Source organism: Vibrio sp. F13 (assembly GCF_020806305.2).
In the GTDB taxonomy this organism is placed as follows: Bacteria; Pseudomonadota; Gammaproteobacteria; order Enterobacterales; family Vibrionaceae; genus Vibrio; species Vibrio crassostreae_C.
Window position 1 is genome coordinate 2,188,535 of sequence record NZ_CP170175.1, and the last position, 56,983, is coordinate 2,245,517.

At 45.2% G+C, this 56,983-nt stretch carries 58 protein-coding genes and 1 other RNA gene (2 of these 59 cut by a window edge); 31 read left to right on the top strand and 28 right to left on the bottom strand.

Features of this window, described 5'->3' with window-relative positions; translation table 11 throughout:
- Positions 1-281: the 5' portion of an A/G-specific adenine glycosylase gene (gene mutY, locus LMH68_RS10185; protein ID WP_229648168.1), read on the bottom strand. Its footprint begins 781 nt before the window's first position; 281 of the gene's 1,062 nt are visible here — the first part of the coding sequence; the start codon lies at positions 279-281; its stop codon lies beyond the left edge, outside the window.
- Positions 282-446: 165 nt separating this feature from the next.
- Here mutY and trmB point away from each other — a divergent pair, with 165 nt between their 5' ends.
- Positions 447-1,166, top strand: coding sequence for a tRNA (guanosine(46)-N7)-methyltransferase TrmB (gene trmB, locus LMH68_RS10190; RefSeq protein WP_017062250.1), 720 nt, complete (start codon positions 447-449; stop codon positions 1,164-1,166).
- A 349-nt stretch (positions 1,167-1,515) separates the two neighbouring features.
- Positions 1,516-2,436, top strand: coding sequence for a glutaminase B (gene glsB, locus LMH68_RS10195; RefSeq protein ID WP_229648167.1), 921 nt, complete (start codon positions 1,516-1,518; stop codon positions 2,434-2,436).
- 131 nt (positions 2,437-2,567) lie between these two features.
- On the opposite strand, the gene hemW is transcribed toward glsB, so the two are convergent.
- The 7 genes from hemW to LMH68_RS10230 all read right to left on the bottom strand — a co-directional run bounded on the left by hemW (position 2,568) and on the right by LMH68_RS10230 (position 7,418).
- Entirely contained in the window at positions 2,568-3,755 is a 1,188-nt protein-coding gene (gene hemW / locus LMH68_RS10200; protein ID WP_229648166.1) for a radical SAM family heme chaperone HemW, read from the bottom strand.
- Positions 3,755-4,354 carry an XTP/dITP diphosphatase gene (locus LMH68_RS10205; protein ID WP_017062247.1) on the bottom strand — a complete coding sequence of 200 codons (600 nt, stop codon included), beginning with the start codon at positions 4,352-4,354 and terminating at the stop codon, positions 3,755-3,757. Before LMH68_RS10205 ends, hemW begins: the two co-directional genes overlap by 1 nt.
- A 48-nt stretch (positions 4,355-4,402) precedes the next feature.
- Positions 4,403-4,834, bottom strand: coding sequence for a DUF4426 domain-containing protein (locus tag LMH68_RS10210; RefSeq protein ID WP_017062246.1), 432 nt, complete (start codon positions 4,832-4,834; stop codon positions 4,403-4,405).
- A 28-nt stretch (positions 4,835-4,862) separates the two neighbouring features.
- Positions 4,863-5,153, bottom strand: a complete 291-nt coding sequence (gene yggU, locus LMH68_RS10215; RefSeq protein ID WP_102427900.1) for a DUF167 family protein YggU — start codon at positions 5,151-5,153, stop codon at positions 4,863-4,865.
- A gap of 29 nt (positions 5,154-5,182) precedes the next feature.
- Complete coding sequence (locus LMH68_RS10220; protein ID WP_017067798.1) at positions 5,183-5,740, bottom strand: YggT family protein; 558 nt, start codon at positions 5,738-5,740, stop codon at positions 5,183-5,185.
- A 76-nt stretch (positions 5,741-5,816) separates the two neighbouring features.
- Complete coding sequence (proC, locus tag LMH68_RS10225) at positions 5,817-6,635, bottom strand: pyrroline-5-carboxylate reductase (protein WP_017063196.1); 819 nt, start codon at positions 6,633-6,635, stop codon at positions 5,817-5,819.
- 78 nt (positions 6,636-6,713) lie between these two features.
- Complete coding sequence (locus LMH68_RS10230) at positions 6,714-7,418, bottom strand: YggS family pyridoxal phosphate-dependent enzyme (RefSeq protein ID WP_017062243.1); 705 nt, start codon at positions 7,416-7,418, stop codon at positions 6,714-6,716.
- A 26-nt stretch (positions 7,419-7,444) separates the two neighbouring features.
- Between LMH68_RS10230 and LMH68_RS10235 the strand changes: the two genes are divergently transcribed.
- Both LMH68_RS10235 and LMH68_RS10240 read left to right on the top strand, forming a co-directional pair.
- Positions 7,445-8,482, top strand: a complete 1,038-nt coding sequence (locus LMH68_RS10235) for a type IV pilus twitching motility protein PilT (RefSeq protein WP_017062242.1) — start codon at positions 7,445-7,447, stop codon at positions 8,480-8,482.
- 14 nt (positions 8,483-8,496) lie between these two features.
- A complete protein-coding gene (locus LMH68_RS10240; protein ID WP_229648165.1) occupies positions 8,497-9,606 on the top strand; it encodes a PilT/PilU family type 4a pilus ATPase in 1,110 nt (369 codons plus the stop codon).
- 74 nt (positions 9,607-9,680) lie between these two features.
- On the opposite strand, the gene LMH68_RS10245 is transcribed toward LMH68_RS10240, so the two are convergent.
- The 9 genes from LMH68_RS10245 to metK all read right to left on the bottom strand — a co-directional run bounded on the left by LMH68_RS10245 (position 9,681) and on the right by metK (position 16,655).
- Positions 9,681-9,818 carry a hypothetical protein gene (locus LMH68_RS10245; protein WP_229648164.1) on the bottom strand — a complete coding sequence of 46 codons (138 nt, stop codon included), beginning with the start codon at positions 9,816-9,818 and terminating at the stop codon, positions 9,681-9,683.
- 99 nt (positions 9,819-9,917) lie between these two features.
- Positions 9,918-10,340, bottom strand: coding sequence for a Holliday junction resolvase RuvX (gene ruvX, locus LMH68_RS10250; RefSeq protein ID WP_004735480.1), 423 nt, complete (start codon positions 10,338-10,340; stop codon positions 9,918-9,920).
- A gap of 60 nt (positions 10,341-10,400) precedes the next feature.
- Entirely contained in the window at positions 10,401-10,964 is a 564-nt protein-coding gene (locus LMH68_RS10255; protein ID WP_017062239.1) for a YqgE/AlgH family protein, read from the bottom strand.
- Between the two features lie 116 nt (positions 10,965-11,080).
- Complete coding sequence (gshB, locus tag LMH68_RS10260) at positions 11,081-12,031, bottom strand: glutathione synthase (RefSeq protein ID WP_004735482.1); 951 nt, start codon at positions 12,029-12,031, stop codon at positions 11,081-11,083.
- A 9-nt stretch (positions 12,032-12,040) separates the two neighbouring features.
- Positions 12,041-12,772 (bottom strand): 16S rRNA (uracil(1498)-N(3))-methyltransferase, encoded by a 732-nt coding sequence (gene rsmE, locus LMH68_RS10265; protein WP_017062238.1) that lies wholly within the window; start codon positions 12,770-12,772, stop codon positions 12,041-12,043.
- Between the two features lie 153 nt (positions 12,773-12,925).
- The gene (locus tag LMH68_RS10270) at positions 12,926-13,657 is read right to left on the bottom strand and encodes an endonuclease (RefSeq protein WP_017063198.1); all 732 of its coding nucleotides are present in this window, start codon (positions 13,655-13,657) and stop codon (positions 12,926-12,928) included.
- 96 nt (positions 13,658-13,753) lie between these two features.
- Positions 13,754-14,254, bottom strand: coding sequence for a SprT family zinc-dependent metalloprotease (locus tag LMH68_RS10275; protein WP_017062236.1), 501 nt, complete (start codon positions 14,252-14,254; stop codon positions 13,754-13,756).
- 80 nt (positions 14,255-14,334) lie between these two features.
- Entirely contained in the window at positions 14,335-15,132 is a 798-nt protein-coding gene (locus LMH68_RS10280; protein WP_017062235.1) for a DUF2189 domain-containing protein, read from the bottom strand.
- A gap of 368 nt (positions 15,133-15,500) precedes the next feature.
- Positions 15,501-16,655: a methionine adenosyltransferase gene (gene metK, locus LMH68_RS10285; protein WP_017062234.1), complete on the bottom strand. Its 1,155-nt coding sequence runs from the start codon at positions 16,653-16,655 to the stop codon at positions 15,501-15,503.
- A 357-nt stretch (positions 16,656-17,012) separates the two neighbouring features.
- Between metK and tkt the strand changes: the two genes are divergently transcribed.
- The 5 genes from tkt to mscS all read left to right on the top strand — a co-directional run bounded on the left by tkt (position 17,013) and on the right by mscS (position 24,074).
- Entirely contained in the window at positions 17,013-19,007 is a 1,995-nt protein-coding gene (tkt, locus tag LMH68_RS10290) for a transketolase (RefSeq protein WP_229648163.1), read from the top strand.
- 211 nt (positions 19,008-19,218) lie between these two features.
- On the top strand, positions 19,219-20,268 hold the full coding sequence (gene epd, locus LMH68_RS10295; protein ID WP_032545627.1) for an erythrose-4-phosphate dehydrogenase: 1,050 nt from the start codon (positions 19,219-19,221) through the stop codon (positions 20,266-20,268).
- 166 nt (positions 20,269-20,434) lie between these two features.
- A complete protein-coding gene (locus tag LMH68_RS10300; protein ID WP_017059064.1) occupies positions 20,435-21,598 on the top strand; it encodes a phosphoglycerate kinase in 1,164 nt (387 codons plus the stop codon).
- A gap of 155 nt (positions 21,599-21,753) precedes the next feature.
- The gene (fbaA, locus tag LMH68_RS10305) at positions 21,754-22,830 is read left to right on the top strand and encodes a class II fructose-bisphosphate aldolase (protein ID WP_010435694.1); all 1,077 of its coding nucleotides are present in this window, start codon (positions 21,754-21,756) and stop codon (positions 22,828-22,830) included.
- 377 nt (positions 22,831-23,207) lie between these two features.
- The gene (gene mscS, locus LMH68_RS10310; protein ID WP_017063201.1) at positions 23,208-24,074 is read left to right on the top strand and encodes a small-conductance mechanosensitive channel MscS; all 867 of its coding nucleotides are present in this window, start codon (positions 23,208-23,210) and stop codon (positions 24,072-24,074) included.
- A 96-nt stretch (positions 24,075-24,170) separates the two neighbouring features.
- Here mscS and LMH68_RS10315 read toward each other — a convergent pair whose 3' ends face one another.
- A complete protein-coding gene (locus LMH68_RS10315) occupies positions 24,171-24,800 on the bottom strand; it encodes a LysE/ArgO family amino acid transporter (RefSeq protein WP_017059061.1) in 630 nt (209 codons plus the stop codon).
- A 142-nt stretch (positions 24,801-24,942) separates the two neighbouring features.
- Between LMH68_RS10315 and LMH68_RS10320 the strand changes: the two genes are divergently transcribed.
- A complete protein-coding gene (locus LMH68_RS10320; protein WP_017068706.1) occupies positions 24,943-25,839 on the top strand; it encodes a LysR family transcriptional regulator ArgP in 897 nt (298 codons plus the stop codon).
- A 111-nt stretch (positions 25,840-25,950) separates the two neighbouring features.
- The gene (locus tag LMH68_RS10325) at positions 25,951-26,664 is read left to right on the top strand and encodes an oxidative stress defense protein (protein ID WP_017059059.1); all 714 of its coding nucleotides are present in this window, start codon (positions 25,951-25,953) and stop codon (positions 26,662-26,664) included.
- A 112-nt stretch (positions 26,665-26,776) separates the two neighbouring features.
- Here the strand turns inward: LMH68_RS10325 and serA are convergent, their stop codons facing one another.
- The 5 genes from serA to zapA form a co-directional block, all read right to left on the bottom strand.
- A complete protein-coding gene (gene serA, locus LMH68_RS10330; RefSeq protein WP_017059058.1) occupies positions 26,777-28,006 on the bottom strand; it encodes a phosphoglycerate dehydrogenase in 1,230 nt (409 codons plus the stop codon).
- 261 nt (positions 28,007-28,267) lie between these two features.
- A complete protein-coding gene (rpiA, locus tag LMH68_RS10335; protein WP_017059057.1) occupies positions 28,268-28,924 on the bottom strand; it encodes a ribose-5-phosphate isomerase RpiA in 657 nt (218 codons plus the stop codon).
- Between the two features lie 124 nt (positions 28,925-29,048).
- Positions 29,049-29,648 carry a 5-formyltetrahydrofolate cyclo-ligase gene (locus LMH68_RS10340; protein WP_065584112.1) on the bottom strand — a complete coding sequence of 200 codons (600 nt, stop codon included), beginning with the start codon at positions 29,646-29,648 and terminating at the stop codon, positions 29,049-29,051.
- 6 nt (positions 29,649-29,654) lie between these two features.
- A non-coding RNA gene (ssrS, locus tag LMH68_RS10345) (6S RNA) lies at positions 29,655-29,838 on the bottom strand.
- 11 nt (positions 29,839-29,849) lie between these two features.
- Positions 29,850-30,158, bottom strand: a complete 309-nt coding sequence (zapA, locus tag LMH68_RS10350; RefSeq protein ID WP_004735366.1) for a cell division protein ZapA — start codon at positions 30,156-30,158, stop codon at positions 29,850-29,852.
- Between the two features lie 308 nt (positions 30,159-30,466).
- Here zapA and LMH68_RS10355 point away from each other — a divergent pair, with 308 nt between their 5' ends.
- The 3 genes from LMH68_RS10355 to LMH68_RS10365 are packed head-to-tail and all read left to right on the top strand — an operon-like array spanning position 30,467 to position 33,480.
- On the top strand, positions 30,467-31,042 hold the full coding sequence (locus LMH68_RS10355) for a YecA family protein (protein WP_017070457.1): 576 nt from the start codon (positions 30,467-30,469) through the stop codon (positions 31,040-31,042).
- Between the two features lie 24 nt (positions 31,043-31,066).
- Entirely contained in the window at positions 31,067-32,245 is a 1,179-nt protein-coding gene (ubiH, locus tag LMH68_RS10360) for a 2-octaprenyl-6-methoxyphenyl hydroxylase (protein ID WP_229648170.1), read from the top strand.
- 11 nt (positions 32,246-32,256) lie between these two features.
- Positions 32,257-33,480: an FAD-dependent 2-octaprenylphenol hydroxylase gene (locus LMH68_RS10365; protein ID WP_017063203.1), complete on the top strand. Its 1,224-nt coding sequence runs from the start codon at positions 32,257-32,259 to the stop codon at positions 33,478-33,480.
- Between the two features lie 111 nt (positions 33,481-33,591).
- Here the strand turns inward: LMH68_RS10365 and LMH68_RS10370 are convergent, their stop codons facing one another.
- The 3 genes from LMH68_RS10370 to ygfZ form a co-directional block, all read right to left on the bottom strand.
- Entirely contained in the window at positions 33,592-33,798 is a 207-nt protein-coding gene (locus tag LMH68_RS10370) for a DUF1107 domain-containing protein (RefSeq protein WP_009847660.1), read from the bottom strand.
- A gap of 556 nt (positions 33,799-34,354) precedes the next feature.
- Positions 34,355-34,816 (bottom strand): aminoacyl-tRNA deacylase, encoded by a 462-nt coding sequence (locus LMH68_RS10375; RefSeq protein WP_229648162.1) that lies wholly within the window; start codon positions 34,814-34,816, stop codon positions 34,355-34,357.
- A gap of 4 nt (positions 34,817-34,820) precedes the next feature.
- On the bottom strand, positions 34,821-35,792 hold the full coding sequence (ygfZ, locus tag LMH68_RS10380; RefSeq protein ID WP_229648161.1) for a tRNA-modifying protein YgfZ: 972 nt from the start codon (positions 35,790-35,792) through the stop codon (positions 34,821-34,823).
- 167 nt (positions 35,793-35,959) lie between these two features.
- On the opposite strand from ygfZ, the gene LMH68_RS10385 reads away from it, so the two are divergent.
- Both LMH68_RS10385 and LMH68_RS10390 read left to right on the top strand, forming a co-directional pair.
- A complete protein-coding gene (locus LMH68_RS10385; RefSeq protein ID WP_004735374.1) occupies positions 35,960-36,220 on the top strand; it encodes a succinate dehydrogenase assembly factor 2 in 261 nt (86 codons plus the stop codon).
- Positions 36,168-36,587 carry a protein YgfX gene (locus tag LMH68_RS10390; protein ID WP_324295273.1) on the top strand — a complete coding sequence of 140 codons (420 nt, stop codon included), beginning with the start codon at positions 36,168-36,170 and terminating at the stop codon, positions 36,585-36,587. Before LMH68_RS10385 ends, LMH68_RS10390 begins: the two co-directional genes overlap by 53 nt.
- 135 nt (positions 36,588-36,722) lie before the next feature.
- Here LMH68_RS10390 and nadB read toward each other — a convergent pair whose 3' ends face one another.
- A complete protein-coding gene (nadB, locus tag LMH68_RS10395; RefSeq protein WP_017059049.1) occupies positions 36,723-38,339 on the bottom strand; it encodes an L-aspartate oxidase in 1,617 nt (538 codons plus the stop codon).
- A 389-nt stretch (positions 38,340-38,728) separates the two neighbouring features.
- On the opposite strand from nadB, the gene rpoE reads away from it, so the two are divergent.
- From rpoE to acpS, 11 genes are all read left to right on the top strand, one after another.
- Complete coding sequence (gene rpoE, locus LMH68_RS10400) at positions 38,729-39,307, top strand: RNA polymerase sigma factor RpoE (RefSeq protein ID WP_229648160.1); 579 nt, start codon at positions 38,729-38,731, stop codon at positions 39,305-39,307.
- Positions 39,308-39,333: 26 nt separating this feature from the next.
- A complete protein-coding gene (locus LMH68_RS10405; RefSeq protein WP_102427893.1) occupies positions 39,334-39,957 on the top strand; it encodes a sigma-E factor negative regulatory protein in 624 nt (207 codons plus the stop codon).
- On the top strand, positions 39,954-40,916 hold the full coding sequence (gene rseB / locus LMH68_RS10410; RefSeq protein ID WP_017059047.1) for a sigma-E factor regulatory protein RseB: 963 nt from the start codon (positions 39,954-39,956) through the stop codon (positions 40,914-40,916). The genes LMH68_RS10405 and rseB overlap by 4 nt, the downstream gene beginning before the upstream one ends.
- The gene (locus LMH68_RS10415) at positions 40,913-41,383 is read left to right on the top strand and encodes a SoxR reducing system RseC family protein (protein ID WP_229648159.1); all 471 of its coding nucleotides are present in this window, start codon (positions 40,913-40,915) and stop codon (positions 41,381-41,383) included. Before rseB ends, LMH68_RS10415 begins: the two co-directional genes overlap by 4 nt.
- A gap of 137 nt (positions 41,384-41,520) precedes the next feature.
- A complete protein-coding gene (gene lepA / locus LMH68_RS10420; RefSeq protein WP_017059045.1) occupies positions 41,521-43,314 on the top strand; it encodes a translation elongation factor 4 in 1,794 nt (597 codons plus the stop codon).
- 245 nt (positions 43,315-43,559) lie between these two features.
- Positions 43,560-44,456, top strand: coding sequence for a signal peptidase I (gene lepB, locus LMH68_RS10425; protein WP_017066013.1), 897 nt, complete (start codon positions 43,560-43,562; stop codon positions 44,454-44,456).
- A gap of 26 nt (positions 44,457-44,482) precedes the next feature.
- On the top strand, positions 44,483-45,160 hold the full coding sequence (gene rnc, locus LMH68_RS10430; RefSeq protein WP_017066012.1) for a ribonuclease III: 678 nt from the start codon (positions 44,483-44,485) through the stop codon (positions 45,158-45,160).
- Positions 45,153-46,124: a GTPase Era gene (gene era, locus LMH68_RS10435; protein ID WP_017059042.1), complete on the top strand. Its 972-nt coding sequence runs from the start codon at positions 45,153-45,155 to the stop codon at positions 46,122-46,124. The genes rnc and era overlap by 8 nt, the downstream gene beginning before the upstream one ends.
- Positions 46,125-46,226: 102 nt before the next feature.
- Positions 46,227-46,955 carry a DNA repair protein RecO gene (recO, locus tag LMH68_RS10440; protein WP_019826299.1) on the top strand — a complete coding sequence of 243 codons (729 nt, stop codon included), beginning with the start codon at positions 46,227-46,229 and terminating at the stop codon, positions 46,953-46,955.
- Positions 46,952-47,689 (top strand): pyridoxine 5'-phosphate synthase, encoded by a 738-nt coding sequence (pdxJ, locus tag LMH68_RS10445; RefSeq protein WP_017059040.1) that lies wholly within the window; start codon positions 46,952-46,954, stop codon positions 47,687-47,689. The genes recO and pdxJ overlap by 4 nt, the downstream gene beginning before the upstream one ends.
- Positions 47,690-47,758: 69 nt before the next feature.
- Positions 47,759-48,139 (top strand): holo-ACP synthase, encoded by a 381-nt coding sequence (gene acpS / locus LMH68_RS10450; RefSeq protein ID WP_017059039.1) that lies wholly within the window; start codon positions 47,759-47,761, stop codon positions 48,137-48,139.
- A 125-nt stretch (positions 48,140-48,264) separates the two neighbouring features.
- Here the strand turns inward: acpS and barA are convergent, their stop codons facing one another.
- Positions 48,265-51,078, bottom strand: a complete 2,814-nt coding sequence (gene barA, locus LMH68_RS10455) for a two-component sensor histidine kinase BarA (protein ID WP_229648158.1) — start codon at positions 51,076-51,078, stop codon at positions 48,265-48,267.
- Between the two features lie 165 nt (positions 51,079-51,243).
- On the opposite strand from barA, the gene rlmD reads away from it, so the two are divergent.
- The 4 genes from rlmD to LMH68_RS10475 form a co-directional block, all read left to right on the top strand.
- Positions 51,244-52,563, top strand: coding sequence for a 23S rRNA (uracil(1939)-C(5))-methyltransferase RlmD (rlmD, locus tag LMH68_RS10460; protein ID WP_229648157.1), 1,320 nt, complete (start codon positions 51,244-51,246; stop codon positions 52,561-52,563).
- 135 nt (positions 52,564-52,698) lie between these two features.
- Positions 52,699-54,921, top strand: a complete 2,223-nt coding sequence (relA, locus tag LMH68_RS10465) for a GTP diphosphokinase (RefSeq protein ID WP_017063212.1) — start codon at positions 52,699-52,701, stop codon at positions 54,919-54,921.
- A gap of 207 nt (positions 54,922-55,128) precedes the next feature.
- The gene (gene mazG / locus LMH68_RS10470) at positions 55,129-55,926 is read left to right on the top strand and encodes a nucleoside triphosphate pyrophosphohydrolase (RefSeq protein WP_137001308.1); all 798 of its coding nucleotides are present in this window, start codon (positions 55,129-55,131) and stop codon (positions 55,924-55,926) included.
- Positions 55,927-56,076: 150 nt separating this feature from the next.
- A protein-coding gene (locus tag LMH68_RS10475) for a CTP synthase (RefSeq protein ID WP_017063214.1) crosses the window boundary here: on the top strand, positions 56,077-56,983 show its 5' portion. The gene runs 734 nt beyond the window's last position; only the first 907 of its 1,641 coding nucleotides appear in the window; the start codon lies at positions 56,077-56,079; its stop codon lies off the right edge, out of view.

Consider the following 56,983-nt stretch of genomic DNA (forward strand, 5'->3'; position numbering starts at 1 on the left):
ACGATCTTGGCTGCTTTATGTAGATTGCGAGCTCGTGCGTAATAACCAAGCCCTGTCCATAAGTGGAGTACCTCATCTTGTTCGGCGTTCGCTAGGTCGATAACCGTTGGAAAGCGTTCTAAGAAGCGTTGGTAGTATGGAATCACCGTAGCAACCTGAGTCTGCTGAAGCATGATTTCAGATAGCCAAACGGTGTAGGCGGTTTTGTTTTGTTGCCAAGGCAATTCTTTACGCCCGTAGGCGTCATACCACTTTAATATGGCGGTTGCGAAAGGAGTCACGACATGCTCTATGCTTTGCTATTATTAGAAGCGAAATTGCACCACACTTAACGTTGGATGTAAAACAGACAAATTGTGTGGGAATTTATCCACGGAAAGACTTGCACCGGAGGCAATTCTTTGGATAATCCCCGCTTTGATTAATCAATGTGCAGGCAAAAATCAATGAGTGAAGTGACCACTAACGAATATACTGAAGACGGCAAACTGGTTCGTAAGATCCGTAGCTTTGTTCGCCGCGAAGGCCGCTTAACAAAAGGCCAAGAGAACGCGATGAATGAATGTTGGCCAACAATGGGTATCGACTACAACCCAGAGCTTCTTAACTGGAAAGAAGTATTTGGCAACGATAACCCGGTTGTACTAGAGATTGGCTTCGGTATGGGTGCATCACTGGTTGAAATGGCAAAGAACGCACCTGAGAAAAACTTCTTAGGTATTGAAGTTCATAGCCCGGGTGTTGGTGCGTGTTTAGGTACAGCTCGCGATGCTGGCGTAACTAACCTGCGTGTAATGTGTCACGATGCTGTAGAAGTATTTGAACACATGATCCCAGATAGCAGCCTGCATACTCTGCAACTGTTCTTCCCTGACCCATGGCACAAAGCTCGTCACCATAAACGTCGTATCGTTAAGGCTGAGTTTGCAGAGATGGTTCGCGGCAAGCTTCAACTTGATACTGGTGTTTTCCACATGGCAACAGACTGGGAAAACTACGCAGAACATATGATTGAAGTGATGAACGTAGCTCCAGGCTTCGAAAACATCGCTGAAGATGGTGATTACATCCCTCGTCCGGATGAGCGCCCGCTAACTAAGTTTGAAGCGCGTGGCCACCGTTTAGGTCATGGTGTTTGGGACATTAAGTTCAAGCGTACTAAGTAACTTCGAATCAAATTAAGTGAAGGGTAATCCGACTTAGGGTTTAACCCCTACACTTTATGGGATTGATAAAAGCCAACATTATTGTAGTGTTGGCTTTTTTGTCCTTAGGCTTTTATTTCAGTAAAGGCTTAACGACAGAAAGTAATACCAATCACAGTAAGTAAGTGATCAGAAATAGCGTAGGAAAAAGGCTTGAGAACAAGGCAGCATTTTTCGATAAGTAGTTACTCTACAATCAAAAACTCTAACGCAGTTATCGAGCATTTTAACAAGCTAGAGTGAGCTGTTATTTACTACGATTGGTATATGTTACACCCCTACAAAAATAACAATATAGAAGTAAGCGCACATGAAACCAACTCAAGCTATTTTGGCCGAGATCTTAGACGAAGTTCGTCCTTTAATTGGACAGGGAAAGGTCGCTGATTATATCCCTGCACTGGCTCGCGTATCGAACCAGAAACTGGCGATTGCGGTGTACACCAATGAAGGAGAAGTGATTCAAGCTGGTGATGCAGAGGAAGCCTTCTCTGTACAATCTATCTCTAAGGCTTTGAGTTTGACGTTAGCAATGGTGCTCTATAAGCCGGAAGAGATTTGGCAAAGAGTAGGCAAAGAGCCTTCTGGTCAAGCCTTTAACTCGATGATTCAGCTTGAGATGGAGCATGGGATTCCTCGTAACCCGTTCATCAATGCTGGTGCAATTGTTGTTGCAGACCTACTACAAAGCCGCTTGTCAGCACCAAGACAGCGTTTATTGGAGTTTGTACGTCAGTTATCGGGCGATACTCATATTGTGTACGACAAGGTAGTAGCGGCTTCAGAAATGATGCATAGCGACCGTAATGCCGCTATCGCGTACTTGATGCGTTCATTTGGTAATTTTGAGAACGATGTTATCCCTGTACTTAATAATTACTTCCATGCTTGTGCACTTAAGATGACTTGTGTGGATTTGGCGAAAACCTTTAGCTACTTAGCGAACAAAGGTGTGTCAGTACAGACTAAGAAAGAGATCATCACGCCGGTACAGACCAAGCAGCTGAATGCTTTGCTTGCAACTTGTGGTTTGTATGATGGCGCAGGTGAGTTTGCTTATCGCGTCGGCATGCCGGGCAAATCGGGAGTAGGTGGCGGGATTATCGCTATCGTTCCTGGTGAAATGACGATTGCTGTGTGGTCTCCAGAGCTTGATCCGTCTGGTAACTCGCTCGCAGGTACTAAGGCTCTAGAGTTGCTTTCAGAGCGAATTGGTCGTTCTATTTTCTAAGAGAAAGATTCGAGCACGGACGTTGTCCTATAGAACGCTTCGCTCCGAGAGAGGGCTATAAAACAAAAAGGGTTGACCCTAAAGCCAACCCTTACGCAATGCTTCTCGAATCTCGAATCTCGAATCTCGAACTACTCGTCTTCTTCTGCCATAAAGGCTTCTAACAGATCATTGAGAAACAGCTTTCCTTTTTCAGTGATCTGCCAGTGAGTGTCGGTTTCCTTCAAGTAGCCTAGCTCTTTTGCCCATTCAATCGTTTTTTGAATCGAGTCAAAACCAAGCCCTGTCGTATCAATGAAATCCTGCTTTGGACATGCTTCCATTAACCTAAAGCGGTTCATGAAAAATTCAAAAGGGCGGTCTTCATTCGGCACTTCAAATTCATCTGATAGATAAGGTTTTACCATGTTTTGGTACGCAGCTAGATAGCCTCTAGGGTGCTTAACCTTAGTGGTACGAACAATGCGTCCATCTGTAAAGCTCAGCTTGCCATGAGAGCCACAGCCAATACCTAGATAGTCACCAAAGCGCCAGTAGTTGAGGTTATGTTGGCACTGATATCCCGGCTTGCTGTAGCCTGAAATTTCGTACTGCACATACCCTGCGTCTGCGAGCTTCTTATGGCCTAGGTCGAAGATATCCCAAAGGTCATCATCATCAGGCAGCGTTGGTGTTTTGTAATAGAACATGGTGTTAGGTTCTATTGTTAGCTGATACCAAGATAAGTGCGGAGGGTCGAGTTCTATCGCTTTATCCAAATCAGCCAACGCTTGTTCAATACTCTGTTCGGGTAAGCCGTGCATTAAGTCTAAATTGAAACTATTCAATCCAATCTTATGCGCTAAATGAGCAGCATTTACCGCTTCATCTTGACCATGAATACGCCCAAGTCTTTCCAGTTTCTCTTGCTCAAAACTTTGCACACCCACCGAGATTCGAGTAATGCCTGCCTTTTGGTAACCTGCAAAATGCTCAGCTTCGATAGTTCCCGGGTTGGCTTCCATGGTGATTTCTATTTCAGGTTTGAACGGGATGCGCTGTTCAATGCCTTGTAACAATCGGCCAATTCCTTCAGGAGAAAACAGGCTTGGGGTACCGCCACCAATAAAGATCGAATGCAGTGGGCGAGGCATACCATTGAGCTGATATTTTTCGATATCAGTATCGAGATCTTCAAGCAGTGCATCGATGTACTCTTTTTCAGGGATCTCGGCTTTCAGAGCGTGAGAGTTAAAATCACAATACGGACACTTTTGTACACACCATGGGATGTGTACATAGAGGCTAAGTGCGGGTGGTATTAGCGCTGCATTGTGCATTACAGAGCTTGCTCCTTGAGAGTCTTGAATAGTGACGCAAGCGCTTTACCACGGTGTGATAGTTGCTTCTTACGCGAAGATTCAAGCTCTGCTGAGGCGCAGTTATCTTCTGGTACAAAGAACACAGGATCGTAGCCAAAGCCATTCTCACCGTGTTCTTCAGTAAGAATACGACCTTCCCATTTACCGTGACACACTAGAGGTGTTGGATCATTCTCGTGACGCATTAGCACCAACACACAGTGGAAACGCGCAGTACGCTTTTCAGTTTCGACACCTTGCATCGCATCTAATAGTTTTTTGATGTTCTGCTTATCGGTTGCCCCTTCACCTGAGTAACGCGCTGAATAGATACCTGGCGCACCATTTAAGTAATCAACCTCTAAACCTGAGTCGTCAGCAATGGCTGGCAGCCCTGTTTCTTTCGCTGCGTGGCGAGCTTTGATGATGGCATTTTCAATGAAAGTCGTTCCTGTTTCAGCGACTTCTGAAACGTTAAATTCACTTTGCGCGACAACGTCAAAACCAAACTCAGACAGAATATCTGCCATCTCGCGAACTTTACCTTGGTTGCCTGTTGCTAAAACAATCTTACTCATGGGAATGTAGCTCTAAATAAGTTAATAAATGAAAAGTAAGGTTTGAGCTTACTCTTCTATATAGAATTTCTGTGTGAAACGCAGTGGACCAGTGCCTTTTAGGCCTGCGTTCACATCGATGTCGAAGGTGATGTTTTCTTCGTGAGTTACGGGGAACTCAGCAAGGTAATAAATCGCATCGCCTTCTTTGATTTCTCGAAACTTCAAAGTACGGGTGTTTCCAACGAGGTTCTTCGCTGTTCCCGTAATTTTAGCCGTTGTCGCAGGCTTGCCTAGAGAAGCCTTGTCTAACACGCTGATGTTGAGGATTGCTGAGTATCCATTTCGCTTAAGTTTGTATTGCTTAGCGACTTGCGAAGTTAAGAACGTGGAATTAAAAGCCGAGTAATGAACCTCGACATCCTTAATGTTCTTAAATTGCCCTGCTGAGCTTGGTAAGGCAACAAGAGCGGTGAGTAGTGCTGTTATCCATAAACGCATAATGACTCCAATAAATAGCAAAAAGCCATCATAGGATGGCTTTGACTTCAGTTGGGATTTGGCTTGGCGAGCATATTCGAACTTGCTTGTGCCTACCGAGATCTCCCTTTTCTATCTTAATTTGCCCTTTTGCGACCTTAAACTGTTTCGCAAGGTATTTCGCTAAGTGGGCGTTGGCTTTGCCATCTACTGGTGGAGCAGTTATGGCAATTTTGAGTTCCTCACCATGCAAGCCAACAATCTTGTCTCGGCTTGCTTTGGGTTGGATATAGAGCCTAAGAAGAATATCGTCTTCCTCGGCCCAAACCGCTTTTGGCATCGTCAAAGTACCTGATGTTTGTACTTGAATTATAGCTGATACCAAATAGGGCCAATCATGTCGCCCATTAGGAAGTTCGCAAATTGCAGAACAATGAACAGAACCAGTACGCTTAGGTCGAAACCACCCATGTCCGGAAGGATACGGCGGATAGGCACTAGCATTGGTTCAGTCAGTTGATGGAATACGTACTCGATTGGACTACGACCTTGGCTTACCCAGCTTAGGATTGCACGGATAAGTAGAACCCAGAAGATCAAACCACCAGCCGCTTTGAGCAGAGACAGTGCACCAAAGATAAGGAAGCTAATATCGAAAACGGCAGCGCCGCCAGAGATAATCAGGTTTAGAGCAACGAACTTAAGTACACACAGCACATAAGCGAAAACAACGGTCGCTAGATCAAGGCTGCCGATTGATGGAATAACTCGGCGTAGTGGGGCAACAACCGGTTGTGTCGCTTTTACGATGAATTGTGAGAATGGGTTGTAGAAATCTGCACGTGATGCTTGTAGCCAGATACGCAAGATCACAACCATGATGTAAAGATCAAAAACGGTCGAGATCAGAAAGCTCATCGAGTTCATATTGTTTCCTTTTTCGGATTTACTTGTCGCTTAGATATAACCAGAGCGGCAAAATGCTTGTTTACCTTGATTGGTACTAAAACAGTTTTTCCATCTCTTCAGCTCGAGCAACCGCCGCTTGCATGGCTTTTGCTACGATGTCTGATAGTTGATGTTCGTTAAACGTGCGTAGTGCTTCTGCGGTCGTGCCGCCTTTGGATGTCACTTGTTCACGCAGTGTTGATAATTCAGTATCTTGGTTTGCTACCACCATCTCTGCCGCGCCTAATGCAGACTGCTGCACTAGCTTACGAGCGGTTTCTTGGTCAAAACCTTGCTTGATTGCTTCAGCTTGCATCGCTTCCATAAACAGGAAGAAGTAAGCCGGAGCGCTACCCGCCGCCGCAATGATGTTGTTGATTCCAGACTCTTGTTCAACCCAACTTACTTCACCAACAGCTTGCATCAGCTGAGAAGCAAAGTCTTTATCATCTTGGCTGACAGTTGCATCGGCATAAAGACCACTCATCCCTTTACCAAGCAGTGATGGCGTGTTTGGCATCACACGAACAAGGTTCAGTTGGCAGTTTAACATCTCATTAAGTCGATTCGCATTAATACCCGCGGCAATTGAGATAACCAGTTTGTTGCTGAAGTCGATATCTTGTAAGGGTTTACATACATCAGCCATCATTTGTGGCTTCACGGATAACACAACAACGTCTGCTTTTTCAGCTGCTGCAATATTATCGCTGGTGGTATTGATGCCGTATTCTTGTTCTAACGGCAGCCTTCTGGTTTCTGAAGGTGCTGTCGCAGTAATCTTTTGCGCTGGGTAACCACTAGCAACTAAGCCAGCTACAATTGAGCGAACCATGTTTCCCGCCCCAATAAAGGCGATGTTCTTATGTACCATATATAAAATCCTGAGCGTGTCGCTGCGCGGATAAGGCGAAGCGGTATCAATACTTGTACTTGTCGTTACTTACTACGGCTATTTCGCGTAATCACGAGCGCCGAAAATAGCTGTTCCAATACGAACCATTGTGCTGCCAGCCTCAACTGCTGCATCCATATCACCACTCATCCCCATCGAAAGGGTATCAATGTCTGAATACTTCGCGGCTAGCTTGTCTTTAAGCTCTGCCAGTTGAGAAAATGCATTAAGCTGAGATTGATAGTCAGATACGTTTGCAGGAATCGACATCAATCCTCTTAAGGTGAGGTTGGGGAGCGATGAAATCAACTCCGCGAGTGCAAAAACTGTCTCTTCTGAGGTTCCAGATTTGGACTCTTCACCACTGGTGTTTACCTGAATCAACACTTGCAAAGGTGGAAGTTCGCTTGGTCGTTGATCATTAAGCCTTTGTGCGATCTTATCGCGATCGACGGAATGCACCCATTGAAAGCTTTCCGCGATTGGGCGGGTTTTATTGGATTGAATTGGACCAATAAAATGCCACTCTAAATTTAGGTTAGAATGTTGTTCTGAAAAGTGTTTTACTTTATCTACACCTTCTTGAACATAGTTTTCACCAAAGGCAACTTGGCCTCCGAGTGCGGCTTCTAGAATCGCATCAATAGGTTTAGTTTTGCTGACGGCTAAAAGTTGCACGGACTCTGGAGCTCGTCCGCACTTTTGCTCAGCACTACGAATCTGTGAGGTGATTTGTTCGATATTTTGTTGAATACTACTCATAGCTGACTTTACTTAAGGGAAAATAAATGGATATCACTGAGTTACTAGATTTTAGTGTAAAGCATAACGCGTCAGATCTACATCTTTCTGCGGGTGTATCTCCAATGGTACGTATAGATGGTGAAGTAAGGAAGCTTGGAATCCCAGCTTTGAGTCATGCTGATGTGCATCGTTTGGTTTTTGAGATCATGAGCGATTCACAACGCGGCGAGTTTGAAGAAAAACTGGAAGTCGACTTCTCTTTTGAATTACCCAATGTTGGTCGCTTTCGTGTTAATGCGTTTAACCAAGCCCGTGGCTGCTCAGCTGTCTTTCGAACTATCCCTGTCGAAATCCCGACTTTAGATCAGTTAGGTGCACCTGAGATCTTCGAAAGGATTGCTAACTACGAAAAAGGCTTAGTGCTCGTTACTGGTCCCACTGGCTCTGGTAAATCAACGACTCTTGCGGCGATGGTTGATTACGTAAATCGCAACCACAATAAGCATATTCTGACGATTGAAGACCCGATTGAATTCGTTCACACCAATAATAAATGCCTAGTCAACCAGCGTGAAGTTCACCGTGATACTCACAGTTTTAAAGCGGCACTGCGCAGTGCCTTACGTGAAGACCCAGACGTGATTCTGGTTGGTGAACTTCGTGACCAAGAGACGATTAGCTTAGCGTTAACCGCAGCAGAAACGGGTCACTTGGTCTTTGGTACTCTGCACACCAGTTCTGCGGCTAAAACGATCGACCGTATTATCGATGTGTTCCCAGGTAGCGATAAAGATATGGTTCGTTCGATGTTGTCTGAATCACTGCGCTCGGTGATAGCCCAGAAGCTGCTAAAGCGTGTTGGTGGTGGTCGTGTGGCGTGTCATGAAATCATGATGGCAACACCGGCGATCAGAAACTTGATTCGTGAAGATAAGGTCGCTCAGATGTACTCGATCATTCAAACGGGCGCAGCGCACGGCATGCAGACCATGGAACAAAATGCGAAGCAGCTGATGGCGCAGGGCTTGGTTGATTCGGAAGAGGTCGAGAAAAAGATCGAAATTGAAACCTCAATGTTTTAATCAAGGTGGACACAATGGAATTGAATCAAATCCTTGAGGGAATGCTTTCTCAAAAGGCATCGGATCTTTATATCACGGTTGATGCGCCAATCCTTTTTCGTGTGGATGGTGAATTACGCCCCCAAGGAGAGAAGCTGAATGCGGCTCAAGTTGCTCAATTACTTGATGCGATGATGGAACAAGACCGACGTGATGAATATCAGCAAACGCGTGAGGCTAATTTTGCGATTGTGCGTGACTTTGGTCGTTTTCGTGTCAGTGCATTCTTTCAGCGAGAGCTACCTGGAGCGGTCATTCGACGTATCGAGACTAACATCCCAACCTTTGAGCAACTAAAGCTTCCTGATGTACTACAGGACCTATCAATAGCTAAGCGCGGACTTGTGCTGGTGGTTGGTGCGACAGGCTCTGGTAAGTCGACCTCAATGGCAGCAATGACAGGCTATCGCAACACCAATCGCTCGGGACATATCTTGACGGTTGAAGACCCGATTGAATTTGTGCATGAACATAAAAAGTGCATCGTGACACAGCGTGAAGTTGGACTCGACACCGAGAGCTATGAAGTCGCGCTTAAGAACTCGCTACGCCAAGCACCAGACATGATCTTGATTGGCGAAATCCGTAGCCGTGAGACCATGGAATACGCGATGACCTTTGCTGAAACGGGTCACTTGTGTATGGCAACCTTGCACGCCAATAACGCTAACCAAGCGCTAGAGCGTATTCTTCATTTGGTGCCGAAAGAGCAGAAAGAACAGTTCTTGTTTGACCTATCGATGAACCTGCGTGGTGTCGTCGCTCAGCAACTCATTCGCGACAAGAATGGCAGCGGGCGTCATGGTGTATTCGAGATTCTGCTGAATAGCCCTCGTGTTTCTGACTTGATTCGTCGTGGTGAACTGCACGAACTGAAAGCAACCATGGCTAAATCGAAAGAGATAGGTATGCAGACCTTTGACCAAGCTTTGTATGATTTAGTGATAGCAGGCAAGATCAGCGAAGAGGATGCGTTCCACAGTGCCGATTCTGCTAATGACTTGCGCTTAATGCTCAAAACTAGACGTGGTGATGACGACTACGGAACTGGGGCGTTGGCTAGTGTGAAGATAGATATGGGGTGATAAAAAACGCCTGATTTGATTCTAGGTTAAAATCAGGCGTTCATCATATTCATCGTTCGACTGCGTCTGTATTATCAACGCTTCTTGTTCTTAGGCTCGCTGATTACGTCTGCGTCAGTCGAAGTATTATTCATATAACCTGCATTATTGGAGCTTGTCGAACTGCACGCTGATATTGCTAGAGCTACGAAGATTGCTAGAAAAATTTTCATGTGAACTCCCACTTACCTAATAATGAATTGCTTCGACATTACGTCGTAATATCATTATAGGATCACAAAGGAGTTTAATCTTTGAGCTCTTAATTTTCGTTATGAATATTGTGCTTCAAACCAGCTCTCTAAAATGACGACTGCAGACTGGTTATCGACATTGCCTTTGCTTAGCGCTTTATAGCCGCCCATTTCAAAAAGGTCGGCCCTTGCTTCTGTCGTAGAAAGTCTTTCATCATGCAGTTCAACATCGACACCAAAGCGCCCTTTTAGGCGATTGGCAAACTTCTTCGCCCTTGGTGTAATCGCGGCTAGATCTTTACCATGAAGATCGGTAGGAAGACCAACCACGATAAGATTCGGCTGCCACTCCTTAATTTGCTTTTCGATATCGTCCCAATTTGGGATGCCATCTTTGGCTTTAAAAGCTTTTAGAGGGCTTGCGGTGCCCGTGATTTCTTGTCCTATCGCACTACCGATACTTTTTGTACCGTAGTCAAATGCCATAATTGTTCGTGACATGGGGTTTCCAAATTTATCTGTGTTTGAGAGTGTCTGTTTATTTTACTTAGTTGATTTGAGCTAGGCGTGACCAGCGTCTGCTGAAAGCTGAGCTGCATTAATGCCTAACATCTGTACAGCGACTTTCCAGCGGTCAGAAATCGGTGTATCGAAGATGACCTTCGGGTCGGCTTCAACGGTTAACCACGAGTTCTCGGTCAGTTCGGTTTCCAGTTGTCCCGGTTCCCATCCTGCATACCCAAGTGCGACTAAATAATTCATCGGCTCATCTTCTGTGCCCAACACCATCAAGATATCTTTTGAGGTTGTCACTGAGATTTGATCCGTCATGCTGATACTGGATTGATAGTTGCCTTTAGGTTTGTGCAAAATAAACCCACGGTCTTCTGCGACCGGTCCACCATTCAATACAGGCTTATCAAGACTTGCTTGGTTGGGTTTTGGCTGATCAGAATCAACCTCAACTTGCTTAAGCATGCTACCGACAGTGACATCAATAGGGGCGTTGATCATCAAACCCATCGCGCCTTCGTCATTGTGCTCACAAAGGTAAATCACCGAATTTTGAAAGTATGGGTCTTTCATTCCGGGCATAGCAACCAGAAAGTGGTTCGTTAAATTCATAGAGCCTCCTGCCAGTGTGTTCCCAGTAAAGGAAAAAGAGCGGCGTAAAGCCGCTCATTGTTCTTTGCCTAGATATTTCTGTGTTTTCGAATAGCTAAGGCTTTCTTTAGTTTAGGCTATTTAGCGTTAACGCGACGCTCAATTGCATCCATTAATTTACCTGTAACTGAAATATCAAAAGCGGCTTCAATTTCACGGATACAAGTAGGGCTAGTCACGTTAATTTCAGTCAGCTTGTCGCCGATAACATCAAGCCCAACAAAGATTAAGCCTTTCTCTTTCAGTGCTGGAGCAACTGCTCTTGCGATAGCCCAGTCTGTTTCACTTAGAGGACGAGCTTCACCTGTACCGCCAGCAGCAAGGTTACCTCGAGTTTCCCCTTTTGCAGGAATACGCGCTAGACAGTAAGGCATTGGCTCACCGTCAACCACAAGAATACGCTTATCACCATTGCTGATGTCTGGAACAAAAGTTTGTGCCATTGCGTAGTTCTGACCGTGGTTGGTCAAGGTTTCAATAATAACTGATACGTTTGGATCGCCTTCTTTCACACGGAAGATAGACGCGCCGCCCATGCCATCAAGTGGTTTTAGAATCACGTCGCCGTGTTCTTCTCGGAACGCTTTAATTTTTTCAGCTTTACGAGTCACGATGGTGGTCGGTGTCAGTTCAGGGAACCATGCCGTGAACAACTTCTCGTTACAGTCACGTAGGCTTTGTGGTTTGTTGACGATCAGTGCGCCGTTCTCTTCAGCACGCTCAAGAATGTAAGTTGCGTAGATGTACTCAGTATCAAACGGAGGATCTTTACGCATTAGTACCGCATCTAAATCGGATAGCGCGATAGTCTGTTCTGATTTGAACTCGTACCAACCGTTTGGATCTTCTTTTAGTTCAACAACCTTAGTGTCAGCAATGGCTACGCCTTGATCTAAATGTAGATCATCCATTTCCATGTAATGGATTTCGTAACCACGACGCTGAGCTTCAAGCATCATGGCAAAGCTAGAGTCTTTTTTGATGTTAATGGATGAAATTGGATCCATTACGATGCCAAGTTTGATCATTTTTTTCTCCTAGCCTAGATCGCCAAAACGGACTTGTAAGGCAGTAATTGCGGTTAGAGCTGCTGTTTCGGTACGAAGTACACGTGGGCCGAGTAGCGTCTCTTCAAATTTGTATTGTTCTGTCATGCCGATTTCTTCAGCCGACAAGCCACCTTCAGGGCCGATCAATAGGCGTACCTTACTGATAGGTTCTGGAAGGGTATTAATTGAGTATTTTGCACGAGGATGTAAGTTCAGCTTTAATGCTTCACTCGGTTCGCTACACCACTCTTCAAGTTGCATGATAGGGCGAATGACTGGAACCGTATTGCGGCCACACTGTTCACACGCCGCGATAGCAATCTTTTGCCACTGTGCGAGTTTTTTCTCGAAGCGTTTTGTATCAAGCTTAACGCCACAGCGCTCTGAAATTAAAGGGGTAATGGTGTTCACACCAAGCTCAACCGATTTCTGAATCGTGAACTCCATTTTGTCGCCACGTGAAATCACTTGGCCTAAATGTAAGTCTAACGGAGATTCGCTGCTGCGTTCGATGCGTTCAGAAACATTAACGGTGACATTTTTCTTTGATACTTCGGCTATCGTCGCAGGGAATTCAGCGCCACTGCCATCAAATAGAAGGACTTCTTGGCCTTCTTTCATGCGAAGGACACGACCAACATGACCCGCGGCATCTTCGCCTAAAGCGAGTGAACCTAACTGATGAATGCGTTCTGGGTGATGAATACGAGGGATTCTCATGCTGGTAAACCTATAAATATGTTCATTTGGGTATTTTGTCTCTGCCTAACATGGATGCTTTTAGTTGAAAAAACAAGGGTAGAGCAAGAGTTTCAGGGGCAATTCTGAAACTCTTGTTTGAGATAGTTAGGAATGTTGATTGTACGAGCGACGTTATTTACAAGCAGGGTAAACAAATGGGTTGTGATTACCTTGGATGGCATAGATTCGCTCATCACGAGTACATTCCCACTTGTCGACAGGAAATTGCTTGTTCCACGCCATCATTAGGTTGGTTTGTTGCTTAGATAGTTTGAAACCATACTCTTGGCTCATGTAAAGGTAAGTACGCGCGATAGAGCCTTTTGCTCTGTCTGGCGGCATGACTTTACGCTGCTTGAAGTTGACCTGCATTTCACACTGACCATAGCTCACACCATCCATGCCATTCCACTGACTGAAGTTGTAGTTGGAGCGATCACCGTTAACCTCGCCAATGGCCGGAGTTAGGTTGTGAAGGTCGGCTTCCATGGATTTGAATATTTTGTCATTGCGAGTGCAGTTCTTGCGCCCACCATCTTGCCAACACTGACGCTGGTGGCCAAATTGCCAAGCTGGAACCACGTGTTCCCACTCAATTCGACTCGCCCGCTTTTGTTGTTTTCGGACTTGATAGCCACAGCCATCAAGGTCGGGAATCCCTTTCTTTTTGTCCTTCCATGTAATGTCACAGCCGCAATAAAATGAAGTCGGATGGTCGAGGTAAATCTTCACCGCTTCTCTTTTTGCTTTGGAAAATGAGCTCGGTGGTGCGGCGAGAACGCTTTGGGTTACCAGTAGGCCAAATACTATTGTTAAGTAAAAAGATACAGGTAGGCCAAATGCTTTGAAGGTGAGTTTTTGCATAGAAAAAGACTGATAAAAGTATGATAAACATCAGTCTAGCACTCAAATGTTAAATCTCTCTATTAGATTTGTTCTACCGAGTAAATCAACCTGTCACTAGCTTAGTTGAGTTCCCGTGAAAGCTAAGGTTTGCTGGCACAATTGGCAGCGGTAGGTCGATTGATTCCGAAGTACTTTGTTGTGTCGTCTGATTGATAATGGGTAAGTGGTGCACTCACATCGATATTCAAAGGTTTTCCCTTGAACTGACGCGATTTCAAAGCTGTGAGTTGTTCTGGCTGGCACGTTGAATACTTTTTCCATCACGTATTTCCACTCGTTTCCGTGAGGCCTAACACGTCCGAAAACCTGATGCGTGATCAGGTGTGCGAGTTCATGTGGCACAACCTCGTTGATGAAGGCATCTTCATTTTCAGAAAATAGTACGTGGTTGAGCTTAATTTCGTTGAGCTGAAGGTAGGCCTTTCCCGCCGCTTTGCCTCTTAACTTGAAGGTGATAGTTGGGTGTGGAAATTCACGAGAGAAATGTTGATTTGCGATAGCTAGGCATTCGGCCAATTTCTTATTTGCTCGGTGTTGTTGCGGGGTGTAAGACAAACGTTGTTAACTCCAAATAAAAGGCCTCAGCGTTTAAACCAAGGCCTAATCATAACATTGCTTGTTGATCTAGCGATGCTTTACACGTGATGTTTTTTCTTAATGATCTCGTGATAAGCGTGCCATGTAGCATAGCCAAGTAGCGGCATGGTGACGATCATTCCGATGCCGTAGGTGGCAAAACCCACCAAAATACCGGCACAAATAATACTCGCCCAAACCACCATTGCAGGGATGTTCGATTTCACGGCATTAAAGCTAGTGAAAATCGCACTCATCACATCAACGCGTCTCTCCATCATTAACGGAATTGAAAATGCTGAGATGCTAAATATGAGGCTTGCGATAACAAAACCAATCACAGAACCCGTAATTAAGAAGGGAGCGAACTCAGCCAGTGGTGCGCCTTGCACTGAAGGGTAGAGCGCGTGCAATAACGCAGCGATACGCATCCAGAATATCATCGCAACCATCAACACAATCGCAAAGGCCCATTGGTGGGTCGAGTTGCGAGTGATGGCTTTCATTGAGTGCAGTAGGCTGGCGTTATGGCCTTTTTCTCTTTCCCAAGCTGCGTCATACAAGCCTAGGGCAAGAAACGGCCCTATCAGCATGTACACGATCAGGCTTGGCATCACGACTAAGTGTGTTCCTTGCCATTGGACAAGTTGAACAATCGCAATTGCCGCTCCCATAAAGCACAATCCGTAAAATGCGCTGATTAATGGCATTCTTACTAAGTCATGCAGAGCAAGCGACAACCAATGAAAGGGTGCGGAAATACTGATTTGGTTGCAAGGAATGGTGCGAGCGTAATCCTTATCGCTGACCTTGTGTTTTTTATCGTTCAGTTCGGATGGGTGCGCGGTACGAGGCATAGATCCCCCTAGTTAAATAACGTCCTAGTTATAATTCCATAAGGCTCATCGATGTGGCTTGTGTGAGAGTTATGGTGTTGAGCTAAATTGCTCTTTGTCATCCCAGTTATTGTTCTAGCGTGCATTTAACGAGCGTTATCAGACTGAATTAATTTAAGTTAAATGTGAGCTTGATCGCCTAGGAGTTACCTTAACTATTGTCAGTAGTGCTAGAAAACACAAATTATCAGCGGCTTTTTATACTAAGTGGTTAACGGTAAAGAAGGGCGTTAGGGAAGGGTATTGTGAGTGAAAGTTCGGTAAGTACATAAAAATAAAGCCCTTACTAAGCAGTAAGGGCTTTAAAGGAACACATCGCAGTGGCTAAATTATTTTAGGCCAGCGAAGTCCGCAAGGATTGCTGCTTTGTCAGTCGCTTCCCAAGGGAACTCTTCACGACCGAAGTGACCGTATGCAGCAGTTTGCTTGTAGATAGGCTGAAGAAGGTTCAGCATCTCTTGAAGGCCGTATGGACGTAGGTCGAAGTTTTGACGAACAGCTTCAATGATGATTTCGTGTGCTACTTTCTCAGTACCGAACGTTTCAACCATGATAGATGTTGGATCAGCAACACCGATAGCGTAAGACAGTTGAATCTCACAACGGTCAGCCATACCAGCAGCAACGATGTTTTTCGCAACGTAACGTGCTGCGTAAGCTGCAGAACGGTCAACTTTTGATGGATCTTTACCTGAGAATGCACCGCCACCGTGACGAGCTGCGCCGCCGTAGGTATCAACGATGATCTTACGACCAGTTAAACCACAGTCACCCATTGGGCCACCGATTACGAAACGGCCTGTTGGGTTGATGAAGAAGTTAGTATCTTTGTTGATCCACTCAGCAGGAAGTACTGGCTTGATGATTTCTTCCATTACTGCTTCGCGTAGGTCAGGCGTTGTTACTGAATCACAGTGTTGAGTAGAAAGAACAACAGCATCGATACCAACGATCTTACCTTGGTCGTATTGGAAAGTAACTTGAGATTTCGCATCTGGGCGAAGGAAGTCAAGCTTACCGCTCTTACGTACTTCAGCTTGCTTCTTAACAAGAAGGTGAGAGTAAGTAATTGGAGCTGGCATTAGGATAGGAGTTTCGTTAGTCGCGTAACCAAACATGATGCCTTGGTCGCCTGCGCCTTGCTCTTTAGGGTCTTCTTTATCAACACCTTGGTTGATGTCTGGAGACTGCTTACCAATTGTGTTTAAAACAGCACAAGAGTCAGCGTCAAAGCCCATGTCAGAATGAACGTAACCAATTTCACGTACTGTTTCACGAGTGATTTCTTCGATATCAACCCATGCAGACGTTGTTACTTCACCGCCAACCATAACCATGCCGGTTTTAACGTAAGTCTCACAAGCAACACGTGCTTTTGGATCTTGTTCCAAGATGGCATCAAGAACAGCATCAGAGATTTGGTCTGCAATTTTATCTGGATGGCCTTCTGAAACAGATTCAGAAGTGAATAGGTGCTTAGCCATGAGAGCTCCACTTTTAGTTTTTGGTGTAAATAGTTTATGGCGTCGCAAGCTAGGAAGCGCCGCCATTAAATACAGTATATTTTGTAGGTGTTTCTACATCTAGACGGCTATTCTAAATTCCAGCGGTCGAATTACAAGCTCTTTTTTATGATATGTCATAACTAATCGTTTGCGTATCGATCGAGATAAGCCACTGCCAAGTGATGTAAATGTTCGAAAATTGCGAAAAATGACCGTTAAAATGCCAGTAAAACGTTTGCAGTCGCAATAGTCGTTTGAGAGAATACCCGCGCTAATAAAAATGAAAACTTTAGCAATTATCTCTTTTTTAAATCGCTTATGTATCCAGGAGCAGACATGCCTTCTCGTAAAGATCTAGCCAATGCAATCCGCGCACTTAGCATGGACGGTGTTCAACAAGCAAATTCAGGCCACCCAGGCGCACCTATGGGCATGGCTGACATCGCTGAGGTTCTTTGGCGTGGCCACTTGAACCACAACCCAGCAAACCCAGAATGGGCTGACCGCGACCGTTTTATCCTGTCTAACGGCCATGGTTCAATGTTGATTTATTCTCTGCTTCACCTTGCAGGTTACGAGCTTTCAATTGAAGACCTGAAAAACTTCCGTCAACTGCACTCTAAGACTCCAGGTCACCCTGAGTACGGTTACGCTCCTGGTATCGAAACAACGACTGGTCCTCTAGGTCAAGGCATCACTAACGCTGTTGGTATGGCAATGGCTGAGAAAGCACTGGCGGCACAGTTCAACAAAGAAGGCCACGACATCGTAGACCACTACACTTATGCATTCATGGGTGATGGCTGTCTGATGGAAGGTATCTCTCACGAAGCATGTTCTCTAGCAGGTACGCTAGGTCTTGGTAAGCTGGTTGCTTTCTGGGATGACAACGGCATCTCTATCGATGGTGAAGTTGAAGGTTGGTTCTCTGACGATACACCTAAGCGTTTTGAAGCATACGGTTGGCACGTAATCCCAGCAGTAGATGGTCACGACTCTGATGCTATCAACGCAGCGATTGAAGCGGCTAAAGCGGATCCTCGTCCAACGCTTATCTGTACTAAAACTATCATCGGTTTTGGTTCTCCAAACAAAGCGGGTACGCATGACTGTCACGGTGCTCCACTAGGCGCTGATGAAATCACAGCAACTAAAGCAGCATTGGGTTGGGAACACGGTCCTTTCGAAATCCCAGCAGATATCGCAGCTGAGTGGAATGCGAAAGAAGCAGGCGCAGCGAAAGAAGCAGCGTGGAACGCGAAGTTTGACGCATACGCAGCGGCTTACCCAGAGCTAGCAGCTGAATTCAAACGTCGTACTAACGGCGAGCTACCCGCTGAGTGGGAAGAGAAAGCAAACGCAATCATTGCTGATCTTCAAGCTAACCCAGCAAACATCGCTTCACGTAAAGCATCTCAAAACGCACTAGAAGCGTTTGGTCAAATGCTTCCAGAATTCATGGGCGGCTCTGCTGACCTTGCGCCTTCTAACCTGACTATGTGGTCTGGTTCTAAGTCTCTTGAAGCAACTGACTTTTCTGGTAACTACATCCATTACGGTGTACGTGAATTCGGTATGACGGCTATCATGAACGGTATCGCTCTGCACGGTGGTTTCGTGCCATACGGCGCAACGTTCCTAATGTTCATGGAATACGCGCGTAACGCAATGCGTATGGCTGCTCTGATGAAAGTTCAGAACATCCAAGTTTACACGCACGATTCTATCGGCTTAGGCGAAGATGGCCCTACTCACCAACCGGTTGAGCAGATCGCTTCTCTACGTCTGACTCCAAACATGAGCACATGGCGTCCATGTGACCAAGTTGAATCTGCAGTGGCTTGGAAACTGGCTATTGAGCGTAAAGATGGTCCTTCATCTCTAATCTTCTCTCGTCAAAACCTTGCACAACAAGATCGTAATACTGAGCAAGTTGCTAACATCGCTAAGGGTGGTTACATCCTGAAAGATTGTGAAGGCAAGCCAGAGCTAATCATCATTGCAACTGGTTCTGAAGTTGAGCTTGCAGTTGAAGCTGCTGCACAACTAACCGCTGAAGGTAAAGCTGTACGCGTAGTATCTATGCCTGCAACTGACGCATTCGACAAGCAAGACGCTGAATACCGTGAGTCTGTACTTCCATCTGATGTTACAGCGCGTATCGCAGTAGAAGCTGGCATCGCTGACTTCTGGTACAAATACGTTGGCTTCGGTGGCAAGATCATCGGTATGACAACGTTCGGCGAATCTGCACCAGCAGGTGAGCTATTCAAGATGTTCGGTTTCACTACTGAAAACGTAGTAAACACAGCGAAAGAGCTTCTTGCTTAATCATTGACTGATGGCCTGTGCTAACAGTTAAATGAAGGAAAAACCGAGCGCTGAGCTCGGTTTTTTGTATCTGGGATTTGTTTCTTCTAGGCTTATCTCTACAAGCAACAGATTAACCTGTCCTAACTAAACGGGGTTATTCAAGTAATGCCTTTTGGGTAGGATTCAGTTATCATCTGTTGCACGAAATTTTGGTTAGATGTACGGAAATATGCTAAAAGTCGCGATAAACGGATTTGGAAGAATAGGGCGTAATGTATTACGCGCTGTCTATGAAAGTGGCAAAAGCCAACAAATCAAAGTAGTAGCTGTTAATGAGCTTGCTCAGCCTGACGCTATGGCTCACCTATTGCAGTACGACACCAGTCACGGCCGCTTCGGTAAGAAAATCTCTAACGATCAAGAGCACATTTATGTCCATCATGGCATTGGTGCTGAAGACAAGGGTGAGTTTGATACCATTCGTATCTTACATCTTGCTGATATTGAGCTGTTGCCTTGGCGTGACCTTGAGGTGGATATCGTTCTCGATTGTACCGGTGTTTATGGTTGCCGAGATGACGGCCTCGCGCACATTGCTGCAGGGGCGAAAAAGGTACTGTTTTCTCACCCCGGTGCCAATGACCTCGATAACACCATTATCTATGGTGTGAACCACGATACCATCGAAGCGGACCACCAAATCGTTTCCAATGGTTCGTGCACCACCAACTGTATTGTCCCTATCATTAAGGTTCTTGATGACGCCTTTGGTATCGAGTCCGGTACGATTACGACTATTCACTCTTCAATGAATGATCAACAAGTTATCGATGCGTACCACAGCGATTTGCGTCGTACTCGAGCAGCAAGCCAATCGATCATTCCTGTCGATACCAAGTTGCATAAAGGTATTGAAAGAATCTTCCCGAAATTTTCCAACAAATTTGAAGCTATATCTGTGCGTGTGCCGACGGTAAACGTAACAGCGATGGATTTAAGTGTCACAATTAATGCAAATGTGAAAGTTAATGACGTAAATCAAACCATTGTTAATGCATCCCAGTGTACATTACACAATATAGTTGACTATACTGAAGCGCCGCTCGTTTCCATCGACTTTAATCACGATCCCCATAGCGCAATCGTTGATGGTTCACAAACGCGAGTGAGCAACGGCCACTTAGTTAAAATGCTAGTGTGGTGTGATAATGAATGGGGCTTTGCGAACCGAATGCTGGATACGGTTCTTGCAATGCAAGCTTCTGAAGGCAAGAAGTAAGACCTAGAAGCAAATGTGCGGATTATTTATTTTTTAGCTTGAAATAAATACTAAGAGTCCACATATTATTAGTAGTGAAAGAATTACCAGTTGAATAATTTATAGGCTTAGCAGGGTTGCTGAGTTTCCAAAACTTTATATTTATTTAAATTTGAGAGGACAAATCATGTCTGTGATCAAGATGACTGACCTGGAACTTGCAGGTAAACGCGTATTTATCCGTGCTGACCTAAACGTACCAGTAAAAGACGGTAAAGTAACTTCAGATGCACGTATCCTTGCATCTCTACCAACTATCAAACTTTGCCTAGAAGCTGGCGCAAAGGTAATGGTTACTTCTCACCTTGGTCGTCCTACTGAAGGCGAATACAACGAAGAGTTCTCTCTAGCTCCTGTAGTTAACTACCTAAACGACGCACTAGACTGCGAAGTTAAACTAGCTAAAGATTACGTAAACGGCCTAGAGCTAAACGCTGGTGAACTTGTTGTTCTTGAAAACGTTCGTTTCAACAAAGGCGAGAAGAAGAACGAAGAAGCACTTTCTAAGCAATACGCTGCACTATGTGACATCTTTGTAATGGATGCATTCGGTACAGCTCACCGTGCTCAAGCTTCTACACACGGCGTTGGTACTTACGCTCCTGTAGCATGTGCTGGCCCTCTTCTAGCTGCTGAGCTTGAAGCGCTTGGTAAAGCAATGGACAACCCAGCTCGCCCACTAGTGGCTATCGTTGGTGGTTCTAAAGTTTCTACTAAACTAACCGTTCTAGAATCTCTTTCTAAAATTGCTGACCAGCTTGTTGTTGGTGGTGGTATCGCGAACACATTCATCGCTGCTGAAGGCCACAACGTAGGTAAGTCTCTATACGAAGCTGACCTAGTTGAAACGGCTCAAAAGCTAATGAAAGAGTGTGCTATCCCAGTAGCAACTGACGTTGCATGTGCTAAAGCATTCGACGAAAACGCAGAAGCTGAAATCAAGCACGTTTCTGAAGTTCAAGACGACGACATGATCTTCGACCTTGGTCCAGATTCAACTGCGGCACTAGCTGAAATCATCGGCAACGCGAAAACAATCCTTTGGAACGGCCCTGTAGGCGTATTCGAATTCAAGAACTTCGAAGCGGGTACAGCTGGTATCTCTAAAGCAATCGCTGAGTCTGCAGGCTTCTCTGTAGCAGGTGGTGGTGACACGCTAGCAGCTATCGATAAGTTCGGTATCAAAGCTGACGTTTCTTACATCTCTACTGGCGGTGGCGCTTTCCTTGAATTCGTTGAAGGTAAAGTACTTCCTGCAGTAGCAATGCTTGAAGAGCGTGCTAAAGCATAATTGATTTAGAAAGGCGAGATGTGAATCTCGCCTTTTAACGTTTGCTGCATATCACACTTTTTTGCTAGAATGGCATAAGTTGTGAGCAAACGATTGCAAGTTTTTAAACTTAAGTTTTTTAATCTTAAAACGATAGAATAAATAGGACTATTTCCATGTCTAAGATCTTCGATTTTGTAAAACCTGGTGTGATTTCTGGCGATGACGTACAGAAAGTATTTGAAGTAGCAAAAGAAAACAAATTTGCTCTTCCTGCTGTAAACGTTGTTGGTACTGACTCTGTAAACGCAGTACTAGAAGCAGCTGCTAAAGTTAAAGCTCCAGTAGTTGTTCAGTTCTCTAACGGCGGCGCTGCATTCTTCGCAGGTAAAGGCGTTAAACTTGAAGGTCAAGGCGCACAAGTTCTTGGCGCTGTAGCTGGTGCAAAATACGTACACGCTGTAGCTGAAGCTTACGGTGTTCCAGTTATCCTGCACACTGACCACGCTGCTAAGAAACTTCTTCCATGGATCGACGGTCTACTAGACGCTGGTGAAGAGTTCTTCGCACAAACTGGTAAGCCTCTATTCTCTTCTCACATGCTAGACCTTTCTGAAGAGTCTCTAGAAGAGAACATCGAAACATGTGCTAAGTACCTAGAGCGCATGGCTAAAATGAACATGACAATCGAGATCGAACTTGGTTGTACTGGTGGTGAAGAAGACGGCGTTGATAACTCTGATATGGACGCATCTGAGCTTTACACTTCTCCAGAAGACGTAGCATACGCTTACGAGAAACTAATGGCTGTTAGCCCACGTTTCACTATCGCTGCATCTTTCGGTAACGTACACGGTGTTTACCAAGCTGGTAACGTTGTACTTACTCCAACTATCCTACGTGACTCTCAAGCATACTGTGCAGAGAAGTTCGGTATCGCACCTAACGCTCTAAACTTCGTATTCCACGGTGGTTCTGGTTCTTCTGAAGCAGAAATCCAAGAGTCTATCGGCTACGGTGTTATCAAAATGAACATCGATACTGATACACAGTGGGCAACTTGGGACGGTATCCGTCAGTACTCTGCTGACAACTTCGATTTCCTACAAGGTCAAATCGGCAACCCAACTGGCGAAGCTGCTCCAAACAAGAAGTACTACGATCCACGCGTATGGCTACGTGCTGGTCAAGCTTCAATGGTTGCTCGTCTAGAGAAAGCATTTGCTGACCTTAACGCTGTAGACGTACTATAATTCTTTGAATTAAGTACTCTTTAAGTTTTAAAAACCCGCTCATTGAGCGGGTTTTTTTATATCTGATAAAAACTTGTACTAAATATGTGAAAAACCTAGCGTGCGGTGAATAAATTTCGTAGTCTTTTAGTTATCGGTATTTGTGTTTATCGGTAAGTTTTAATAATTCAAAAGCTTACATAAATATGACTTTGCAATCTGTCAAAGATAGGATATCGTGCCGAAAAACTGAACTTGGTTCAGTTTATAAAAAGGACTTGGCTTTAATTTACTTTTAACACAATGACTTAACGGTAATTACACTGTTTATTATATTGCAGAGTAAATGAGGCTTAAGGCAGTTTAGCCCATAGCATATTATATAGAGGATGCACATTATGGCTGATAGTTCGACAGCGATTGAGACTCCACTTGTGGATGGTTTGTCTCAAGCAGAGCAGTGGTTAACAAATAATTCAGATTTATTTATCCAATATGGCGTAAATATCATTTCAGCACTGATAATTCTATTTATTGGCAACCTTATTGTTAAAGCAGTAGCGAATAGCGTGTCTAAGGTTCTTCAGAAGAAGAAAATGGACCGAGCAGTTGTGGAGTTCGTCCATGGTTTAGTTCGTTACTTGTTGTTTGTGATTGTTTTAATTGCTGCACTTGGTCGTTTAGGTGTTCAAACGGCATCTGTAGTTGCTGTTATTGGTGCGGCTGGTTTAGCCGTTGGTCTTGCACTACAAGGCTCACTATCTAACTTTGCTGCTGGTGTACTTATCGTTGCATTCCGTCCATTTAAGTCTGGTGACTATGTGGAAATTGGTGGTGTGGCAGGTTCAGTTGATTCTATTCAAATCTTCCAAACGGTTCTAACAACGCCAGACAACAAAATGGTTGTAGTACCTAACGGTAGCGTTATCGGCAGCCCAATCACAAACTATTCTCGTCATGCGACGCGCCGTATTGATCTAATGATTGGTGTTTCTTACAACGCTGATCTTCAGAAGACAAAAGCGCTACTGACTAAGATCTGTGAATCTGATGAGCGTGTACTGAAAGAACCTGGCGTTCAAGTTGGTGTTCATACGCTTGCTGATTCTTCAGTTAACTTCGTTGTTCGTCCATGGGTTAGCACTGCTGACTACTGGAATGTTTATTTCGACCTGATGCAAGCAATTAAAGAAGGCTTGGATAACGAGGGTATCGAAATTCCATTCCCGCAAATGGATGTACACATGAATAAAGTAGAAGCTTAATTCCTAGTTAGTTTTTATAACTATAAGCTTTTATAAGGAAAGGCGGATAACTTAGGTTATCCGCCTTTTTTGTTGGTTTCATGAAGCTAAATAGATTTACCAGTATTGCTCAATAAGTCCATCGGTAAGCACCGTTGCTATGGCGAACATCATGGTTGCGACTGCGATATCAATGCCTTTCTTAACCTTAGGTTTAGATAGCGTCGGGCCTAGTTTTGCAGCGCCTAATGACAAAGAATAGAACCAGACGAACGAAGCCAATATAGTCCCCATAGCAAATGCAATTCTGTCGTTGCCTTCAAATTGCCCACCAATGGATCCAAGAATTACCACGGTATCCAAATAGAGATGTGGGTTTAATACTGTTACTGCCAATGCCCCTAAAATAACGGTGCGCTTGCCACGCGCTAATATCTCACCTTTCGACTCATCACTGGTGCGCACTTTGAATGCACTGCGTAGTGAGAGCAAACCATACACAGTCAGAAAAGCGATGCCACCTAGTGTCACTGAGGTAAGCAGTAATTCATTTTGCGACAAGATCGCTCCGCCGCCAAAAATGCCTAATGAGATAAACAGAGTATCGAGCAGGCTACAAATCGTTGCTGTCGTTAAATGATGATTGCGTTTTATCCCTTGATTTAGGACGTACGCATTCTGAGCGCCAATAGGGATAATCATACTTGCCCCTAGACCAAAACCTTGTAATAAAACCCAAAAACTCATTTTAACCTCCACTTATTTAACGATATTTACGTGCTATATGGCGAAGATACTCTGACCCTTTAAATAAGTATAATTAATGATTTTAATCCATTATTAGAGTTGCTAATGTGGTGATGAGTTAGCTTAAAAAGGAAGCAAATTGATGCGCGGATTGGATTATAAATGGATTGAAGCACTGGATGCTGTAGTAAAACAACGTAGCTTCGAAAGGGCTGCTGAGCAGTTATATATCTCCCAGTCGGCGGTATCTCAACGCATCAAACAGCTGGAAAAGTGGTTGGCTCAGCCAGCCTTGGTGAGAGAAAGCCCGCCTAGGCCAACGCCTGCGGGTAAAAAACTACTGGGCTTATATCGCCGTGTTCGTTTGTTAGAGCACGAGCTTGTGCCTGAGTTGATGAATGAAGAGGGTAATCAACCACTATCGATATCCATAGCCACCAACGCTGATAGTTTGGCGACATGGTTGCTACCAGCTTTGTCGGATGTGATTAAGTCTCGCCAAGTCGAGTTGAACCTCGCGATTCATGGTGAGTCGAGAACCATTGAAAAGATTAAAAGTGGCGAGGTGGCCGGTGCAATCAGTTTGGAGTCTCAAGCGATTCCTGGCTGCAGTGCTGACTATCTCGGTAGGATGGATTATGTGTGCGTGGCTAGCCCTGACTTTCATCAGCGTTACTTTGCAGAGGGCGTAAACTACGCCACCTTAAGCAAAGCACCTGCGGTTTCCTATGATCAATACGATGATCTGCATAAGAAGTTTCTGCATGATCATTTTAACGTCCCGAGAGACAGTGTGATCAATCATACAGTCGGCAGTTCAGAAGCATTTGTGCGCTTGGCATTATCGGGTGTAGCCTATTGCTTGATCCCCCGATTACAGATTATCGATGAGCTCGAGTCTGGTGCTCTGATTGATATTACCCCTGGCTTTCTGCTCTCTTATCGCATCTATTGGCACCATTGGCAGCTTGAGAGCGGAGTATTAAAAGAGGTATCCCAAGCAATATTGAGTTTTGCTCACAATCACTTACCTCAGTAAACTGTTGGTTTTTTCAGCGTCAAAGTTCTGTTAGAAGTGTGTGCTCTGGATTGGCTAAACGATAAATTGCTCTATGATGAAAGGACATTTGTTTAGCATAGGTCATACCTAATGAAGCTTGTACCAAAGATGTTAGCAACGTCTCTTACTCTTACTGCGGCGTTGAGTGCTGTGAGTTTTCCATCATTGGCTGACTCTCCATCCTTTCCTCATATTTCAACGACAGGCTATGGTGAAGTGATCGCTACACCTGATATGGCGACATTCTCTGTGAGAGTCGTGGAATCGACGATGACTGCTGAACAGGCTAAAAATACCGTTGATAAAGTCGTGACAGGCTTTCTAAACAAGCTACATCAAGCTGGTGTTGATGAGGCGAGTGTACACAGCTCTAACCTGTATTTATCTCCTCAATATCATTACCCGAAAGATGGCAAACCGGAACTGGTTGGCTACCGCGCCTCACGTAATGTGACCGTTCAAGTGACTGAGCTAGCTAATCTTAATGAGTACATGGATATTGCGATTGGAGAAGGCATTAATCAGATCGACAACATCCAACTGCAAGTTCGCGACCAAGCTAAGTATCAAGAGCAAGCGCGCTTAGAAGCCATTAAAGATGCGACATCAAAAGCTAAATCATTGGCGAGTGGTTTTGAGCGCGAGTTAGGTGATGTATGGCGCGTGGATTACAACGCCCAATCTTCTCAGCCAGTACTCATGCGTTCAATGGCGATGGATGCAAGAACAGAATCGAACTCTTATGAAGACTCAACGATCACCATTCGTGATCGCGTGAATGTGATCTACCAGATCGAAGAGTAATGACAGTGATATAGAAGGTTTTGGATCATGACGACCTAATTACCTACGATAGGCCAAATGCTAAAAAGGCTCTCATGATGAGAGCCTTTTTTATGCATTTTGAGTGTGATGATTAGTGAAGAAGACGAGCACGGATTGTGCCTTCGATCTCTTTCAGTTTAAGCAGTGCTTCTTCAGAGCGATCGGCTTCTACATCGATAACGACATAACCCATATCAGCCGCAGTCTGTAGGTATTGACCCGCGATGTTGATCCCTTCCTCAGCGAAGATGGTGTTGATCTGAGTTAGGATGCCTGGGCGGTTTTCGTGAATGTGTAATAAACGAGACGTTCCAGTATGCAGTGGTAGTGATACCTCAGGGAAGTTAACACTTGATAGCGTAGAGCCGTTATCAGAGTATTTCGCTAGCTTACCAGCAACTTCAACACCAATGTTCTCTTGTGCTTCTTGAGTTGAACCACCCACGTGAGGCGTTAGGATCACGTTATCGAACTGCATTAATGGAGACTCAAACGGGTCTGCATTGGTTTTTGGTTCTGTTGGGAAAACATCAATAGCCGCACCTGCAAGGTGTCCAGACTCCAGAGCGCCACACAGAGCAGGAATATCGACTACCGTGCCACGAGCTGCGTTGATAAAGATAGAACCAGGCTTCATGCGCTCGAACTCTTCTTTACCCATCATGTCTTTTGTTTCGTTGGTTTCAGGTACATGCAAAGAGATTACGTCACACTTGTTCAGTAATTCCGTCATGGTATGAACTTGCGTTGCGTTACCCAGAGACAGTTTGTTTTCAATGTCGTAGAAGTAAACACGCATGCCAAGGTTTTCAGCAATAATACCCAGTTGAGTACCGATGTGACCGTAGCCAATAATACCTAAACGCTTACCACGGGCTTCGTAAGAGTTGTCGGCACTCTTTTTCCAGATGCCACGGTGTGCAAGCGCGTTCTTTTCTGGAATGCCACGTAGTAGCAATAGAACCTGACCAAGAACGAGCTCAGCAACGCTTCGAGTGTTTGAGAACGGTGCGTTGAACACAGGGATACCGCGTTTTGCTGCTGCTTGAAGGTTGACTTGGTTAGTACCAATACAGAAACAACCGACGGCAACCAGCTTTTCAGCTGCATCAATAACTTCTTGGGAGATATTAGTGCGAGAACGAATACCAATGAAATGAGCATCTTTTACTGCTTCAAGAAGTTCATCTTCCGGTAGCGAGCCTTTGTGGTACTCAATGTTTGTGTAACCAGCGGCTTGCAGTACTTCTACAGAAGAAGGGTGAAGACCTTCTAGAAGTAGAATTTTAATTTTTTCTTTTTCCAGTGAAACTTTGGCCATTGTTCTCGTCCTTAAAATGGAAAGGTTGGGCAAATGCGGCGCACGTGCTACAAAATGGCTGAAAGGGGAACAAATTCACCACTTTGTTAGGAGACAAACGTTTTCTCTGTGCGTCTTCTGAACAATAAAGTAACAAAAAAAAAATGTTTTGGGTAAGAAAATTACGGAATAAGACATAATTTTACAGCAATAAAGCAAAAAAAACGGCGCCCTAGGGCACCGTATGTAATGAAGTAACAGAAAAACTCAATCTTCTATTATTTATTCTTCGATTTTTGCACCTTCAGGCGTGCCGGTGATAACCACATCAGCACCACGGTGAGCGAACAGACCAACCGTCACCACACCAGCTATACCATTGATGATATCTTCTAGTTGTTTCGGGTTTTCGATCGCCATGCCGTACACATCTAGGATCACGTTGCCGTTATCGGTTGTGCAGCCTTCGCGGTAAACTGGGTCACCACCAAGCTTAACCAACTCACGTGCCACGTATGAACGTGCCATTGGGATTACTTCAACAGGCAGTGGGAATTTACCCAACACATCAACTGCTTTAGTACCGTCAACAATACACACAAACTTATCAGAGATAGCCGCTACGATTTTTTCACGAGTCAAAGCAGCGCCGCCGCCTTTGATCATATCGCGAGTTGGGTTGATTTCATCTGCGCCATCAACATAGATGTCTAGCTTAGCGACATCGTTACACTCATACACTTTGATCTCTAGCTCTTCTAGTCGCTGCGTTGAAGCAACAGAGCTTGAAACCGCACCTTTGATTTTGTCTTTCATTGTGCCTAGTGCGTCGATGAAGTGATTTACTGTAGAGCCAGTACCTACACCTACAATGCTGCCTTCTTCAACATATTGAAGTGCTGCCCAGCCAGCTGCTTTTTTCATTTCATCTTGAGTCATGCCATTCTCCTGAATAAGGTCTTGCGCTTTGAATTGATCGTTTGCGTAATGATGAAGTTAACGTTTAGATATTGAGTTAACGTTTCTATATCGAGGTTAACGTTTGCGGCGCGATTATAGCGCTTTAATGGTTGCTTTCCCATTGCCAAGTTTTACTCGGAGTCACGATTTTAGGTAACGGAATGTCCCATTCTTCAATCGGTAGCGTATCAACATGTTGGCAATCATGAGCCAAACCAATAGGAGCTGCACCTTCGCCCGTCTCGAACCACTTTGCCAAGGTGCGATCGTAATATCCGCCGCCCATACCTAAACGATGGCCATGGGAGTCAAAGCCGACAAGGGGCGTAAGAATAAGGTCGAGTTGCTGACAAGGTTTAACCAGCATTTGATTGAGCTGAGGTTCGACAATACCGTACTTATTCAAGACCGTCGGTGTGGTTGGCGAGTAGTGTAAAAACAGCAGGTGCCCGGCAGAGAAGGGGTGCAATACTGGTAAATAAGTTTGCTTACCTTGCGCCCATAACCATTCGATTAAAGGCTGAGTATCGAGTTCGCCATCGATAGAGATATAGAGGGCAATATGCTGAGCAGACTGAATTTCATCAAGCTGCATGCACTGCTTAACTAAGTCGATACCGGATTGAGTTTGTTGGTCGCCAGATAAGGCATTGCGTTTGATACGGATCTGTTTGCGAAATTCGCTGCGTGTGAGCGTCTTCATAAGAAGGGATACCCCAAAGTGCCGTTGAGAATAGATGGCCCTTGAACCAGCGAGTTCAAGGCGGATCAGCAATGATTACCGTAGGCTTCTCGGTCGGGCCGAGCATGCTCAATAGCACTCAAGTACTAACCCTTAGGGATTGCTTATCGGCTCGGGGACGTGAATCCTCTGACAAACACTCCAGGGTAAATTTTGTGTACGCTATTGCTGTCCGTGCTTAACTTTACTGAGGACATCTGAAAGTGATGTCGTGAGCTGTTCCATTCGCTCGGTCAGTGCGTTTTGTTCATCATTTGCTTCAAACTTCTTGGTTTGTAATTCGTAGCAAATATTCAGAGCTGCGATAGTCAGCAGCTTCACTTCATTGGTTACCTTAGTACGTTCAGCCATCTCTTTCAATCGATTATCAAGATCGGCCGCCGCTGCAATCAATGACTCTTCTTGCCCTGGTGGACAATTCACTCGAGTCAGTTTTCCTAATATTTCAACGTCTACCGCTTGATTACTCATGATGGATGAACTCTTTAACGCGCTATTTTAAGGCTGTTGCCCTTCGCCATTTTTTGAGAAAGAAAAAGTGCAAGTACCGATGAGGAAGCAATCTCCTCTGAGGGAGAAACTATAGGTAAACCGCTATTAAGATTCAAGCTTTTCAGAGTGACTGTTTGTAAATGAGAGCTTGAGCACACAGTAATTCAGCAAATTGAACAATTGGTAGTCAGTCATCCTTCAATTGCTGGGGATCGATGCTTACCAGAATTGGGGTGAAGTGGTACGATTATACTATCGATATAAAGAATAACTGAGCGAGCTATCTGATGAGCGAAACTACTTTACCTGACTACCTAACGGTTGCGACTGAACTTCAATCGGCAAGTCTAGCCGTAACCCCTGCTGAGATGCACGGTTTATTAACGGGTATGTTAAGCGGAGGCTTAAGCCTTGCAGATAAAAGCTGGCAACCACTGATCTTCGATTACACCAATGAAGGCATGGGTTGGCCAGATCGCGCATTAACGCTAGCGGAAGCGACACTGAAAGTAACGACCAGTGAAATCACAGGTTCGGGTATGGAATTGTCTATGTTGCTGCCTGACGAAGACGCAAGCGCAAGCCTGTTTGATCTTGCTGACGGTGTGTCTGATTGGATTAACCACTTTATTTCTGGCTTAGGCTTGGTTGGCGCTCAATTGAACAAAGCGTCTGACAGTACAAAAGAAGCATTAGCTGATCTAGAAGAGATGGCTAAGCTAGGCATTGACGAAGAAGATGATCTGGAAGAGCAAGCGCAGCTTCTAGAGCACGTTATTGAGCACGTAAAAGCGTGTGCACTAACGATTCATGCTGAATTTGGTGCTCGCCCATCTGAAGATGCGGCGCCTACCATTCATTAATTCGTTGGCCGGTTTGAGGTTATGATGGCTCAGTATGATGTTGTAATTGCTGGTGGCGCAATGGCAGGGGCAACCTTAGCCCTTGCTTTGAATCACCTAAGCCAAGGTTCACTGTCGATTGCGGTAGTGGAGCCTTATCAGGTTGATCATCAAGCTCACCCTGGGTTTGATTCTCGTTCGATTGCTTTGTCCTATGGCACGGTGCAGATCCTGGATTCTTTGCGCTTATGGCAATCTATCGCTCCGGTCGCGACCCCGATTAAAGATATCCATGTTTCGGATCGCGGGCATGCCGGAATGACAGACATCTACAGTGAAGAGCTTGCTGTAGATGCGCTTGGCTACGTGGTCGAGTTAGCAGATGTGGGTCGAATCTATCAGCAGAAACTTGAATCAGAAGCGGCAATTACCATGCTTTGTCCTGAGTCTGTTAGTAAAGTTGAACGTGAAGAAGCGTTGACGACGATTGAACTGACAAGTGGGCAACCAGTAACCACTAAGTTACTGGTTGCTGCTGACGGTGCAATCTCAACCTGTTGCCAACAGCTCAATATCTCATTGAGTGAGCACGACTTTGAGCAAGTCGCTGTGATTGCCAATATTGTGGCGAGTGAACCTCACCAAGGTCGCGCATTTGAGCGTTTTACCCATCATGGGCCAGTTGCTCTATTACCGATGAGTGACAACCGTTTATCGCTGGTTTGGTGTTTAACACCAGAGCAAGCACAAAAAGTGATGACGCTAAACGACAATGAATTTCTTGAGCAATTGCAGAATGACTTTGGCTGGCGACTTGGCCGATTAGAGAAGGTCGGCAAGCGCGCGAGTTACCCTCTGATTCTTCGTCACCGACAGCAAAATATCTCTCATCGATTTGCCATTGTTGGTAATGCTGCTCAAACGCTTCACCCAATTGCGGGGCAAGGCTTTAACCTAGGCATCCGAGATGTGGCTTCCTTGGCAGAAGAGTTGTGTACCCAGTTAGATGATGTAGGTCGTTACCGTGGTCTTGTTAACTTTAGAAAGCGTAGAGAACAAGACCGAGACGCAACGATCACGTTGACTTCAAGCCTAGTTCACCTGTTCTCAAACGATTATATGACCGCTCGCATTGGGCGTAATCTTGGGTTAGCCGTAATAGATAACCTTCCACCACTTAAAGGTCCACTTTTGCGTCATACGCTTGGCCTAGTAGAAAGATAAGGTAATAAATAATGATGCAAAGTGTTGATATCGCGATTGTTGGTGGTGGCATGGTTGGCCTAGCGCTTGCTGCTGCCCTAAAAGACAGTGACCTAAGAATCGCTGTCATTGAAGGCAGAGCGCCTAGTGAAGGGCTGAGTGAGCTGCCTGATGTGCGTGTATCCGCGTTGAGTCGTTCTAGTGAAGTGATTCTTCGTAACCTAGGTGCATGGCAAGGTATCGAACAAAGACGCGCTGCACCGTATCAAGCGATGGAAGTGTGGGAACAAGACAGTTTCGCTCGTATTGAGTTTGACTCGACACGCTTGGCTCAGCCTAATCTTGGTCATATCGTTGAAAACCGTGTGATTCAATTAGCGCTGCTTGATCAGGTTAAGAAACAAGACAACGTCAGCCTGTATATGCCCGCAACGTGTAAAACGATGGCGATTGGTGAAAGTGAAGCTTGGTTAACATTGGACAATGGTCAAGCACTGACAGCTAAGTTAGTTGTTGGAGCAGACGGCGCAAACTCTTGGGTTCGTAAGCAGCAAGATATCCCATTAACACATTGGGATTACGGACACAGTGCGATTGTCGCGAACATCAAAACCACAGAGCCGCACCACAGCGTTGCTCGTCAAATCTTCACGCCTCAAGGCCCATTGGCATTCCTACCAATGCAACCAAGCAACATGAGCTCGATTGTTTGGTCTACGGAACCAAATCGTGCCGAGAACCTCGTATCAATGTCGGATGCTGAATTCAACAAGCAGTTAACAGCTGAGTTCGATGCAAAGCTGGGCTTATGTGAAGTGGTTGGTGACCGTTTTGCCTTCCCACTGCGCATGCGTTATGCGCGTGACTTTGCGGTAGAGCGTGTGGCTTTGGTTGGTGATGCTGCTCATACCATTCACCCATTAGCAGGGCAGGGCGTGAACCTTGGCCTATTAGACGCAGCAAGCCTAGCGCAAGAGCTGTTAAAGCTATGGTCTGCGGGTGAAGACATTGGCACCAAGCGTAATCTTCGCGGCTACGAGCGCTGGAGAAAAGCAGAGGCGGCGAAAATGATTGCTTCAATGCAGGGCTTTAAAGATCTGTTTGAAGGCGATAACCCAGCTAAGAAGCTGATTCGTGGCATTGGTATGAAGCTTGCGGGCCAATTACCGGGTGCGAAAGATGAGATCATGAAGCGCGCACTGGGTTTGTCTGGCAATCTTCCTGACTTAGCTAAGCGTCCAGTGACTCATCGATAATGACATAGTGTTCTGGTGGTATATCGAATCATCATTGATACGAAAATTGGTACGAAAAAAGGGTTGGCATAATGCCAACCCTTTTTGTTTTTAATTCTGTAGATAATCAGGTCATGCGTACGCGCAGCGCAGTTTCATGATTTCACTATTTATTTCTTTCACTGTTTGAAAGTGACGTTTTTCTGCTCGGTCTGGTAGCACTAGCTTACCGTTATCAAACTCAAATTTTCCTACGCCGTAAATGTAGATTCGTCCTTTGAAAAGTCGACTTACATGTTTAGCAATCATACTCGGTGTATAGCGCTTAAACAGTCTCATTCTTAATTATCCTTATATTTACCTAGCCTGCATATTATAGAAAAACTCCGAGATAATAATTGTGATAAGCATGGAGTTATATGCAGTAGCGTTGACGTTAATTAGATATTTGTGCTGTTCTAAGCACTTTCTTCAGTAAATATCTATTTTTACGTGAGCTCCTCCCCAAAATAATACTGAGTAGTGAACTGCCGTGAACTTTTCTGTTCAGTATTAAGCAGTGATAATGTTACAAGTATAAGAATAGGCGGGATTTTTTGTTTGTGTAATCAAATTGTAAATTTCGGACAAAAAAAAGCCCGTCTAAAACGGGCGAATAGTCACAGATGCATTACACAAAAGTGGATACTGATGTTACTCAGTGGATTCACTTGCACTGATTTGCTTAATAGCTAGTCAGTAAATTTACAATAACGCAAATTTAACTTTGTGACTACTTATGCTTTTATTTTGAGTAACTATTTATTAATGGTGTGTTCTTCTTATGACGAGGTTCACACTAAAAATGTACTCAATGAAATATTAAAATGAAGTTTGCGAAGCATGATCTAAACGATCATCGACTGATGTCCGCGACGGTCGGTGCACATAGCGCCATAAGATCATTGAGATCCAGCGCAACGCCAGCCATTCGGTCGCCGGCGCTAATGGTTACGGTCGAGTTGTTTTGAATGGAAGGATCAAAAATGATCGGCATGTGTCTCTTGAGAGCGAGCGGGCCAACACAACCCACTTTAAAGCCAGTGATTGTTTCAACATCAGCGAGAGACACGCAGGTCATTCGACGGCAATTCAGTACCGAGCGTACTTTCTTGGGATCGACAGAGCGGTCACCAGCAGTACAGGCTAACGCATACTGGTTACCCATATCCTTAAGCAGGATGCACTTCACCATTTGAGAGGCGTCGATGCCTCGCTCTTGTGCGGTTTCTTCAATGCTGGTGGTTGGCTTGCTTTGCATCAGCAGGCGATAATTCACCTGCTGTTGATCCAGCCATTGTGTAATCAGCGTTTCCACGTGGTTACTCGTCGTCAAGGCTGTACGGCAGTGGCAGGATATTCCATGTTTGATCAGGCTGCGCGGTCAGTCGCAGCTGAACATCGTCATCAAGGTTGTTTGGCAGTACCATCAAACCAATCGCTCGGTTATCAGCAAATTTATAGACGTTTAATAGTCGGCCTGCGCCACGCCAGTTCTCACCCACGCTACGCTCTAGTTCAATTGGGTTCTCTAGAGACAATACTTCTGCTGTCGTTCCTGAAACAATGCGCATCTCACGCTTGTTCATGCCACGGTACTTGGCACGAGCTACCGTTTCTTGACCTGTGTAGCAGCCTTTTGAAAAGCTGATTCCACCAATCGCTTGCAGGTTAAGCGCTTGAGGGATGTGCTCGTTTTGCTCTGCTTTCGATAGGTTAGGCTGAGCATCAAGAATTTCATAATACTGCCAAAGTGCTTCTGATACTTTTTCTGCTGAACTACTTGAGACTAAAGTTGCAGCAACTTCTTCCGTAATAAGCAACGCCCAGCGATTGTCTGAGACTTTAACCGCTGTGCCACCAGAGATAGCACGCACGTTACCTTGGCCTTCTGAAATTGAATCAATATATTGATCCGCAGACGCGCCCATCACACCGATAACAACATCTGTCGTTTGCTCGATATCAACCTTAGAGAACACCGCGTACTTCTTGATTTCAACGAGCTCGACTTCAATCGCTGATTTAGGTTGCATGAGTGCGTAGCCACCGTTGTGGTGGAACAAACGAAAGATACTCCATACCTTTCCTTTTGCATCACAGTGCGCGCCTAATGTGGATTCATCATTAGGAAGAGTGACGACATCGCACGTTACTTGACCCTGTAGGTACGACTTTTTGTCATCGCCTATCATGGTAATTGCACTCCAGTCTGATACGTGTGTCATCATCAGTTCTGGAAGCGATTCATTTTGCGTATGAGCGAGTGGCTGAAATATGTTTTTCCAATCCATTTTATCTTTCCTAAGAATTTTATTTGGCTCTATGTTAATCCGGTTCTGTTTCTTTGTCAGCCTAGGTTTTTTTGTGAGCTTAGATAGGGACTGTGACTCACATAGTAGTTGCAGGGCGTATGACTTGTTACACTCCGAGAAAGAAAAATTATAGGTGAGGATAGCCAATGTACACTGCAGAGCAGAAAGCACGAATTAAATGGGGTTGCCGTCGCGGCATGTTAGAACTTGATGTAGTCATCATGCCATTTTTCGAAGAGTGTTTTGATTCATTGCAAGAGCAGGAACAGCGCGAGTTTGTTTCTCTATTAGAGTGTGATGATCCAGATTTGTTTACTTGGGTAATGGGCCACGGACGCAGTGAAAACCTAGGCCATGCATCAATGGTTGATAAAATTGTCGCACACAACCTCAGCAAGGTTCGTTAAGCTTCAGCTTAACCCTTCGTATTCCGCATTATTTGCAAAAGGCACTATTTTTGGGTGCCTTTTGTTTTTCATCGTCCTGTCTTCTATTCCACTTGCCGCCAGCCTTTATTGCTTAGCTTTAATGATCCGCTTGTTCAGAAACAATCATGTGATTCTAAATAGTGTCTATGGGCGTTTTGATTACAGAGAGGATGGTGATATTCGACTCAATGACCGAACTTACCGACTCAAGTCCGTTGATAAGATCTGGGCGCAGTTCTTCGTTAAATTGCAGTTTGAATGTGGGCACTCGGTACTGCTTTGGCGGGACAGCTGTTGCGAGCGAGAATATCGCCATTTTCTGGCGAACTTACAACGAGCGCGCTAGAGAAGCCAAACTATTCGATGAAAGAAAGTATTAGATAAAAGAAAGCGTTAGACAAAAGAAAAGGGAGCACTCGGCTCCCTTTCGTTTAATCATTTTCCGCTGACGGCTAATTCGCTAAGCACGTTTAACCAATTATTATGATTGGCGTTTCTCTGGCGTCAGAATCGTTGGGCCACTGTCTTCTGCAAGTTCAGGGTAATCCAACGTGTAGTGGAGGCCGCGGCTCTCTTTACGTTGCATTGCACAACGAACCATTAGCTCTGCCACTTGTAGCAAGTTACGCAGTTCTAATAGGTTATTCGAAACCTTGAAGTAGCTGTAGTACTCATGAGTTTCTTGTTGCAGCATCTGAATGCGACGCAATGCTCGCTCTAGTCGTTTATCCGTTCGAACAATGCCCATGTAATCCCACATGAATAGGCGCAGTTCGTGCCAGTTGTGTTGAATGATAACTTCTTCATCACTGTTGGTGACCTGGCTTTCATCCCATGCTGGCAGTTCAGCGCACAGTTGAGATTGGTCGATGTTCTCAACGATATCTTTTGCTGCTGCCCATGCGTAAACCACACACTCAAGCAGTGAGTTAGAAGCCATTCGGTTTGCACCGTGTAAGCCGGTGTAGCTCACTTCGCCAATCGCATACAAGTTCGTTAGGTCGGTTTGACCCTGCTTATTCACCATGACACCACCACACGTGTAGTGAGCGGCTGGTACGATAGGGATCGGCTCTTTGGTCATGTCGATGCCCAAGTCCATCAAGCGAGTATGGATCATCGGGAAGTGCGCTGTGATGAATTCTTCAGGCTTGTGGCTGATATCAACATACATACAGTCGGCACCTAAGCGCTTCATTTCGAAGTCAATTGCACGAGCAACCACATCACGTGGCGCCAGTTCACCGCGCTCATCGAAGTCCTTCATAAAGCGAGAACCATCTGGACGACGCAAGTAAGCACCTTCACCACGCAGTGCTTCCGTTAGTAGGAAGTTACGCGCTTCTGGGTGGAATAAACAAGTTGGGTGGAACTGGTTGAACTCAAGGTTTGCCACACGACAACCCGCACGCCAAGCGATAGCAATACCATCACCTGAAGAAACATCTGGGTTAGAGGTGTATTGGTAAACCTTTGAAGCGCCGCCTGTTGCTAATACAACAAACTTAGCGCGCACGGTTTCAACATGTTCTTGGTTACGGTTCCAAATGTAGGCACCGATCACCTTGTCTTTTGAACCACCAATCTTATCTTCCGTGATCAAATCCAGCGCATTGTGGCGCTCGAAGATCTCGATATTTGGGTGGTTGTTGACGTTATCTTGTAGTGAGGTTTGCATCGCCATGCCAGTTGCATCGGCAGCGTGCAGAATTCTGCGGTGACTGTGGCCACCCTCACGAGTGAGGTGATATTTTGGTTGGCCTTCTGTGCTGTTCTCATCTTTATCAAATGGAACACCACCATCAATCAGCCATTGCACACACTCTTTCGCATTTTCAGCAATGAATTGAACTGTATCTTCTTCGCATAACCCAGCCCCAGCGATTTGAGTATCCTCTACATGAGACTCAATACTGTCCGACTCATCGAACACCGCGGCGATACCACCTTGTGCGTAATACGTCGATCCTTCGCTGCGTGGTCCTTTGCTTAATACAATTACTTTTGCATGTTCTGCTACGCGTAAGGCTAATGACAAGCCTGCCGCACCACTTCCTACCACTAATACATCACACTGATGTTCACGGTTTGCGTTCATAAAACTTATTAAATCCCGGGCTATAGTCGAGTTGTCCACTCTCAATTGACTTTGTCTTGTTTTAGGAGTTTGGCTAAGACTGTTATAATCTCTCCAGAGTCATCCTTAAACGCTATGCAAAATCAATATATAGACAGCTATCTAGAAATATTTAATTGCTCAATACCATTGCTTTTGCTCAAGTTTCCCCAAATTGATAGGGATAGCTATTTTTATTACATCACATTGTGAAACAATAATGGCAAATAATTTTAAGAAAGTTGGAACTTTCGGTATTTGGCTTAGTCACAATAGTGCTCTTGTAGACGGTGGTGTCAATACTACATTTCGCATAATTAGTACCCATATCTGTGAAGGTGAGGGTTATAACAATAGGAGTACCCGCTCGAATGAACGAGCAGCTAACCGATCAAGTGTTGATTGAGCGAGTTCAGAGTGGAGATAAGCAGGCATTTAACTTACTAGTGGTTAAGTATCAAAACAAAGTTTGTAATCTTATCTCTCGATACGTGAATAATTCCGGTGATGTACCTGATGTAGCACAAGAAGCTTTTATTAAAGCTTACCGCGCGATACCTAACTTTCGTGGCGAGAGTGCCTTCTATACATGGTTATACCGAATTGCCGTGAACACTGCTAAAAATCATATCGTTGCCCAAAGCCGTAGGCCGCCAGCAACCGATGTAGATGCAGAAGATGCAGAATATTACGAAACAGGCAGCGCGTTAAAAGAAATATCGAACCCTGAGAACTTAACGCTGTCTAAAGAATTGAAACAAATTGTTTTTGGAGCGATTGAAGCGCTACCAGAAGACTTAAAAACTGCAATGACGTTGCGAGAGCTCGAAGGTTTGAGCTACGAAGAGATTGCAGATGTAATGGATTGCCCTGTAGGAACCGTACGTTCGCGTATTTTCCGAGCTCGTGAAGCGGTGGAAAAGAAAATCAAACCTCTTTTGCAACGCTAGAACTTGTAATAATTATGGTGAAAATAATGGCTGATAAAGAAAAGCTTTCGGCACTCATGGATGGTGAAACGATCGATAAAGCTCTCATTGTAGATCTAGAATCTGATCAAGAAAGCATGGATACTTGGCAGAGTTACCATTTAATTGGTGATGTTATGCGTGGGGATTCGCCAGAAACTCCAGAGTGGAACATTGCTAATAGTGTAGCGGCAGCGCTTGAGAACGAGCCTGCACATGGTTCAATGTCGAACCTGCACCAAGTGAATGTTGAACCTACTGTTGCTCCAATTGAAGAGCAACCTAAACCTCAGCAAGCGAAGCGTCAGCTTCCGGCGTGGTTACAACAGTTTGGACAAGTTGCCGTGGCAGCGTGTGTTTCATTAGCCGTTGTATTAGGTGTTCAACAATATGGTGGTAGCGACCCTGCAGCACCAGAGCAGTTGCCTGTACTCCAGACGATTCCATTTGCCGGTTCTGCGGAACCAGTAAGTTTAACGCGTGACTCTGTTGAGAAACCAACATCTGAAGCTAACTTGCAAGAGCAGCGCAAACGCGTTCATGCATTGTTAGAAGATTATGAGCTGCAGCTAAGATTAAACAGTGATGCATCGCCAATGCAAGATGCACATCTAGAATCGGACATTGAATGAAGAAAATCCTGGTCAGTGCACTGACACTGTTCAGCTTGATGTCTCCAACAGCCTTTGCAGAGGAAACCACTGCAAAGGCCTTGTTGCATCAAATGAACGAGGCCAGTCAGCATCTAAATTACGAACTCTCCTACATTTTGATAAAGAAGAGCAGTATTGAGCCTCTTGTTTATCGCCATGCGGTTAACGACGACCAACAACTTGCACACCTTGTTTATCTAAGCGGCCCTGTTCGTGAAGTCATTCGACGTGGCAACGAAGTTAGCTACATCGAGCCGGGTACAGAGCCATTTACGATTCAGTCAGGCAGCATGGTTGCGCCTGTTATTCCGATGATTAATCGAGATATCGAATCTCTGAATCAGTACTACGACTTTGTGAAAGTTGGTCGCTCTCGTGAAGCAGGTAGCACCACTCAAGTGCTGCGTGTCGTGCCGAAAGATGGCCTTCGCTACTCTTACGTGGTTTGGGTAGACGAAAAAACGAATCTTCCTTTGCGTGCCGACCTTTTGGATCGTGATGGCGAAGTGCTTGAACAGTACCGCACTATCTCTTACGTGGTGAACGATAAGATTGCTGAGGCTATGGGTGGCTTGAGCCAAGCTCAATTGCCGAAAGTTTTATCATTACCGGAAGGCTTAGTGAGTGAAACTAACTGGCAAGCGTCGTGGATTCCTGAAGGGTTTAAATCAAAAGAGCTTAGCCGCTATCAAATGGCTGCGACCGATAAAATGGTTGAAAGTCAGCTTTTCAGTGATGGACTGTTTAACTTTTCGGTTTATATCGCGGAAAAAGATGAGCATTCATTGAAAGGGCAGCTGGTGCGTCAAGGGCGTAGAACCTTGCACAGCTTAGTGATTGGCGATAAAGAGATCTCTGTGGTTGGTGACATTCCGCCGGCAACTGCAAAACGTATTGCTCAGTCAGTTACATTTAATAAATCGGTACAAGCGCAATGATGACCGCGCTGGCGACCGTTAGCTCGGTTGAACAAAAAGGTAAGCAATACTTTGTTCAATTGAGCTGCGAACAACAAACCAGTTGTAGCAGCTGTTCTTCTCAAAAAAACTGCGGTACGGGTATTGTGACCAAGGCTGTTGGCAATAAATCTTTGTTTTGGCAGCTTAAAACCAAAAGCTTAGTCAAAACTGGACAAATCGTAGAAATTGGCTTTCCAGAAAAAAGCCTACTTCAGTCGGCGGCGATTGTTTATCTCATCCCACTTTTCATGTTGATGATTGGTGCTGGTTTTGGGCAACTCTTGTTACAACCCTTACTCCAGGGGGGCGAGGGCATTGTTATCTTAAGTGCAGCACTGTTTACTGCTGGTGGGATTGCCTTAGCGAAGCGGTTAGCCAAACCCATGGAAGACAAATCCAAGCAAGAAGTCGTCTTGATTCGAATCCTAGGTGAGTCTCTCGTCTAATTTATGATGCTTCTTGCCCTTAAATTGGGTAGAATCTGCCAACTTGATTGAAATGCCGCCACCAATGCTGACTGTAGATTGGACGCGTCGCGGCTTTCTTATTATCCCTATTCAAAGAGTTTAGTCACACCAAGCCTATGAAGCACATTCGTAATTTTTCGATTATCGCCCACATCGACCACGGTAAGTCGACCCTTTCTGACCGCTTAATCCAAGTTTGTGGAGGATTAAGTGAACGTGAGATGGCAGCTCAAGTCCTCGATTCTATGGATATAGAACGCGAGCGTGGTATTACAATTAAAGCGCAGAGTGTGACTTTAGATTACAAAGCTAAAGATGGTGAAACTTACCAACTTAACTTTATCGACACTCCTGGACACGTAGACTTCTCTTACGAAGTATCTCGTTCTCTAGCGGCTTGTGAAGGCGCACTACTTGTAGTGGATGCTGGCCAAGGTGTTGAAGCACAAACTCTAGCAAACTGTTACACAGCAATCGAAATGGAACTGGAAGTAGTGCCAATCTTGAACAAGATTGACCTACCAGCTGCTGAACCAGAACGTGTTGCTGAAGAAATCGAAGAGATCGTTGGCATCGATGCGATGGAAGCGACTCGCTGTTCTGCGAAAACAGGTTTGGGTGTTGATGATGTTCTAGAAAACATCGTGACGGCAATCCCGCCACCGGAAGGTGATCCTGAAGCGCCTCTACAAGCGTTGATCATTGACTCTTGGTTCGATAACTACCTTGGCGTAGTTTCTTTGGTTCGTATCAAAAACGGTAAGCTGAAGAAGAACGATAAGATCAAAGTAATGTCGACAGACCAAGTATGGGGTGTTGACCGTCTAGGTATCTTCACGCCTAAGCAAATCGATACTACAGAGCTAAATACTGGCGAAGTAGGTTGGGTTGTTTGTGGTATTAAAGACATCCTAGGTGCACCGGTTGGTGATACGTTGACGCTTGCAAAAGGCGGCAGCACTGAACGTCTACCTGGTTTCCAAAAAGTGAAGCCTCAGGTATACGCTGGTCTATTCCCTGTATCATCTGATGACTACGAAAACTTCCGTGACGCGTTAGGCAAATTAAGCCTGAACGATGCATCACTGTTCTTTGAACCAGAAAGTTCAGCAGCACTTGGTTTTGGTTTCCGTTGTGGCTTCTTAGGAATGCTTCACATGGAGATCATCCAAGAGCGTCTAGAGCGTGAATACGACCTAGACCTAATCACAACTGCTCCAACAGTAGTGTATGAAGTTGTAAAAACAGATAAAACGGTTCTTTACGTTGATAGCCCGGCTAAACTGCCAGCGGTTAATGACCTAGAAGAAATTCGTGAGCCAATTGCACGCTGTAATATTCTGGTACCTTCGGATTACCTAGGTAACGTAATCACACTGTGTGTTGAGAAGCGTGGCGTACAAGTAGACATGGTCTACCACGGTAACCAAGTTGCTGTGACGTACGATCTTCCTATGGCAGAAGTCGTTCTAGACTTCTTCGACCGTCTGAAGTCAACGTCTCGCGGCTATGCATCATTGGATTACAACTTCCAACGTTACGAGCCATCAAACATGGTACGTGTAGACGTACTGCTGAATGGCGAAACAGTTGATGCACTAGCTATCATTACGCACAAAGATATTGCTCAGTCTCGTGGTCGTCTACTGGTAGAGAAGATGAAAGAATTCATCCCTCGTCAGATGTTCGATATCGCGATTCAAGCAGCGATTGGTAACCACATCATTGCTCGTTCTACAGTGAAACAACTGCGTAAGAACGTAATCGCAAAATGTTACGGTGGTGATATCAGTCGTAAGAAGAAACTTCTTAAGAAACAAAAAGAAGGTAAGAAGCGTATGAAGCAGATCGGTAACGTTGAACTGCCTCAAGAAGCTTTCCTTGCAATCCTTCATGTTGGCAAAGACTAGGTATCAATCGCACTAACTATCTGCTGAACATTACTGGTTAAAATCGTTTATTTCTTTGTTGCAAAGATTGCAATTAGGCCCGCTAGTCACTGCACTTTGCGCCTCGAACTAAACGATTTTTCCTGCGTAATCTCCCCAGCATTTAGTCAGCATGATTGATACAGATTAGAAATATTAAGCAGAGTGAAAGGGTTATACTCTTTCACTTTCGTTATTTTTAAAGAAATGAAATTTAAGGGATATCAATGGCTAATACATTTTCGCTTATCTTAGTGATCGTAACTCTAGTGACCGGCATTGTATGGGCGTTGGAAAAGTTTGTGTGGGCGAAGAAGCGCCAGCAAAAGCTTGCTGACGTTGAAGCACAATCGAATGGCCTAGACGCTGAAACTAGCGCAAAAGTTACGGCTCAACCTTGGTGGGTTGAGAACAGTGTGTCCATTTTCCCGGTAATTGCATTTGTTTTGATCTTGCGTTCATTCATCTATGAACCGTTTCAAATCCCTTCTGGCTCGATGATGCCAACCCTTTTGGTTGGTGATTTCATCTTGGTAGAGAAGTACGCGTACGGTCTAAAAGACCCAGTATGGCGCACTCAATTGGTAGAAACAGGCAAGCCAGAACGCGGTGACTCAATCGTATTTAAGTACCCACCTCAGCCAAACATCGACTACATTAAGCGTGTTGTTGGTATGCCAGGTGACACGATTCGCTACAGCAGTCGTAAAGAGATCTGCATTCAGGCGAAGGGTACAAGTAGCTGTGAACCAGTGAAACTAAGTAATGTTGAAGAGAGCCAATTTATTCAAGATGGTGTGCCTCTGATTCAGCTGAACGAACAGCTTGGAGACGTAGAACACCAGATTTTAGTTAACCCATTGCGCCGCGATCGTGTGCAAGCATATCAGCCTCGCAATGGTGTTAACGAATGGGTCGTTCCAGAAGGCCAGTACTTTGTGATGGGTGATAACCGTGACAACAGTGCCGATAGCCGTTACTGGGGTTTTGTCCCTGAAGCAAACCTTGTTGGTAAGGCCGTTGCTATTTGGATCAGCTTCGAATTCGAACGCGGTTCAGACAGTGTACTTCCAACATGGATTCCTACTGGTGTGCGTTTTAATCGCATCGGTGGGATTCATTAATCGATCACATAACACATCGAGAGAGCATGAATTCTCCAATTGATAAACTAGAGAGAAAGATTGGCTATCAGTTTAATGATGCCGATCTTATCCACTTGGCGCTGACTCACCGCAGCGCCGCAGGTAAACATAACGAACGTCTTGAGTTTCTGGGCGATTCAATTTTAAGTTTTGTTATCGCTGATGATCTTTACCACCGTTTTCCTAAGGTAAACGAAGGTGATATGAGCCGCATGCGCGCAACATTAGTACGTGGTCATACATTGGCAGAACTAGGTCGTGAATTCGAACTAGGAGATTACTTAAAATTAGGTCCAGGTGAGTTGAAGAGTGGCGGTTTCCGTCGTGATTCTATTCTAGCGGATGCGGTTGAAGCGGTCATCGGCGCTGTCTATTTAGATAGTGATACCGAGACGGTTCGCGGCATTATTTTAAGCTGGTACCAATCTCGCCTAGATGCTATTCAGCCTGGAGTATCTCAAAAAGATCCGAAAACTCGCCTACAAGAGTTTTTGCAAGGTCGAAGAAATCCTCTACCTGTCTACACAGTGACTAATATTAAAGGTGAAGCACACAACCAAGAGTTTACGGTTGAGTGTGAAGTGGCAGGTGTGGATAAACCTGTTATCGGTAAAGGCACTAGCCGCCGCAAGGCAGAACAAGCGGCTGCTGAAACAGCATTAGAGCAACTAAGCAATGTCTGATAACAACCAAGATTTCGATATCGATGCATTCTTTTCATCTGATAGCAAAAAAACAGGCCTACCGGAAAACCAACACTGTGGCTTCATCGCTATTGTCGGTCGCCCAAATGTAGGTAAGTCGACGCTTCTGAACCATATTCTGGGTCAGAAGATTTCTATTACATCACGTAAACCACAGACGACACGTCACCGTATTATGGGCGTTGAAACTGAGGGTGATTACCAAGCGATCTTTGTTGATACTCCTGGACTTCATATTGAAGAAAAGCGTGCCATCAACCGCTTGATGAACCGTGCGGCGAACAGCTCATTGAGTGATGTAAACCTAGTATTCTTCCTTGTCGATGGTACTCACTGGACTGACGACGATGAGATGGTTCTGAACAAACTGAAGAAGACTGACTTCCCAGTTGTACTTTGCATCAACAAAGTAGATAACGTTCAAGACCGTACTAACGTGATGCAGCACATGATGGAAGTCTCTAAGAAGATGGACTTCATTGATGTAGTGCCAATCTCAGCGAAGCAAGGTAAAAATATTGATGTACTGCGTAAGCACGTACGTGAACATTTACCTAAAGCGACACACCACTTCCCTGAAGAATACGTGACTGATCGCTCGCAACGTTTTATGGCCTCTGAAATTATCCGTGAAAAGCTGATGCGCTTTACGGGTGACGAGCTACCTTACTCGGTAACGGTTGAAATCGAACGTTTCGATTACAACCCAGATAACGATGGCTTCCACATCAATGCACTGATTCTTGTTGAGCGTACAGGCCAGAAGAAAATGGTGATTGGTAAAGCGGGCGAGAAGATCAAAACGATTGGTCGTGAAGCGCGTATCGATATGGAAGAGCTATTCGGCCGTAAGGTTTACCTAGAGACTTGGGTCAAGGTTAAATCTGGCTGGGCTGATGATGAGCGTGCACTTCGCTCGTTAGGCTACATCGACGATCTATAATATATTGAACGTCACTTTCTGAGATTAAGAAAGTTGAACTGAAGATAAATCCAAGAGAGAGTGCGAACTCTCTCTTTTTGTATCTGTAATAAGGGTAAGTGATTGAGCGAAGGGTTACAGCGATGCTTTGTGTTGCACCGTCGACCATACAGTGAGTCGAGCCTGATCTTGGACGTCTTCAGCGAAGAGTTCGGTCGGGTGACGTTGATGTCTAAAGGCGCTCGCAGCAAGCGTTCCAATTTGAAAGGTGCATTACAACCTTTTACGCCGCTATTGCTTAAGTGGTCTGGTAATGGTTCGATGAAAACCTTACGCCAAGCTGAACCCATCAGCTTGGGGCTCCCTCTCGCCGGTATTAATCTGTATTCAGGCATGTACGTGAACGAGCTTATCGGTCGGGTATTGATGGCGGAAGTACCGATGCCTGCACTTTTTCACGACTATCTTCATGCTTTAACAGAGCTGGCGCATAATGATAATCCTGAGCCAGCACTGCGTCGCTTTGAGCTGGCTCTATTATCTGCTATGGGTTACGGCGTCGACTTTTTACACTGCGCGGGCACTGGCGAAGCGATTGATCCGAGCATGACTTATCGCTATCGAGAGCAGAAAGGTTTCATCGCTTCAGTACGTCGAGATAACCTGACTTTTATGGGCGATGAACTTATTGCAATCAGCGAACGTAGGTTTATCACTAAAGAGCAGTTAAAAGCGGCAAAACGCTTTACACGCATAGCCTTAAAGCCGTATCTTGGCGGCAAACCATTAAAAAGTAGAGAGCTATTTATGCCAACAATAGCCCTCTCCAGAGCACGGAGTATTGGAAAATGAGCTCAATCCTTTTAGGCGTTAATATCGACCATATTGCAACACTACGTAATGCACGTGGTACTAAATACCCAGATCCAGTACACGCAGCTGAAATCGCTGAACGTGCTGGTGCAGATGGCATTACTATTCACCTGCGTGAAGACCGTCGTCACATCGTTGATCGCGATGTGCGTATTCTGGCTGAAACACTTCAAACTCGCATGAACTTGGAGATGGCCGTAACGGACGAGATGGTTCAAATTGCACTCGATACTAATCCTGAGTTTGTTTGTCTGGTTCCTGAAAAACGTGAAGAGCTAACCACTGAAGGTGGCTTGGACGTAGTTGGTCAACTAGAGAAGATCAAAGCGGCGACACAAAAACTGTCTGCAGCAGGTATCAAGGTATCTCTGTTTATCGATGCTGACCGTGAGCAAATCGATGCTGCAAAAGCGTGTGGCGCACCGTTCATTGAACTGCACACGGGTCACTATGCTGATGCTAAGACAGAAGAAGATCAACAAGACGAGCTTAAGAAGATCGCAGCAGGCGCAAGCTATGCAGATGACTTAGGTATCACAGTCAATGCGGGTCATGGTCTGACTTACCACAACGTAGCACCGATTGCGGCACTTCCAGAGATCTACGAGCTGAACATCGGTCACTCGATCATGGGACGTGCAGTGTTTGATGGCTTAAACAAAGCCGTTGCAGACATGAAAGCAATCATGGAAACAGCACGTAACAACGCTTAGTTCGGCAAGTCGTCGGCACTAAGCGATGTACAGTTAATCATTAGACAGAAGTTAAGTAGTAGAGGAAACATGGCAGTTGTTGGATTAGGTACAGATATCGCAGAAATCGAACGTGTCGAGAAGGCGCTGTCGCGAAGTGGCGACGCTTTTGCTCAGCGTATTTTGACGGATTCTGAGTTTGAAGTATTCCAACAGTTGAAGCAAAAAGGCCGTTACCTTGCAAAACGTTTTGCTGCTAAAGAAGCTGCATCTAAGGCGTTAGGTACGGGGATTGCGCTGGGTGTTACCTTCCACGACTTTGAGATTTCAAACGATGAGCATGGTAAGCCAGTATTGAGCTTACACAAGAAAGCGCGTGAAATCGCAGAGGCGAATGGCACAACATCGATTCATCTGACTATCTCGGATGAGCGTCACTACGCTGTGGCAACGGTGTTACTCGAATCGTAAACAGATTATCGCGACTTTATATCTAGTGCTCTTGGCTCTAGACAGAAAAAAGCAGAGCTCATGAGCTCTGCTTTTTTATTGGCGGGTAAACCCTCTAAAGAATACTAGTGAGTAACAAGTACCCGCTAGGCCTTCGCCTGTTTCAAGTAGTGAATCGCGGTTGCTTGAACCTTATCTAATTCATCCTGAAGCTCGAAAAGCTCAGGTTCAATGTCTTCAACAGAAGTACCTGAACGCAGCTCTTTCTCTATTGTCGCACATACCGATTTTAGCCTTGGTACGCCGCTGTACGAGCTGCTGCCATGCATCTTGTGAATGATGTGTATCAGCTCTTCAACTGGATAGTCACTGTCTTCTATCGCTTTGTCTGCTGCCTCATACACCTCTGGAATAAAGTCGACGAGCATTTGCAGCATATCGCGTGCGAGGTCTTCTTTATTGGCGGCTTGTTTCATCGCAGCTTGCCAATCAATGATGATGTTTGTGTGTACGCTGGCTTCAGTTTCTGACACTGGACCGTTGTCGACTTCAGCGGAGACCGCTGGGTGGTCTGGATCTATTTTTTCGATGTGCTCAACCTCAGAGGTCGGGCTCCAATGAATCAGAACCTGCTGTAAAACATGCTCTTCAATCGGTTTGGTTAGGTAGTCATCCATGCCCGCTTCAAGCAGTCGATCACGCTCGCCAATCATTGCATGTGCGGTCACGGCAATCACTGGAGTGTTCGCATTGTTCGCCAGTTTTTTGATGTTCTGACAAGCGGTTACACCGTCCATCTGTGGCATTTGAATATCCATGAAGATGATATCAAATGGCGTCTCTGTCGCTTTGTCTATCGCCTGCTGACCACTGGTACAACTGATGACGGTTTCTACACGCTCTTTAAGCAGCGCGGTAATCAACTTAAGGTTGGCTGGGTTGTCGTCTACTGCCATCACAGTAAGCGGTAACTTCTCTTCAGAATGCGTTTCAATCGCTGGTGCAATCAAGGTTGGTGCCTGATTCGATACCAGAGTTTGCAGCAGCTTCTTACGAGAAAGAGGCTTAGTAATGCACTGAACATCGACCTCTTTCATTAGTTGCTCACCCAACGCTAGCTCGGTACTTGGTGTACCAATAATCACGTTTTGAGCAATCTTCTTCGCACCGATCGCCCAACCACTCACGGTATCAAATTGATATTCTTGGTTGGCGGCTAGGTTAAGCAAAACGTAGTCATACGAGGTGGTCTCGTCTGGCATCACCGAACGATACGTTACCACTAAACCTTCTTGGGTTAGGATTTGCTGAGTAATCGATGCCGCTTGCATGTTTGGTTCGATAAGTAGCAGTTGTTTGTCTTGTAGACACTGAGTCTCAATCAGCTCAGTCATCGGCATATCAGTCGTTGATAGTCTCAAGGTGAACCAGAAGGTTGAGCCTTGGTGCAGACGACTGGTTAGGCTGATCTCTCCGCCCATTTGACTGACCAGTTTTTGGGTGATAACCAGACCTAAGCCTGTACCACCATAACGACGAGAGATACTTGCATCGGCTTGACTAAAAGCTTGGAAAAGCTGAGCTTGTTGACGCTCCGAGATACCAATACCCGTATCTCGAACCATGAACTGCAGCTCGATGTTGTCTTCGCTTTGTGAACGCAGCTCAACGCTGATATCAATGTTGCCGCGCTCGGTAAACTTAATTGAGTTACCGACTAGGTTAGTCAGGATCTGTTGAATACGCAGTGGATCGCCCACTACGCCTGGCGGCACTTTTGGATCGATCTTCAGTGTCAGCTCTAGGCCTTTCTCATGAGCGTTGGTTGCTTGAAGGTTTACTACCTCTTCAAGGCTGGCTTGGAATTCAAATGGAATGTTCTCTAGGGCTAATTTACCGGCTTCAAGTTTCGAGAAGTCCAAGATATCGTTAATGATGCTAAGCAGGTTGTTTGCCGAACGTTCAATGGTTTGCAGGTAATCGGTTTGACTGTTCGATAGATGGGTCTTGAGCATCTGACGAGTAAAGCCAATCACACCGTTCAATGGGGTTCTCAGTTCGTGAGACATATTCGCCAAGAACTCAGATTTAACACGAGCCGCTTCTTGCGCGCGTTTCTTCGCGATGTCTAACTCAACGTTTTGAATCTCTAGCTGTTCAAGAGTTTCACGCAAGTCTGATGTGGCCTGGTCGATACTGTGCTGCATCTCGACGTGATATTCTGATAGCGATACCGCCATCGCGTTGATACCGTTTTTCAGCGAGTCTAGCTCACCATGCATCTTACCTTCGATACGTACATCTAGGTGACCACGACGAATTCGGTCGACCATATTTTTCATGTGTGTGATCGGTTGGGTTACGTCGTGCATCAAACGGAACGCAAACACGCCCGATAAACCAAGTCCGAGAATCAACACTAAGAAGGCAGAGAACACTTCTTGATATTGCTGCAATCGAAGTGATGACAGATCTAACTCTATCGCAATATAACCGATCGCTTGGTTGGCTTGAGACTGACCGTTGGCTGAGTTGATGTACTGGCCTTCGGCGATGATCGGCGTCCGCAGGATCAGCGTATTATCGAGCAGGTTCGATGAGCTTAAATGCGGGATCGGTTTATCTTTGGGATAGGTTAGGCTTTCAAAATCGGGGTGGAAGTTTGAGGTTACAAACAACTCATGACGCTCATCAAACACCGCGATACTGCGCACCAGCTTAGAATTCTTTCGATGCGCATAGCTAATAAGCTGACGAACAGACTCTCGACTTTCGAGCTTCATGCCTGATTCACTCGCAATCGCAAGTGGCTCAATGATGCTAGTACCAGTGTTAACCACTTGACCCTCAAGGTCTTGATAGCGGTTAAATGAGAAAAATGCACTCAATAGCAACCCAATAATCAGGGTTGGAGCTAGAGTTAAGGTAATTACACGGGCTCTTAAGCCATATCTGGTCATGTTCTTTAATTACATCGAGGTCTGGATATGGGAAAATAACGCACACAATGGCGGTTAAGTGAACGGTAAGCTTAATCAAAGCCGTGACGTTCGACAATGATTCCAAGACATAATAGTGAGTCCTGGATACCAATTACTTATTAAAAGATACATTAGGCACAAGCAATGGCACGTTTTTTCCAACCAAAAAAGAAAACTCAACTCGAGACCAAGCATCAATCGGTTTTGGTTGAACGAATGGATCACAATGGCGCTGGCATCGCTTATCAAAAGAATAAACCGGTTTTCATTGATGGCGCATTGCCCGGTGAGCAGGTGGTTATTCAACTTACTGAGAGCAAAAGTAAGTTTTCGCGAGCTAAACTCATCAAGTTATTGAAGCCGAGCGAGCAGCGTTTAAAGCCGTTTTGTAAGCACTTTAATCAGTGTGGTGGCTGTCACCTTCAACACCTAGGTTACTCTTCTCAGGTTGAGCATAAATCGCAATCTCTGACGCACCTGATGAGCCAATACCAAACGGCGAACACTGAAGTTGCACAACCTATTGTCGGTGATGAAACCGGTTATCGACGTCGCGCACGTATCAGCCTATTTGTTGATAAGAAGACACAACAGCTTCAATTCGGTTTCCGTAAGAAGCAGAGTAAGCAGATTGAAAACATCACCGACTGTGCCGTGCTTGATCCTCGCCTTAATGTGTTGCTGCCAAAACTGAAAAATTTACTGAACACTTTCAACAGCCTTACGTCTTTAGGACACGTTGAATTGGTGTTGGGCGATACTGGCCCTGTTATGGTTCTACGTCACCTTAAGCCTTTGGTTGAAAAAGATGAGCAAGCGCTGATTGCGTTAGCAAAAGAAGAAGGCGCTACGCTGTACTCGATGCCTGAAACCGATAAGTTGGCCCGTCTGGTTGGTGATGCGCCTAGCTACAGCGAAACTGGCGTGACGTTACCGTTTGAGCCAAACCACTTTATCCAAGTAAACCAGAAAGTGAATCAGCAGATGGTGGCTCAAGCGATTGAGTGGCTAGAACCTCAAGCGGATGAGCGAGTGCTCGACCTGTTTTGCGGCTTAGGGAATTTCAGTTTGCCTATCGCGCAACAATCGGCGTTTGTGGTTGGCGTAGAAGGCGTTGATGAAATGGTTCAGCAAGCCACATCTAATGCAGCGTTAAACCAGTTAAGCAATACGGAATTTTACCAAGCTAACCTTGAAGAAGACTTATCTTCACAGCCTTGGGCAAAAGAGAAATTCGATAAAATATTGCTTGACCCGGCACGTGCGGGAGCGAGTGGGATCGTTGATCAAATTTCAGCGTTAGGAGCGAAGCGTGTGGTTTATGTTTCGTGTAATCCTGCTACTCTAGCTAGAGATTCAGAGAGCTTAGAAAAGCAAGGCTACCAATTAGCCAAACTTGGTATGTTGGATATGTTCCCACACACTAGCCATTTAGAATCGATGGCTCTCTTTATCAAGGCTTAAAGGCCCGTAAATAAGGCTTAAAAATGAATGACAAAGGCGCAGGGACACCTGCGCTGATATCAATATGGTCGAACTAACTTGGAACCAGTTAGTCATATTGAATTGGGTATAAAACAGAATAACTAGGAAGGCACGATGGTTGCGGTACGAAGCGCACATTTAAACCCAAGCGAACAGTTTGAGCTAGAAAGTTGGATTGCGTCATTAAAGCAAGACGCAAAAACCTCGAATAAACTGAACAAAGTTTATCGTCACTGTGAAGAGCTATTAAAAGATCACGAGCAAGCATCACTCTTGCTATGGCGTGGACGCGAGATGATTGAAATCTTGGTCACGCTGTCGATGGATCGTGCAACATTAGTCGCAGCACAACTCTTCCCAGTGGTATCAAGTGGCGTTTTTGAACGCGAAGCCTTCGAAGAAAGCTACGGCAAAGAAATCGTTAAGCTGATTGACGGCGTTGAAGAAATGGCGGCCTTGGGCCAGCTAAACGTGACCCTTGAAGGCAGTGCAGCCTCGGGTCAAGTCGATAACGTTCGTCGCATGCTATTAGCAATGGTTGATGACTTCCGTTGCGTAGTCATCAAGCTAGCGGAGCGAATCTGTAACCTTATTGAGGTGAAAAAGGCACCTGATGCTGTGCGTCGTGCGGCAGCAAAAGAATGTTCTAACATCTATGCACCACTGGCTAACCGTTTAGGTATCGGCCAACTTAAGTGGGAAATCGAAGATTACGCATTCCGCTACCAACAACCAGATACCTACAAGCAGATTGCGAAACAGCTGTCTGAACGTCGTATCGTACGTGAACAATACATCACAGATTTCGTTGATGATTTAACCGCAGAAATGCAGCGTTCAAACATCAATGCTGAAGTGAGTGGCCGACCAAAACACATCTACAGTATCTGGCGCAAAATGCAGAAGAAAGGCTTAGCCTTCGATGAGCTTTTTGACGTACGAGCAGTACGTATTATCGCTGACCAGCTGCAAGACTGTTACGCCGGCCTTGGGGTGGTACACACTAAATACAAGCACCTCCCGAGCGAATTTGATGATTATGTGGCGAACCCTAAGCCAAATGGTTACCAGTCGATTCATACCGTAGTACTTGGCCCTGAAGGCAAGACCATTGAGATTCAGATCCGTACTAAGCAAATGCACGAAGACTCTGAGCTTGGTGTGGCGGCGCACTGGAAGTACAAAGAAGGAGCTTCAAGCGGCCGTAGTGGCTACGATGAGAAAATCACTTGGTTGCGTAAACTTATCGACTGGCAAGAAGAGATGTCGGACTCTGGCGAGATGCTGGATGAGGTACGCAGCCAAGTCTTCGATGACCGTGTATACGCATTTACTCCACGTGGTGACGTGGTCGACTTACCAATGGGCGCAACCCCGTTGGATTTCGCCTACCACATCCACTCGATGGTCGGACACCGCTGTATCGGTGCCAAAGTAGCGGGGCGTATCGTACCGTTCACTCATAAACTATCGATGGGCGATCAAGTTGAGATCATCACGCAGAAAGAGCCGAACCCATCTCGTGACTGGTTAAATCCAACCACAGGTTTTGTTCATTCTGGTCGAGCTCGAGCGAAAATCAACGCTTGGTTCCGCGCACAAAGCCGTGAGAAAAACCTAGAAGCGGGTCGTGATATCCTGGAAGTTGAGCTAGCGAAAGTAGGCGCAACCCTAAAAGATGCTGATCAATACGCACTAAAACGCTTTAACGTGAATACGCCAGACGAACTCTATGCAGGTATTGGTAGTGGCGACTTGCGTATTAACCAAGTGGTTAATCACATCAATGCGCTAGTGAATAAGCCAACGGCGGAAGAAGAAGACAAGAAAGCGCTAGAGAAACTGCTTGAGTCGGAAAACAAGCCTGCACAACAGAGTCGTCCGAAGAAAGATGCGGTAGTGGTTGAGGGCGTTGATAACCTAATGACGCACCTAGCGCGTTGCTGTCAGCCAATCCCAGGTGATGTGATTAAAGGTTACATCACTCAAGGTCGTGGTATCTCAGTGCACCGCGCTGACTGTGAACAGCTAGGCGAGCTAAGCGTGCATGCGCCAGAACGTATCATTGATACCGTTTGGGGTAATGGCTTTGTCGGTTCATACATCCTAACGCTGCGTGTTGAAGCGCTAGAACGTAATGGCTTGTTGAAAGACATCACCTCACTGTTCTCGAATGAAAAGATCAGCGTGACCACAATGAAGAGCCGCATCGACTACAAGCGTCAGCTATCGGTAATGGATTTCGATTTGGAAGTGACCAATATTGAAATTCTGAGTCGCGTTACCAGCCGAGTAGAACAAATCAAAGATGTTATGTCAGTCAAAAGGTTGGGGTAGGCCAAAATACTATCCACGTCATTCCCTACAGTGAGGGACGAACGTGATAGGGAATCTCGTAAAGCGATTTGAGATCCCCAACTCGCTCATACTTCACTCTTGGAGATGACGAAAAATAGAAAGGTGAGTGGTTTTGGCTGCTCACCTTTTTTAGTTTTAAGAAAAGAATTAGATTAAAACAATCAAACAGAATAATAGGAAAGCACCATGAGCCACCCGATTGAACAACTAGAACAAATTATGACTAAGCTGCGCGATCCAGAAGGTGGCTGTCCTTGGGATTTAAAACAAAATTTTGAAACAATTGTCCCGCATACTATCGAAGAGACGTACGAAGTGGTGGATGCGATTCACAACAAAGATTGGCCGAACCTACAAGAAGAGTTGGGTGACTTGTTGTTTCAGGTGATCTTCTATAGCCAGTTAGCGAAAGAACAGGGGTTGTTTGAGTTCTCTGATGTGGTTGATGGCATTAACGAAAAGCTAACACGCCGCCATCCGCATGTGTTTTCTGATACCGAGTTTGCGAGCGATGAAGAAATTAATGCCAACTGGGAAGCTGAAAAAGCCAAAGAAAAAGCTCAGGCAGGCAAAACTCAAGAAAGTATTCTAGACTCAATACCAAACTCTCTACCTGCGCTTTCACGTGCTACAAAGATTCAAAAACAGGTAGCGAAATATGGCTTTGATTGGGACTCTATTGGCCCAGTGGCTAATAAGGTTTTAGAGGAAGTCGATGAGGTGCTGGAAGAGGCACTTCAAGTGACGCCAAATGAAGATTTGGTTGAAGAAGAGTTGGGAGACTTGCTGTTTGCGACGGTCAATTTGGTACGACATTTAGGTAAAAACCCAGAATCGGCACTCAATAAAGCCAATCTCAAGTTTTCGCGTCGCTTTAAAGGGGTGGAACAAAAAGTTCGTCAGCAAGATAAAAATTTGACTGACTTTTCACTACAACAGCTTGATTCCATGTGGGATGAAGTCAAAGTGGCGGAGAAAAGATAACCAAAGCTTTTATCATGAATTGATTTGAAGCAAAAAATAAAAAATAGCAGTGTGATAGATTTCACGTTGTGGCGATAAGGGGCTTCTGGTATATTTTCATCCCGTCCAGAAGTAGTCCATTTCCCTCATTCAACCAATTTCAGGTTAAACATGACGACAAATTACATTTTTGTTACTGGCGGGGTTGTATCCTCTCTAGGTAAAGGTATTGCTGCAGCATCTCTTGCAGCTATTTTAGAAGCTCGTGGTCTTAAAGTGACCATGATGAAGCTTGACCCTTACATCAACGTTGATCCAGGCACTATGAGCCCGACTCAGCACGGTGAAGTGTTCGTTACGGAAGATGGCGCTGAAACAGACCTTGACCTTGGTCACTATGAGCGATTCATTCGCACCAAGATGACTAAGCGTAACAACTTCACTGCAGGTCGTGTTTACTCAGACGTACTAGCAAAAGAGCGTCGCGGTGATTACCTAGGTGCAACTATTCAGGTTATCCCACACATCACTAACTCTATCAAAGAGCGTGTAATTTCTGGCGCAGCTGGCCACGATATCGCGATCGTTGAAGTTGGTGGTACGGTTGGTGATATCGAATCTCTACCATTCATGGAAGCGATTCGTCAGCTAGCAGTAGAACTAGGCCGTGAACGCGCAATGTTCATGCACCTTACTCTAGTGCCATACCTAGCAGCTGCGGGCGAAGTGAAAACTAAGCCAACGCAACACTCTGTAAAAGAGCTACTGTCTATTGGTATTCAGCCAGACATCCTAGTTTGTCGTTCAGACCGCAACATTCCTTCGAACGAGCGTAAGAAAATTGCTCTGTTCTGTAATGTGCAAGAAAATGCAGTTATTTCTATGCGCGATGTTGACTCTATCTACAAGATCCCTCAGCTTATTAAAGCTCAAGGTACTGATGAACTTGTATGTAAGCGTTTCGGCATCACAGCTCCAGAAGCAGACCTGTCTGAATGGGAACAAGTAATTTACGAAGAAGCTAACCCAACGGGTGAAGTGACGATTGGTATGGTTGGTAAGTACATTGAACTACCAG

What these genes read in the sequence shown, in the direction of transcription:
- LMH68_RS10315 (WP_017059061.1), bottom strand. Translation starts at nt 24,800, where the DNA reads ATGAGTTTTTGGGTTTTATTACAAGGTTTTGGTCTAGGGGCAAGTATG.
- LMH68_RS10370 (WP_009847660.1), bottom strand. Translation starts at nt 33,798, where the DNA reads ATGAGACTGTTTAAGCGCTATACACCGAGTATGATTGCTAAACATGTA.
- nadB (WP_017059049.1), bottom strand. Translation starts at nt 38,339, where the DNA reads ATGAACGCAAACCGTGAACATCAGTGTGATGTATTAGTGGTAGGAAGT.
- acpS (WP_017059039.1), top strand. Translation starts at nt 47,759, where the DNA reads ATGGCAGTTGTTGGATTAGGTACAGATATCGCAGAAATCGAACGTGTC.
- LMH68_RS10220 (WP_017067798.1), bottom strand. Translation starts at nt 5,740, where the DNA reads ATGAACTCGATGAGCTTTCTGATCTCGACCGTTTTTGATCTTTACATC.
- LMH68_RS10300 (WP_017059064.1), top strand. Translation starts at nt 20,435, where the DNA reads ATGTCTGTGATCAAGATGACTGACCTGGAACTTGCAGGTAAACGCGTA.
- mscS (WP_017063201.1), top strand. Translation starts at nt 23,208, where the DNA reads ATGGCTGATAGTTCGACAGCGATTGAGACTCCACTTGTGGATGGTTTG.
- epd (WP_032545627.1), top strand. Translation starts at nt 19,219, where the DNA reads ATGCTAAAAGTCGCGATAAACGGATTTGGAAGAATAGGGCGTAATGTA.
- LMH68_RS10325 (WP_017059059.1), top strand. Translation starts at nt 25,951, where the DNA reads ATGAAGCTTGTACCAAAGATGTTAGCAACGTCTCTTACTCTTACTGCG.
- LMH68_RS10340 (WP_065584112.1), bottom strand. Translation starts at nt 29,648, where the DNA reads ATGAAGACGCTCACACGCAGCGAATTTCGCAAACAGATCCGTATCAAA.
- LMH68_RS10405 (WP_102427893.1), top strand. Translation starts at nt 39,334, where the DNA reads ATGGCTGATAAAGAAAAGCTTTCGGCACTCATGGATGGTGAAACGATC.
- LMH68_RS10235 (WP_017062242.1), top strand. Translation starts at nt 7,445, where the DNA reads ATGGATATCACTGAGTTACTAGATTTTAGTGTAAAGCATAACGCGTCA.
- lepB (WP_017066013.1), top strand. Translation starts at nt 43,560, where the DNA reads ATGGCTAATACATTTTCGCTTATCTTAGTGATCGTAACTCTAGTGACC.
- pdxJ (WP_017059040.1), top strand. Translation starts at nt 46,952, where the DNA reads ATGAGCTCAATCCTTTTAGGCGTTAATATCGACCATATTGCAACACTA.
- ruvX (WP_004735480.1), bottom strand. Translation starts at nt 10,340, where the DNA reads ATGTCACGAACAATTATGGCATTTGACTACGGTACAAAAAGTATCGGT.
- glsB (WP_229648167.1), top strand. Translation starts at nt 1,516, where the DNA reads ATGAAACCAACTCAAGCTATTTTGGCCGAGATCTTAGACGAAGTTCGT.
- LMH68_RS10270 (WP_017063198.1), bottom strand. Translation starts at nt 13,657, where the DNA reads ATGCAAAAACTCACCTTCAAAGCATTTGGCCTACCTGTATCTTTTTAC.
- era (WP_017059042.1), top strand. Translation starts at nt 45,153, where the DNA reads ATGTCTGATAACAACCAAGATTTCGATATCGATGCATTCTTTTCATCT.
- hemW (WP_229648166.1), bottom strand. Translation starts at nt 3,755, where the DNA reads ATGCACAATGCAGCGCTAATACCACCCGCACTTAGCCTCTATGTACAC.
- LMH68_RS10240 (WP_229648165.1), top strand. Translation starts at nt 8,497, where the DNA reads ATGGAATTGAATCAAATCCTTGAGGGAATGCTTTCTCAAAAGGCATCG.
- zapA (WP_004735366.1), bottom strand. Translation starts at nt 30,158, where the DNA reads ATGAGTAATCAAGCGGTAGACGTTGAAATATTAGGAAAACTGACTCGA.
- LMH68_RS10390 (WP_324295273.1), top strand. Translation starts at nt 36,168, where the DNA reads ATGCATCAATGGTTGATAAAATTGTCGCACACAACCTCAGCAAGGTTC.
- LMH68_RS10205 (WP_017062247.1), bottom strand. Translation starts at nt 4,354, where the DNA reads ATGAGTAAGATTGTTTTAGCAACAGGCAACCAAGGTAAAGTTCGCGAG.
- lepA (WP_017059045.1), top strand. Translation starts at nt 41,521, where the DNA reads ATGAAGCACATTCGTAATTTTTCGATTATCGCCCACATCGACCACGGT.
- LMH68_RS10365 (WP_017063203.1), top strand. Translation starts at nt 32,257, where the DNA reads ATGATGCAAAGTGTTGATATCGCGATTGTTGGTGGTGGCATGGTTGGC.
- mazG (WP_137001308.1), top strand. Translation starts at nt 55,129, where the DNA reads ATGAGCCACCCGATTGAACAACTAGAACAAATTATGACTAAGCTGCGC.
- ygfZ (WP_229648161.1), bottom strand. Translation starts at nt 35,792, where the DNA reads ATGGATTGGAAAAACATATTTCAGCCACTCGCTCATACGCAAAATGAA.
- ubiH (WP_229648170.1), top strand. Translation starts at nt 31,067, where the DNA reads ATGGCTCAGTATGATGTTGTAATTGCTGGTGGCGCAATGGCAGGGGCA.
- LMH68_RS10415 (WP_229648159.1), top strand. Translation starts at nt 40,913, where the DNA reads ATGATGACCGCGCTGGCGACCGTTAGCTCGGTTGAACAAAAAGGTAAG.
- LMH68_RS10355 (WP_017070457.1), top strand. Translation starts at nt 30,467, where the DNA reads ATGAGCGAAACTACTTTACCTGACTACCTAACGGTTGCGACTGAACTT.
- barA (WP_229648158.1), bottom strand. Translation starts at nt 51,078, where the DNA reads ATGACCAGATATGGCTTAAGAGCCCGTGTAATTACCTTAACTCTAGCT.
- LMH68_RS10255 (WP_017062239.1), bottom strand. Translation starts at nt 10,964, where the DNA reads ATGAATTTAACGAACCACTTTCTGGTTGCTATGCCCGGAATGAAAGAC.
- tkt (WP_229648163.1), top strand. Translation starts at nt 17,013, where the DNA reads ATGCCTTCTCGTAAAGATCTAGCCAATGCAATCCGCGCACTTAGCATG.
- proC (WP_017063196.1), bottom strand. Translation starts at nt 6,635, where the DNA reads ATGGTACATAAGAACATCGCCTTTATTGGGGCGGGAAACATGGTTCGC.
- relA (WP_017063212.1), top strand. Translation starts at nt 52,699, where the DNA reads ATGGTTGCGGTACGAAGCGCACATTTAAACCCAAGCGAACAGTTTGAG.
- gshB (WP_004735482.1), bottom strand. Translation starts at nt 12,031, where the DNA reads ATGATCAAACTTGGCATCGTAATGGATCCAATTTCATCCATTAACATC.
- fbaA (WP_010435694.1), top strand. Translation starts at nt 21,754, where the DNA reads ATGTCTAAGATCTTCGATTTTGTAAAACCTGGTGTGATTTCTGGCGAT.
- LMH68_RS10230 (WP_017062243.1), bottom strand. Translation starts at nt 7,418, where the DNA reads ATGAGTAGTATTCAACAAAATATCGAACAAATCACCTCACAGATTCGT.
- LMH68_RS10280 (WP_017062235.1), bottom strand. Translation starts at nt 15,132, where the DNA reads ATGCCTCGTACCGCGCACCCATCCGAACTGAACGATAAAAAACACAAG.
- rpoE (WP_229648160.1), top strand. Translation starts at nt 38,729, where the DNA reads ATGAACGAGCAGCTAACCGATCAAGTGTTGATTGAGCGAGTTCAGAGT.
- rnc (WP_017066012.1), top strand. Translation starts at nt 44,483, where the DNA reads ATGAATTCTCCAATTGATAAACTAGAGAGAAAGATTGGCTATCAGTTT.
- LMH68_RS10245 (WP_229648164.1), bottom strand. Translation starts at nt 9,818, where the DNA reads ATGAAAATTTTTCTAGCAATCTTCGTAGCTCTAGCAATATCAGCGTGC.
- serA (WP_017059058.1), bottom strand. Translation starts at nt 28,006, where the DNA reads ATGGCCAAAGTTTCACTGGAAAAAGAAAAAATTAAAATTCTACTTCTA.
- trmB (WP_017062250.1), top strand. Translation starts at nt 447, where the DNA reads ATGAGTGAAGTGACCACTAACGAATATACTGAAGACGGCAAACTGGTT.
- LMH68_RS10210 (WP_017062246.1), bottom strand. Translation starts at nt 4,834, where the DNA reads ATGCGTTTATGGATAACAGCACTACTCACCGCTCTTGTTGCCTTACCA.
- yggU (WP_102427900.1), bottom strand. Translation starts at nt 5,153, where the DNA reads ATGCCAAAAGCGGTTTGGGCCGAGGAAGACGATATTCTTCTTAGGCTC.
- rlmD (WP_229648157.1), top strand. Translation starts at nt 51,244, where the DNA reads ATGGCACGTTTTTTCCAACCAAAAAAGAAAACTCAACTCGAGACCAAG.
- rpiA (WP_017059057.1), bottom strand. Translation starts at nt 28,924, where the DNA reads ATGACTCAAGATGAAATGAAAAAAGCAGCTGGCTGGGCAGCACTTCAA.
- metK (WP_017062234.1), bottom strand. Translation starts at nt 16,655, where the DNA reads ATGGCTAAGCACCTATTCACTTCTGAATCTGTTTCAGAAGGCCATCCA.
- rseB (WP_017059047.1), top strand. Translation starts at nt 39,954, where the DNA reads ATGAAGAAAATCCTGGTCAGTGCACTGACACTGTTCAGCTTGATGTCT.
- rsmE (WP_017062238.1), bottom strand. Translation starts at nt 12,772, where the DNA reads ATGAGAATCCCTCGTATTCATCACCCAGAACGCATTCATCAGTTAGGT.
- LMH68_RS10320 (WP_017068706.1), top strand. Translation starts at nt 24,943, where the DNA reads ATGCGCGGATTGGATTATAAATGGATTGAAGCACTGGATGCTGTAGTA.
- LMH68_RS10385 (WP_004735374.1), top strand. Translation starts at nt 35,960, where the DNA reads ATGTACACTGCAGAGCAGAAAGCACGAATTAAATGGGGTTGCCGTCGC.